Raw genomic sequence first — 55,723 nt, 5'->3', positions numbered from 1 at the left:
CTCGGTCCTCACTCCCGTGGTCGAGCAGGCCGCCTCGCTGACGGACGCCGTCGATCCGGGGGCCTGCCGCTCGAAGTGAGCGGTCACGGCAGCGGTCCGTCGACCAGCACGAGGGTGAGGTCGTCGAGCCGCACCGTCTCGGGCCGCGCCGACTCGAGGTAGGCGGACACGCGCGGATCGACGGGGAAGCGCGCCGACCGCTCGATCGCGATGGCGACGATCCCGGCGGACGACGGATCGGTCGTCACCCGGTCGCCGATGTAGGGCACGTAGACGCCCGAGGACATGCCCTGCGCGAGGACCAGGCCGCCGTCGAGGCCGCGCTCGCGCAGCACGTCGGCCACTCGCGCGATCCCGGTCGGCCGCTCCTGGGCGATCCCCGCCGAGGTGGCGATCGCGATCACGAGGGAGGCGGCCAGCAGCACCGCGCCGGCGCCGCGGGCGAGGGGTGCGGGCAGCACGATCCCGCCGCGCAGTGCCTCCGCGATGCCGATGCCCGCCAGCGCGCAGAGGAGCCACGCCCACGCCGCGTAGTAGTGCGGCAGCGCGACCGAGCTGATCGCCAGGTGGAACACGAGGAGGAGCAGCGTCGCGGCGCCCAGGTAGAGCACCAGCGCGCGGCGCCGCGGAGCGAGCAGGGACAGCAGGGTCCCGAGGAGCAGCACGGCGAGCGCCGCCGGCCCGATGCCGACGACCATGAACCAGAGGTTCGCCCACCACGGAGGGAAGACGTACGCGGTCCCGGCGACCTCGATCAGGTGGCCGTCGGCGTTGTGCTCGGACTGGAACTCGAGCAGGTACCGGACCGCCTCGACCGGGTGCACCGGCAGGTAGGCGAGCACCCCGGTGACGACGAACGCGATGGAGAGGGCGAGACCGCCCCGCAGAGCCCGGGCCCTGCTCCCCGACCACAGCAGCGGCAGCAGGAGCACGGGCGCGAGGACCGCGGTGGTCAGCTTCGAGGTGACCGACAGCGCCAGCAGTGCACCGGCCAGCGCGATCAGCCAGCCGCTCCGCCTGCCCGGCGAGGCGCGCGACCAGGTCCACGCCGCCGCCATCGCCGCGACGGCGAAGAGCACCATGAACGGCTCCAGGAGCGCGAGGCGGTCGATCCGGGTGCCGGCGCCCACGGCGGTGCGCGGGAGGAGGAGGAACAGGCCGGCCGGGACGAGCGCGAGCGTCGGGCCGAGCTCGCGCCGGAACCAGAGCCAGAGCACCACCCCGGTGAGGAACGCGGCCGCGCCGGCGGCGATCCTGCCCGCGAGCAGCCCCTCGCCGAGCAGCACCTGCGCGAGCCCGATCAGGTACTTCGCCGTCGGCGGATGCTCGAGGTTCGCGCTCACGTCGCCGTGCAGGTAGTCCCACCCCGCGGCGAGGTACACGGGCTCGTCCGACGAGATGTTCGCCGCTCCGAGGTTCCCGAAGCACTGGTAGAGCCCCCACAGCACGGTCCCGATCAGAGCCGCCCGCTTCACCCGCCCGATCCTAGGCGCCGATGCCCGCACCGCTCCACCGGAGGGCCCGGACCCCGGCGACCGCGGCGGGTAGGATCGACGCGCATCCCGTCCCCCTCCCCTGGAGCCTCCAGCACATGGCAGACAGCCGCACCGCCGTTCCCGACACCACTGCGAACGCGGAGGCGACGCCCGAGCGGGAGCAGCCCTACGCGGCCCTCGGACTCAAGCCCGACGAGTACGCGAGCATCCGCGAGATCCTCGGCCGCCGCCCCACGAGCGGCGAGCTCGCGATGTACTCGGTGATGTGGAGCGAGCACTGCTCCTACAAGTCGTCGAAGATGTACCTCCGCCAGTTCGGGCAGAAGGTCTCCCCCGCCATGAAGAAGAACCTCATGGTCGGCATGGGCGAGAACGCCGGAGTGGTCGACGTCGGCGAGGGCTGGGCCGTCACCTTCAAGATCGAGAGCCACAACCACCCGAGCTACATCGAGCCCTTCCAGGGTGCGGCGACAGGGGTCGGCGGCATCGTCCGCGACATCATCTCGATGGGCGCCCGGCCGGTCGCGGTGATGGACGCGCTGCGCTTCGGGGCGATCGACGACCCCGACACCGCGCGCGTGGTGCACGGCGTCGTGGCCGGCATCTCCTTCTACGGCAACTGCCTCGGCCTGCCGAACATCGGCGGCGAGACCTACTTCGACTCCGTCTACCAGGGCAACCCGCTCGTCAACGCGCTGGCCGTCGGCGTCCTCCGCCACGAGGACCTGCACCTCGCGAACGCCCGCGGCGTCGGCAACAAGGTCGTGCTGTTCGGGGCGCGCACCGGAGGCGACGGCATCGGCGGCGCGTCGATCCTCGCCTCCGACACCTTCGCCGACGGCGGACCGACCAAGCGCCCCGCGGTGCAGGTCGGCGACCCGTTCGCCGAGAAGGTGCTCATCGAGTGCTGCCTCGAGCTGTTCCGCAAGGACCTCGTCGAGGGCATCCAGGACCTGGGCGCCGCGGGCATCTCGTGCGCCACCTCGGAGCTGGCCTCCAACGGCGACGGCGGCATGTTCATCGAGCTCGACTCGGTGCTGCTGCGCGACCCCTCGCTCACGGCGGAGGAGATCCTCATGTCGGAGTCGCAGGAGCGGATGATGGCCGTCGTCACGCCCGAGAAGCTCGACGCGTTCCTCGAGGTCGTCGGCAAGTGGGACGTCGAGACCAGCGTGCTCGGCGAGGTCACCGACTCCGGCCGCCTCATCATCAACTGGCACGGCGAGGAGATCGTCAACGTCGACCCGCGCACCGTCGCGGTCGACGGCCCGGTCTACGAGCGCCCGATCGAGTACCCCTCCTGGCTCGACGCGCTGCAGGCCGACTCCTCCTCCCGCCTGCCCCGCTCGACCGGCGGCGACGCGCTGCGCGCCGAGACCCTGGCGCTCCTGGGCTCGGCGAACCTCGCCGACAAGAGCTGGATCACCTCGCAGTACGACCGCTACGTGCTCGGCAACACCGCGCTCAGCTATCCCGACGACGGCGGCATGGTCCGCGTCGACGAGGAGTCGGGCCTCGGCTTCGCGGTCGCGACCGACGCGAACGGGCGCTGGTGCCAGCTCGACCCGGCGCAGGGCGCCCGCCTGGCGCTGGCCGAGGCGTTCCGCAACGTCGCCGTCACCGGAGCGACCCCGGTCGCCGTCTCGGACTGCCTCAACTTCGGCAGCCCCGAGAACCCCGAGGTGATGTGGCAGTTCCGCGAGGCCGTGGGCGCGCTCGCCGACGCCTGCCTCGAGCTCGAGATCCCCGTCACCGGCGGCAACGTCTCGTTCTACAACCAGACCGGCGACGTGCCGATCTTCCCGACCCCCGTTGTCGGCGTCCTCGGCGTGATCGACGACGTCGCGCGCCGCATCCCCTCCGGCTGGCAGGACGAGGGCGACAACCTCTACCTCCTCGGCACCACCCGCGACGAGCTCGACGGCTCCGCGTGGGCCGGCACGATCCACGACCACCTCGGCGGGCTGCCCCCGCAGCTCGACCTGGGCGCCGAGCGCGCGCTGGCCGAGCTGATCTCGGCGGGCGCGAAGGAGTCGCTCATCGCCTCCGCCCACGACCTCGCCGACGGCGGGCTCGTGGTGGCGCTGGCCGAGTCGGCGCTGCGCTTCGGCGTCGGGGCGCGCATCTGGCTCGACGAGCTGATGGAGCGCGACGGCGTCGACGCGACGGCCGCGCTGTTCTCGGAGTCGACCGGCCGCGTGCTCGTGTCGGTGCCGCGCGAGGACGACGTGAAGTTCCGCGGGCTCTGCGAGGGCCGGGGCTACCCGGTGCTGCGCATCGGCGTGACCGACGCGGCGACCCCCGCGGTCGAGGTGCAGGGCCTCTTCACGCTACCGCTGGACGAGCTCCGCTCGGTGAACGGCGCCGTGCTGCCGCGCCACTTCGGCTGAGCCTCCGGGCGATCCGAGTCCGCAGGAGTCGCGGTGGTCGAGCTGGACCACCGCGACTCCTGCGGTACCGGCTCCGCTCCGGAGTTCCGTGATTACGGAATGTTTGCAATAGTGGAGCATGACCTCCTCCCGAGACCTCGCCGGCGAGGTCGACGAGCTCCGAGCGCGGCTGGACCGCCTCGAGCGCGCCGACACCCCCGCCGCGCCCGCCGCCGACGATCCGCTCTGGGCCCTGACCGCTCTCCGCGAGCGCCTGCCCTCTCCCGGCGGAGTCGTCTTCGCCGGCTCGGTCGCCACTCCGGCCGGCCCCGTCGAGTGGCAGTACGGCCTCAGCACCGACGCGTTCTTCGAGCGCGACTGGGGAGCGAGCCCCGGGCCGACCGCGCTCGCCGCGCTGGGCAGCCCCGTGCGCCTGCGGTTCCTGCAGGCGGTGGCCGGCGGAGTCGAGACCGTCGCGCAGCTCGCCGAGAGCGAGGGCGCGGGCACCACCGGGCAGATCTACCACCACGTCAACCAGCTGGTCGCCGCCGGCTGGCTGGAGGCGCGCGGCCGCGGTCGCTACGGCGTCCCGCCGGAGCGCCTCGTCCCCCTGCTCGTGATCCTGCTCGCCTCCGGAGGACCCCGATGACCCGCCGCCGCCTCGCTCTCGCCGCCGCATCCGCCGCGGCCGTCGTCCTGCTCGGCGGAGTGCTGCTCCGTCCCTCCGCTCCCACCCTCTCGACCGAGGCGACCGGCGACGCCGAGATCGCCGGGTGGCTCCGGACCGACGTCGGAGACGGCGCGCGGAACCACCTCGTCGCCGCCGTGATCACGCCCGACGGCGTGCGCTACGGCGGACTCGGAGCCGACGAGCGGACCGAGGTCGAGATCGGATCGGTCACGAAGACGATGACCGCGCTCCTCCTCGCCCGGAGCGCCTCCGAGGGGACGGTCGGGCTCGAGGACCCCGCCGCCGAGCACGCCGACGTCGGCGGCTTCACCGGGACGCTCGAGGAGCTGGCGACCCACCGCTCCGGCCTGCCGCGCCTCCCCACCGGTGTCGGCGACCTCGCCTCGACGCTGTTCGCCCAGCTGCGCGGCACGGACCCCTACGCGGGCTGGTCGGCCGACGACGTCCTCCGGCAGGCCGCCGAGGCGGACCAGGGCGAGCACGTGCACGCCTACTCGAACCTCGGTGCGGCGGTGTTGGGCCAGACGCTCGCCCGCGCCGAGGGCCGCGACTACGCCGACCTCCTCCGCGAGCGCGTCCTCGCTCCGCTCGGGATGTCCGCGACCTCCGTCCCGGAGACCGCGGACGCCCTCCCCGCCGACGCGCCGACCGGCTTCTCGGCGAGCGGGCGGTCCGTCGACGCGTGGACGATGGCGGGCTACGCGCCGGCGGGCGGCGTCCGCTCCACGGCGGCGGACATGGCCCGCTACGCGCAGGCCCTCCTCACCGACGACCCCGCGCTGGGCGTGCCCGCGGCGAGCGTCCTGGATCCCCGATTCGACGCCGACGGGGCGCGGATCGGCCTCGGCTGGTTCACCTCGGAGTCGGAGGACGGCGGATCCGTGACCTGGCACAACGGAGGGACCTCCGGCTACTCGACGATGCTCGCGATGGACCGGGAGCGCGGCCTAGCCGTGTTCGTCAACGGGGACACGGCGAGCTCGGTCGACGAGCTCGGTCTGCGCCTGCTGCAGCGCGCCGGGGAGGAGTCGTGATGATCGCCTCGATCCTCGTCCTGCTCGTCGTCGCGTTCACCGTCGGCCGCTTCGCCATGGGGAGCATCCCCCGGCGCCGGGCGGCCGGGTTCCTCGACCGCGACCGCGTCCGGACGCTCGCCCGCGGCGTCGAGGCCGGCGCCGTGCTGCTGCTCGGGCGGGCGCTCGTCGACTGGTCGGCGCTGACGCTGCTCCCCTGGGCCGTGCTGGTGGCTCTCACCGCGGCCGGGGCGGCCGGCGCCGTGCTGCGCTGGGACGGGCTGCCGTGGTTCGAGGACCCGGCGCGCCGCCGCTCGCGGACGACCGGGCTCGCGGCGACCGTCGCCGTGTCGGCGGTCCTGATCGGCGTCCTGGGCTGAGTGCCGCGCACGTGCCGTCGGATCCGCGCCTTCCGCGGTGGTCGCGTGCTGCTGCGAGGCGGGAGGAGTGGCGGCGGGCGTCGGCGGCGTCAGCCGGTCTGCGCGGGGAGGTCGTCGGGCTCGGCGTTGTCGAGGACGCGGCCGTTCTGGTCGCCGACGCTCAGGACGGTCGCCGGGCGGAGGTTGAGGGTGTCGCCGCCGTAGAGGCTGTCGATGTCGACGCCGTCGCGGCGCACCGAGTTCAGCGCGGAGAGGTAGTCGGAGCTGATGCAGAACCGGTCCGCGATCCGCTCGCTGATGTCGCCCGCTGCCACCAGGTAGGAGGCCGGGGCGCCGTCGGAGGCGGTGCTCGCCGTCCCGGTCGCGCCGACGCGGGTGCCGCGGTCGCGCACGCGCTCGAGGTCGACGCCGTCGAGCGTCCCCTCGTCGAGCGCCTGGACGACGCACTCGCCCGAGACGTCCTCGACGGGTGCGGGAGTGGTCGAGACGCTCGGCACCGGCCGCGGCGTGGACTCGGCTCCGGCGGCGGGCGGTGCGGTCGAGGCGGTCGAGGCGGTCGGCTCGGCGGGTGCGGCGGCGGGGCTCGTCGCCTCCGCCGTGCAGCCGGCGAGCAGGATCACGGCGGAGAGGGCGATCACGAGGCGCTGCGTCGTCCGGACCATTCCGCGACTCTAACCCGGCACCCGGGCGGCCGGGCGCCACCGCGCCCAGCGGGCCGCGGGCGATCCGGTCGAGGCCGCTGGACCCGGCCGACGCGCAGGCCCGAGGCGGGGCGCGGGGGGGCCCCTGGACGGCGCGCCCCCGATTGACCTCCCCCGTCGATCGCACCCATGCCGAGCACCTGTTGGACACGCGGCCCGAACCGGAGTCGACTGGGACCATGCAGTACACGCACCTCGGTCGCACCGGCCTGTCCGTCTCCCGCACCGTCCTCGGCACCATGAACTTCGGCATGCAGACCGAGGAGAACGACTCGTTCGCGATCATGGACCGCGCGCACGAGCTCGGCGTCAACTTCTTCGACACCGCCAACGTGTACGGAGGCGAGGCCGGCCGCGGCGCCACCGAGGAGATCGTGGGCCGCTGGTTCGCGCAGGGCGGCGAGCGCCGCGAGCGCACCGTCCTCGCGACCAAGGTCTTCGGCGACATGGGCGAGTTCGCCGCTCCCGGAGCCGAGCGCGGCCGCGACTCCTGGCCCAACGGCGGCCGCCTCTCGGCGCTCACCCTGCGCCGCGCGCTCGACGAGAGCCTCCGCCGCCTGCAGACGGACCACATCGACCTCTACCAGTTCCACCACGTCGACCGGACGACGCCCTGGGACGAGATCTGGCAGGCGATGGAGGTCGCCGTCCAGCAGGGCAAGGTCCTCTACGTCGGCTCCAGCAACTTCGCCGGCTGGCACCTCGCCCAGGCGCAGGAGGCGGCGCGCGCCCGCCACTTCACCGGCCTCGCCTCCGAGCAGTCGATCTACAGCCTGCTCGTCCGCGACGTCGAGCGCGAGGTCCTGCCCGCCGCGCTGCACTACGGGCTCGGCGTCATCCCCTGGTCGCCGCTGCAGGGCGGACTGCTGGGCGGCGTGCTCGAGAAGACCGCGGAGGGCGGGCGCCGCTCCTCCGAGCGCACCCTCGCCGCGATCGAGGAGCACCGTCCCGCGCTGGAGCAGTGGGAGGCGTTCGCCCGCGAGCGCGGCGAGGCGCCCGGCGAGCTGGCGCTGGCGTGGCTCCTCCACCAGCCCGCCGTCACCGGTCCGATCACCGGGCCGCGGACGCTCGAGCAGCTCGAGAGCGCCGTCGCCGCCGTCGACATCACCCTCGACGCCGAGGCCCTCGCGCGCCTCGACGAGATCTTCCCCGGTCACCGGACATCCCCCGAGGACTACGCCTGGTGACCACCCACCCCACTGCGAAGGAGCATTCATGAAGCAGCGCACTCTCGGCGACCTCCAGGTCGGCGCGATCGGACTCGGCGGCATGCCGATGTCGATCGAGGGCCGCCCGGACCGCGAGCGCTCGATCGCCACGATCCACGCCGCCCTCGACGCCGGCGTGACCCTGATCGACACGGCCGACGCCTACCACCTCGCCACCCAGGACGACCTCGGCCACAACGAGCTGCTGATCGCGGAGGCGCTGCGCAGCTACGGCGGCGACACCTCCGCCGTGCTCGTCGCCACCAAGGGCGGCCACCTGCGGCGCGAGCCCGGCCCCTGGGACCAGGACGGCCGCCCCGAGTACCTCAAGGAGGCGGCCCGCGCGTCCGCGAAGCGCCTCGGCGTCGACGCGATCGGCCTCTACCAGTACCACCGGCCCGACCCGGCGGTCCCCTACGCCGACTCGATCGGAGCGCTGGCCGAGCTGCTCGACGAGGGCGTCGTCCTCCGCGCGGGCATCTCTAACGCCGACCCTGACCAGATCCGCGAGGCGCACGGCATCCTCGGCGAGCGCCTGGTCTCGGTGCAGAACCAGTTCTCGCCGTCGTTCCGCTCCAGCGAGCCGGAGCTCGAGCTCTGCGCCGAGCTCGGACTGGCGTTCCTGCCGTGGAGCCCGCTCGGCGGCATCTCCTCGGCGGGCGAGCTCGGCTCGCGCTACTCCGCGTTCGCGGCGGTCGCCGAGGCCCGCGGCGTGACGCCGCAGGTCGTCTGCCTCGCCTGGGAGCTGGCGAAGGCCCCGGTCGTGCTGCCGATCCCGGGCGCCTCCCGCCCCGAGAGCATCCGCGACTCCGCCACGGCGGCCGACCTGGAGCTCACGCCCGAGGAGCTGGCCTCGCTCGACTGAGCCCGTTCAGGACGGAGGAGGGATCCGGTCGAGGCACCGGTCCGACGCGGATCGCGGGATCTCGGCGCTGGTCCCTCCTCCGTTGCGAGCGCGTTCCGACTCAGACCGCGTCCTGCAGCGGCTGCGGGAGGGCCGAGACGAACGCGCGGGCCGCGGCGCTCGGACGTTCCGGCACCGCCACCATCGTCCGCCACACCAGGAGCGGATCGGCGAGCGCCACCGCCCGCAGCCCGGCCGGGCGCTTCTCGGCGAAGTGCGCCGGCACGACCGCGATCCCCATGCCGTACTCGACCAGGTCGAGCAGCGTGTGCACGTCGTTCACCTCGAGCTCGACCTCGAACGCGAGGCCGTGCGCCGCGAACGCCCGCGCCGCGAGGTGACTCGCCGCCCAGTGCTCCTGCAGCCCCACGATCGTCTCGCCCGCCAGGTCCGGGATGCGGCAGCCGACGCGGCTCGCGAGCGGGTGACCCGGGCGCACGAGCACCGCGAAGCCCTCGCTCGCCAGCGGCATCGTCCGCACGCCGCCCGGCACGGCTCCGATGTCGGCGACCAGCGCCAGGTCGAGGCGGCCGGCGGCGACGGAGTCGAGCAGCGTGCCGGACCCCTCGTGGATCAGCCGGAGCGCGACTCCCGGGTGCTGCTCGCGGAAGGTCGCGAGCTCGCGCGGCAGGTGCACGCCGCCGAGGCACTCCTCCGTGCCGACCGCGAGGCTCCCGCGGAGCACCCCCTGCACGGCGAGAACCGCGTCGCGGGCGGCGAGCGCGCTGGCGACCGAGCGCTCCGACTCCGCGAGCATCGCCCGGCCGGCCGGCGTCAGCTCGACCCGGCGCGTGCTGCGGGTGAAGAGGGGGCTGCCCAGCTCGCTCTCGAGCGCGCGGATCGACGCCGAGAGGCCCGACTGCGAGATCTGCAGGGCGCTCGCGGCGCGGGTGAAGTGCTGCTCCTTCGCGACGGCGAGGAAGTGTTCGAGCTGACGCAGTTCCATGGGTCCATCCTCGTCGCGCAGGCGGAGGAGCGTGGACCGGACCCGGCACTCCCCAGCGGCCGCTCGGCCGCCGGGTGCGGAGCCGGCCGGCGCATACGGCGGCGGCGGCCGCGAGAGCCCGCTCGGCTCAGGCGTCGGCGGACGAGATCGCGAGGACGATCGCCGTCAGCGTCGCCCGCAGGCGCTCGAGCGACGCGGGCTCCGACTCGTCCTCGAGGATCGACTGCTTGACCGCGTCGTCGTAGCCCGCCACCAGCAGGCGCACGGCCGTCGTCGGCTCGAGGGAGAAGTCGCGGCGCACCTGGCGCAGCGCCCCGTGCACGATCTGCACGAGCGAGGCGTCGAAGCCGGCGCGGAAGTCGCGGTACTGCGGAGCGATCCGCGGGTCGCGCAGCGCGAGCAGCTCGAACTCCGACTCGACCACGCACCAGCGGCGGTTGTCGGTGGCAGGACCCTGGAGGAAGTCGAGGATGACCACGGCCAGCGTCTCGGCCGTCAGCGGCTCGTCGGCCGAGACGACGCGCGGGATCGTACGGTCCATCTGCTCGACGAGGGCGGTCACCCGGGCGCCGTTCTCCCGCTCCATGAGCGCGAAGAACAGCTCCTCCTTGGTGGAGAAGTTGGAGTAGAAGGCGCCGCGCGAGAACCCGGCGCGCTCGCAGATCTGCTCGACGGACGCGCTGTGCACGCCGGTCTCGGCGAAGACGTCGTAGGCCGCGTCGAGCAGGCGCTCGCGGGTGCGGCCGCGGCGGGAGGTCTCGGGAGGGGTGGAGTCGATCGCCGTCATCACCAGCCTCCTGCCCGCCCTGTCAACACCTTCGACGCCGTTCACCTTATCCGATACATTCACGTATCGAATACGGTCCTGTATCGGATACGCTCGTGTATCGGAGCCCGGCTCCGCCCTGGTACAGAGACGTATCGCCACCCTCCCCACCCATCGTCAGGAGACCGCGTGTCGTCGCTGCTCTACCGTCTCGGTCGTCGCGTGTACCGCGCCCACCGCCTCGTCGCCGTCCTGTGGCTGCTGATCGTGGTGGCGGGCGGAGGAGGAGCGCTGCTGCTCAACCAGGGCACCGACAACACGTTCTCCATCCCGGGCACGCAGTCGCAGACCGCCCTCGACCAGCTCGAGCGCACCTTCCCCCAGGTCAGCGGCACGTCCGCGCGGTACGTGGTCGTCGCGCCCGACGGGGGCAGCGTCCAGGACGCCGACGTGAAGGGCCCCGTCAGCGACGCGGTCGCCGCGCTCGGCGACGTCGACGAGGTCGCGGCCGTCACGGACCCCTACTCCGACAGCGTGTCCGGCACGATCTCCGACGCCGGGAACGCCCTCGTCATCACCGCCCAGATGGACGGCTCCGCCACCACCACGAGCCCCGAGAGCCGCGACGCGCTGAAGGCCGAGGCGACGACCCTCCAGGACGCGCTGCCCGCCGGCTCCGTGGTCTCGCTCGGCGGCGACCTCTTCGCCCAGAACCTCCCCGGCGTGACCATCACGGAGGCGATCGGCCTCGTGGTCGCCCTCGTCGTCCTCGTGCTCACCTTCGGCTCCTTCCTGGCCGCCGGCATGCCGCTGGTCACCGCGCTGCTCGGCGTCGCCCTCTCGATGTCGGCCATCTTCATCGCCACCCGCTTCGCCTCGATCTCCTCGACCACGCCGCTCCTGGCGCTGATGCTGGGCCTGGCGGTCGGGATCGACTACGCCCTCTTCATCATCAGCCGCCACCAGGACCAGCTGAAGCAGGGCATGGACCCGGAGGAGTCGACCGCGCGGGCGACCGCGACCGCGGGCTCCGCCGTCGTCTTCGCGGGCCTGACCGTGATCATCGCGCTCGTCGGCCTCTCGGTCGCGGGCATCCCGTTCCTCACCACGATGGGCGTCGCAGCGGCGGGCGGAGTCGCGATCGCCGTGGTCATCGCGCTCACCCTGACCCCCGCCCTCCTCGGCTTCGCCGGCGCGCGGCTGCGCCCGAAGGAGCGCCGCGCGAAGAAGAAGGCCGCGAAGGCCGCCGCCGCCGCGGGCACCCACGTCGACACCGAGGCGCACGAGGAGGCGGCGACCGCCTCCCCCGGCGGCCACGTGCACGCCGAGGTCCCGCGCGGGTTCTTCCGCGGCTGGGTCCGGGTGGTCACGCGCTTCCCGATCGTGACGATCATCGCGGTGATCGGCGTGCTCGGCGTCGCGAGCATCCCGGCGCTCAGCCTCCGCCTCGCCCTGCCGGACGCCGGCTACCAGGCCGAGGGCACTCCCGCGCGCACCACCTACGACCTGCTCGCCGAGAACTTCGGCGCCGGCTACAACGGCCCGCTCATCGTCACCGGCACGATCATCGGCTCGACCGATCCGCTCGGCCTGATGGACGACCTCAAGGGCGAGATCGAGAAGCTCGACGGAGTCGCCTCGGTGCCGCTCGCGACGCCCAACGAGACCGCCGACACCGGCATCATCCAGGTCATTCCCGAGGGCGGCCCCGACTCCGAGGCCACCAAGGCGCTGGTCGCCGAGATCCGCGACAAGCACGACTACTTCCAGCAGGAGTACGGCGTCGACCTCGCAGTGACCGGCCAGACCGCGGTCGGGATCGACATCTCGGACACGCTCGCCAAAGCCCTGCTGCCGTTCGGCCTGCTCGTCGTGGGCCTGTCGCTGGTGCTGCTGACGATGGTGTTCCGCTCGCTCTGGGTGCCGATCAAGGCGACGCTGGGCTACCTGCTGTCGGTCGGTGCGTCCTTCGGCGCAGTGGCGGCGGTGTTCGAATGGGGATGGTTCTCGGACGCTCTGCACGTCGACAAGACGGGCCCGATCATCAGCTTCATGCCGATCATCCTGATGGGCGTGCTCTTCGGCCTCGCGATGGACTACGAGGTGTTCCTGGTCTCGCGGATGCGCGAGGACTACGTGCACGGGAGGCCGGCGCGCGCCGCTGTCGAGTCGGGCTTCGTCGGCTCGGCCAAGGTGGTCACGGCCGCCGCGGTCATCATGTTCTCGGTCTTCGCCGCCTTCGTGCCGGAGGGGGACACCAACATCAAGCCGATCGCGCTCGGGCTCGCCGTGGGCGTCTTCGTCGACGCGTTCATCGTGCGGATGACGCTGGTGCCCGCCGTGCTGCACCTGCTCGGCGACCGCGCCTGGCACATGCCGCGCTGGCTCGACCGCGTCCTGCCGTCCTTCGACGTCGAGGGCGAGGGCCTCACGAAGGAGCTCGCGCTGGCCGACTGGCCGGAGCCCGGATCCACGGACGTGATAGCGGCCGAGGACCTCCGCCTCGACGGACCCGACGGTCCCGTCTACAGCGGCGTCTCGCTGCGGGTCGCGCCCGGCTCCTCCCTCGTGGTCCACGGGCCGCACCGCTCCGGCCGCACCGCGCTGCTGCTGAGCATCGCCGGTCGGCTCGCCCCCGACTCCGGGCGCCTGAAGGTCGCGGGCCTGGTCGTGCCGATCCGCTCCGCCGCCGTGCGCGGCCGGGTCGGGCTGGTGCGCCTCGCCGGAGCCGCCGACCCCGTCGCCGACGTCCGGTCGGCCCTGGAGTCGGCTCCGCCGATCCTGGTGCTCGACGACCTCGACACGGTCACCGACCCGCAGCTGCGCGGCGCGATCCGGGCCGAGCTCGACGCCGCCCGCGCCGCCGACGACGCGTTCACCGTGGTCGCCTCCTCCGTCGACGCCGAGGCGCTCGACGACCTCCTCCCCTCCGACCGCGGCGTGCTCGCGGTCTCGCCCGCGGCCGAGCGCCGCGCGATCGCAAAGGTCCTCTGACAGATGGCTCTCCTCTCCCTCGAACGCCCCCGCGGCGTCAAGAAGGTGTCCTGGCTGACCCTTCTCGGGATCGTCCTGGTCCCCCTCGTCATCGGCGGCCTCCTGGTGTGGGCGCTGTGGAACCCGACCGAGCGACTCGACACGATCACGGCCGCCGTGGTCAACGAGGACACCCCGGTCGAGATCAACGGGCAGACCGTGCCGCTCGGGCGCCAGCTCGCGGCCGGCCTGGTGACGGGCGGCACCGACTCCGCGAGCTCGGACGCCCCCTCCTCCACCCCCTCGGCGAGCGCGACGCCGTCCGCGAGCACGACCCCGGTGCCCAACGTCTCCGGCTCGGACTCGACGGGCAACTTCACCTGGGTCCTCACGGACAAGGACGACGCCGCGAAGGGCCTCGCCGACGGCAGCTACGCGACCGTCGTGACGATCCCCTCCTCCTTCTCCGCCGCCGCCACCTCGTACTCGGGTGACGCCGCGGAGGCGACGAAGGCGACCATCGACATCGCCACCAGCGAGAAGGCCAAGCTCGTCGACGACGCCATCTCGGCCACGGTGACCAGCACCGCCACCTCGCTGCTCAACACGCAGCTGACCACGGCCTACCTCGAGAACGTCTACGTCGGCTTCAACACCCTCAACGAGCAGATCGGCCAGGCGGCCGAGGGCGCGGGCACGCTCGCCGACGGCGCCGACCAGCTCGGCACCGGCGCCTCCACCCTCGCCGACGGCACCAGCAGCCTCGCCGACGGGATCGACGAGCTCGCCACCGGCGCCTCCTCGCTCTCGGACGGCGTCGGGCAGATCGGCACCGGAGCCTCGTCCCTCGCCGACGGCGTGGGACAGCTGGGCACCGGAGCCTCCGACCTCTCCGGCGGAGTCGCGCAGCTGGCCACCGGTGCGCGCGGCCTCTCCGGCGGAGTGGGACAGCTCGCGACGGGCGCCCGCGACTCGGCGACCGGAGCGACCGCGCTGCAGGGCGGCGCCTCCGACCTGGCCGACGGGCTCGACCAGCTGAGGGAGGGAGTGGTGAGGACCGGCGACGGGACCCAGCAGGTCGCCGCCCTCAGCGCCGGCGCCGCCGCCGCCACTGCGGGGACCTTCGAGGCGCTCAGCGCCGCGCTCGAGGGCTGCGAGACGACGCAGTGCCTCGCCGCGCGCGCCGTCATCGCCTCGGCGGACGGACCCACCGGCGCGACCACCCTCGCCACGACGACCGCGGGAGCCGTCGCCGGGATCGACGCGGGCATCCGCCTCGGCGGCGACGGGCAGCCCTCGCTGATCGACGCGGTCGGGCAGTCCGCCACCGGCGCCCGCACTCTCTCGGGAGGCATCGGACAGCTGTCCGGCGGCCTGACGCAGCTCGCCGACGGCGCGGACGACGCCGCGGGCGGAGCGTCCCAGCTCGCCGACGGCCTCGACACCACGGCGGCCGGGTCGGCGCAGCTCGCGACCGGCGCCACCACCGCCGCGGCCGGCGCCCGCGACCTCGCGACCGGCGCGACCACGGCCGCGGGCGGCGCCGCCGACCTCGCGACGGGAGCCTCCTCCGCCGCCGACGGAGCCGACCAGCTCGCCGACGGCGCGAGCGGGGTCTCGGACGGCGCCGTGCAGCTCGCCGACGGCACCCGCACGCTCGCCACCGGCCTCGACGCTGCGGTCGCGCAGCTCCCGACCTACACCGAGTCGGAGTCGACGAACCTCGCCGACGTCGTCTCGGACCCGGTCGAGAACGCGAGCAGCGCGACCGACCTGTTCGGAGCCTCCAGCGTCCCGTTCTTCGCGACGATCGCCCTCTGGCTCGGCGCCCTCGCGACGTTCCTGGTGCTCGCCGCGTTCTCGCACCGCGCGCTCTCCTCGACCCGCTCCTCCGCGGCGCTCGCCCTCTCCTCCTACGTGCCGGCGCTAGTGATCGGCGTGGTGCAGGGACTCGCGGTCGCGATCGTGATGAGCGGGGTCGCGGGCCTGGAGCCGGGCCGCTGGGTCGGCTTCGCCCTCCTGGCGATGCTCACCGGCGCCTCGTTCGCCGCGGTGAACCAGGGGCTGGTCGCCCTGCTCGGAGGGATCGGCCGCTTCCTCGCGATGGTCGCGGCGGTGATCGCGCTCGGCGCGGGCATCATCTCGACGGTCCCCGGGCTGTTCGACGACGTGCTCGGGTTCCTGCCGCTCTCGGCGGCGCAGAACGCGCTGTCCGGAGTGGTCGAGGGCACCGACGGCACGGCCGGCGCCGTCGTCGGCCTGGTGATCTGGCTGCTGTTCGGCCTGCTGCTCACCGTCGCCGCGATCGCCCGTCGCCGGGTCGTCTCGGTCCGCGCCCTGCACCGCACCGCGGAGGCGTAGGCCGCGCCTCGCGCCACTCCTCCCCCGAACCGGGGACGGGTGGCGCGAGGATCGCGCCACCGCCGCGCCTCTCCCGGCGACCGGCCCCGGCCGGGGCTAGCCTGACGCGATGGAGTCGGAACCGATGGCGATCCGGACGCGACGGGTGTACGGCCCATCGGTCCTGCGGCGCCTCCGCGCCCTCCTCCTGCGGCTCCTCGGCGCCGGCCTCGCGGCCGTGCTCATCCCGTTCGCCGTCCTCGCGGACCGCCGCGGGGTCCTCGACGAGTCGGTGCTCGCGCTCGGCCTCCTCGCCCTCACCGTCGTCATCGGACTGGCCTCGGCGGTCTCGCTCTTCGTCGTCTCCCCCACCCGCGTGATGACGACCGAGACGCAGGTCGTGCTGATGCGCGGCCGCCGCCGCCGCGAGCAGTGGCCCCGCCGGTCGGTCCGCTTCCTCGAGTCCGCCGACGGCGACGGCTTCGTCGCCTGGTGCCGCGGCGACGGAGTCGAGGTGCGCTGCGGCCACTTCCGCCCGGGGGACCTCGCCGCCCTGCTCGCCGACCTCGGCGCCGCCGCCCGCGTCCGCGACGCCCTGCCGCCCGCTCTGGCCGGGCCCGCCTCGGCCGTCCGCTTCCGGCCGCACCGCGCTCCGCTCCAGCGCCGGGCGGTCGCCCTGGTCGTCGTCGCCACGGAGGCGTTCGCCGCCGGCGTCCTGGCCGTCGCCCTCGCGGGATCCCCGTCGGGTGACCGCGCGCAGATCGCGCTGGGGGCGGTCGTCGTGGCGCTCTCCCTCCCGCTCGGGCTGGTCGCGGCGCGGCTGGCGCTGCGGCCCGGGCTGCCGGGCTCGATCGTGGTGTCGGAGTCGGCCATCCAGATCGACGGGCTGATCTTCCCGCTCGAGGCCCTGCGCTCGGTCGTCGCCTCGAGCCCGACGGGGAGCCGGAGCCTCCGCCTGACCCTCACCGAGACGAACGGCCGCGTCACGGAGATCCCCCTCGGGCTGCGGGTGCCGACGCTGCGGCGCGACCAGCTCTTCCCCGACTACCCGCTGCTGCTCGGCGTGCTGCGCGAGCGCACGGCGGGGCTGCTGCGGATCGAGGGCTGAGCCTCAGTCCTCGGCGCCGTCGGCGATGCGCTGGTGGTGGTGGATGACCTCGGCGACGATGAAACCGAGGAACTTCTCGGCGAACGCCGGGTCGAGGTGCGACTCCTCGGCGAGCGCCCGCAGCCGCGCGATCTGGCGCGCCTCGCGCTCGAGGTCCGCGGCGGGCAGCCCGTGCGCGGCCTTCAGCCGGCCGACCTTCTGCGTGAACTTGAAGCGCTCGGCGAGCAGGTGGATCAGCGCCGCGTCGATGTTGTCGATGCTCTGACGGATCTGCACGAGCTCGGCCCGCGCCAGGGACTCCTCGTGCGACGGCTCCTCGTGCGACAGCTCCTCGGTCATGCCCCGACCCTAACGGACCGCCCCCGGACACGACGACGGCCCCTGCCCGGAGTCCGGGAGGGGCCGTCGAGAGGGCCCGGTCAGTCGACCAGGTTGATCTGCACGGGGATGTTGCCGCGGGTGGCGTTGGAGTACGGGCAGAGCTGATGCGCCGCGTCGGCGACCTTCTGCGCGTCCTCGGAGCTCGCCTTCGGCACGTAGACGTCGAGCTCGACCGAGAGGCCGAAGCCGTCGGAGTCGTTCTTCCCGATCGAGACGCTGGCCGAGACTGCCGCGTCGGTCGTGTCGATCTTCAGCTGGCGACCGGCTCCGTGCAGGGCGCTGAGGAAGCAGGCGGAGTAGCCGGCCGCGAACAGCTGCTCGGGGTTGGTCCCCTCGCCGGAGCCGCCGAGCTCCTGCGGGGCGCGGGTGTCGAGGTCGAGACGGTCGTCCTCGGTGCGGACGTGGCCGTCGCGTCCTCCACCGGAGGCGTGGGCGATGGCGGTGTAGAGAGCATCCATCCCCCCATCCCACCACTCGGCCGCCGTGAGTCGGGTGAACGCGGGATGCACGTCCGTGCGTTCTCCCGGGAATCCCCCTCGGGAACGCTCCGGGGAGCGTCAAGCCCCTCCCCCTCGGCGCCCTCCGGGTGTGCGGTGGAGGGACACCGACCCCGACCGGCGCGAGCCGGAGAACGGACACGAGCATGCGAGCACTCACCTGGCAGGGCATCGAGAAGGTCTCGGTCGAGACCGTCCCCGACCCCCGCATCCAGCAGCCGACCGACGCGATCGTCCGGATCACCTCGACCGCGATCTGCGGCTCCGACCTGCACCTCTACCGCCTCCTCGGGCCCTACATCGACCGCGGGGACGTGCTCGGCCACGAGCCCATGGGCGTCGTCGAGGAGGTGGGCTCCGGAGTCACCACCCTGAAGCCCGGCGACCGGGTCGTCGTGCCCTTCACCATCGCCTGCGGCGAGTGCTTCATGTGCCGCCGAGGGCTGCAGTCGCAGTGCGAGACGACGCAGGTCACCGAGTACGGCTCGGGAGCGGCGCTCTTCGGCTACACGAAGATGTACGGCCAGGTCCCCGGCGGGCAGGCCGAGCTGCTCCGCGTGCCGCTGGCCGACTACAACACGATCGTCGTCGGCACGGACCTGCCGGACGAGCGCTACCTCTTCCTCAGCGACATCGTGCCCACCGCCTGGCAGGGCGTGGAGTACGCGCAGGTGCCCGACGGCGGGACCCTGGTCGTCTTCGGACTCGGCCCGGTCGGCCAGTTCGCGGCGCGGATCGGCGCCCACCGCGGCTACCGCGTCCTCGCCGTGGAGCCCGTCGCCGAGCGGCGCGCGATGGCCGAGCGGTACGGCGTGGAGACGTTCGACCTGTCCGACGACATCGCCGCGCAGCTGCGCGACCTCACGGACGGGCGCGGCCCCGACTCCGTCGTCGACGCGGTCGGCATGGAGGCGCACGGCTCGCCGGTCGGCTCGTTCGCTCAGTCGATGGCGGGGCTCCTGCCCGACCCGATCGCCCGCAAGGCGATGGACACGGTCGGCGTCGACCGCCTCGCCGCGGTCCACGCGTCCCTCGACCTGGTGCGCCGCGGCGGCACCGTGTCGCTGAGCGGGGTCTACGGCGGAGAGGCCGACCCGATGCCGCTGAAGTCGATGTTCGACAAGCAGGTGACGGTGCGGATGGGACAGTGCAACGTGAAGCGCTGGATCGACGACCTGCTGCCGCTGGTGGAGGACTCCTCCGATCCGCTCGGCGTGATGGACCTCGTGACCCACCGGGCGCCGCTCGAGGACGCTCCGGCCCTCTACGAGACCTTCCAGAAGAAGGAGGACGGCTGCATCAAGGTCGTCCTGCACCCCTAGCCGGGGAACAGCGAAGGCGGCGCCCCCCGAGGGGAGCGCCGCCTTCGCGGTACTGCCGAGACCTACTTGAAGACGTCCTTGACGTCCTCGCCGGCCTTCTTGGCCGAGGCCGCGGCCTGGTCCTTCTGGCCTTCGGCCTTCAGGCTGTCGTCGTTCTTGTGGTCGCCCAGGGCTTCCTTCGCCTTGCCGGCGATGTCCTGAGCGGCGTTCTTGATCTTGTCATCGAGCCCCATGGTGGTGCCTCCTTCGCTGATCGTTGGCACGACCGTAGGACCGGGAACTGCCCGCTTCCTGGGAGCGGGAAGGGGCTTGCCCGGGCGCCCGCTGGACTGCGATGATTCGCGCCCTCGACCGGTGCCGGCCGGTCGAGGGCGCGGGATCAGGTCGCCGGGGTGGCGGACTCGGACGGAGCGGACTGCGAGGGCGCGTTCGTGGGCGTCTGCGACGATCCGTCGTCGGCGCTGGTGGGCACCGCGCTCCCCGACTGGTACGGCGTCTGGGCGTCGCCGGTGCAGCCAGCCAGCAGGCCGATCGTCAGGGCGGAGGCGCCGAGCGCCCCGAGGACCCGTGCGGCGCTCACTTGCCCGTCACCGCGTCCTTGACGGCCCCCACTGCCTTCTCGACGATGTTCGGCTTCGGGTCGGTGCCGTAGAGGCGCTCGTCCGGCTGCGTGGGCGGGGGCATCGGGACGTTGCCGCCGGGCTCCGCGACGCGGTAGCTGAACTCTCCCTTGCCGTCCGGGGTCGGGCCCGAGGCCCAGCTGCCCTCGGAGGCCGCTGCTCCGTCCGAGAAGTTGATGTACTCGTACGACACGGAGCGCTCCTCCTTCGAGATCGGGAAGTTCGAGGGCACGGGCAGGTCCTCCCGGCCCTCCGCGCGCAGCTCGGCGGCCGCCGCGATCCACTGGTTCTGGTGCATGGTGTCGCGGGCCAGGAGGAACGACAGGAGGTCGCGCACGCCGTGGTCGTCGGTCATGTGGTAGAGCCGGGCGACCTGGAGCCGGCCCTGCATCTCCGCGTTCGCGTTTGCGGTGAAGTCGGCCAGCAGGTTGCCGCTGGCGGTGACGTAGGAGCCCTGCCACGGGTTGCCCATGCTGTCGACGGGGCGCGCGCCGGCGCCGGCCACGATGGCGTGCTGCACGTCGGAGCCGCCGATGACCGCCGCGAGCACGGGGTCCTTCTTCATCGCGTCCTCGGACTGCTCGACCGGGGCCTTCTCGAGCAGCTGGGCGATCATCACGGCGATCATCTCGATGTGGCCGAACTCCTCGGCGCCGATGCCGAAGAGCAGGTCCCGGTACTTGCCCGGGTCGTGGGCGTTCCAGGCCTGGAAGCCGTACTGCATCGCCACGGTGACCTCGCCGTACTGGCCGCCGAGCACCTCCTGGAAGCGGCGGGCGAAGACCGCGTCGGGCTTCGAGGGCGTGGACGTGAATTGGAGTTCCTGACGGTGGAAGAACATGACTGGTTGCCTTTGCGGGGTAGCCGGGCGGATCCGGGTGCGGACGTCCGATGTCTGTCCTCTCGACGGTAGGGAGCCCTGTTCGCGGGTCAGAAGGGGCTTGACGCGGTGGCGGAGCAGTCGATCCACGGGCTCTCGGGCCCCGCCCTCGTGGGCGCGGGATGGTAGCCCCATCGGGGGGTCAGCCGCTATGCCCTTCCCGGTACTCGAGGGCCCGAACAGACTGGCGACGCCGGCACGCATTCATTCCCCACTCGATCCTGGAAGGGACAGACGATGTCGAACATCGATCCCGCTTCACCTCCGTTCGGAGACGGCGCCGCGAACTTCGGCGCGACCGAGACCCCCATCGACAGCGGGGCGCACGTCGCCTCCACGGACACCTCCTCCGGCTCCTCCTCGGGCAGCACGGCCGACTCCGCGAAGGAGAAGGCGAGCGCCGCCGCGGGCACCGCCAAGGACCAGGCCGGCGCCGTCGCCGGCGACGCCAAGCAGGCCGCGAGCGAAGTGCTCTCGACCGGCAAGGACGAGGCCGCCAACGTGGTCCAGGAGGCCAAGGTCCAGGTCAAGGACCTCTACGACCAGAGCCGCACCCAGCTCACCGAGCAGGCCCACGCCCAGAAGGAGAACGCCGCCAAGGGCGCCCGCGCCTTCAGCGACGACCTGACCGCGCTGGCCAACGGCGAGGGCGGCAGCGACAACGCCGCGGCGAAGCTCGTCTCCCAGGCGGCCACCCGCGTGCAGGGTGTGGCCTCGTGGCTCGAGAACCGCGACCCGTCCGAGCTCCTCGACGACGTCCGCGCGTTCGCCCGCCGCCGCCCGGGTGCCTTCATCCTCATCGCCGCGGCGACGGGACTCGTCGGCGGGCGCCTCATCCGCGCCCTGACCGCCGAGGCGAAGGACGAGAAGGAGGCGACGAGCACCCGCACCGACGGGCCCGAGTTCGACGCCCCCGCCTCGACCACCGCGTACTCCGACGCCTCCGCGTACGACGCGCCCGTCGCGTCCGCCTACGGCACCGTCGGCTCGAGCTCCCTCGAGCGCGACTACGCGCCGACCGAGCCCGTCGCCGACCCGCTCGACGGCGGCTTCCCGAACGGCGGCCGGCTGTGACCGACCCGACGGGCGTCCACCGCTCGACGGAGACGCCCGACCAGCGGGCCGGGTCGACGTCTCTGGGCGATCTGCTCGGCGAGGTCTCGCGCGACCTCTCCACGCTGATCCGCCAGGAGATGGCCCTCGCCAAGGCCGAGCTCAAGGAGTCCGCCTGCAAGGCGGGCAAGGGAGCGGGCCTCCTCGGCGGGGCGGGCTACGCCGCGCTGATGGCCGTGCTCTTCCTCTCGATCGCCCTCTGGTGGGGCCTGGGCACTCTGATCGGCAACGGCTGGTCCGGAGTGGTCGTGGCCGTCATCTGGGCGATCGTGGCCGCGATCCTCTACGCGGTGGGCCGCAAGAGCCTGAAGCAGGTCGACGGCGCTCCCGAGACGGTCGACTCCCTCAAGAAGATTCCCGACACCCTCAAGCCGAACGGGGCAGGACGATGACGTACGACGCAGGACAGAACAAGACACCCGAGGAGATCCGGGCGGACATCGAGCGCACGCGCCTCGAGCTGGGCGGGGACGTCGACGCGCTGGCCGAGAAGGTCAGCCCGTCCGCCATCGCGCAGCGTCAGACCGACAAGGTCAAGTCGGCCGTGGGCTCCGTCCGCGACCGCGTGATGGGCTCGGCGCACGACGCCTCCGACTCGCTCTCGAGCGGTGCGGGCTCGGCGAAGGCCAAGGCCGAGGGCAACCCGTTCGCCGTGGGGCTCATCGCCCTCGGCGCCGGACTCCTCGTCGCCTCGCTCATCCCCGCCTCCAGCAAGGAGAAGGAGGCGGCGAGCCGCGTCAAGGAGCAGGCCCAGCCGGTCGTCGACAAGGTGACCGACGCGGCCAAGGAGGCGGCGAGCGAGCTCCGCGAGCCCGCGCAGCAGGCCTTCGCCTCCGTCAAGGAGACCGCGGCCGACGCCGCGCAGAGCGTCAAGGAGGCGGGCACCTCCGCCACCGACGACGTGAAGGACTCGGCCCGCGAGGCCAAGCACGCCGTCCAGGAGGACGTGCAGCACTGATCCGTCGGCGCTGACAGGGCGGTGGGCCTCCGGGCCCGCCGCCCTTCGTCGTGCCGCCGGGAATACACCGCCGCCCGCGCTCCTTGCCCTCCGTATGCGTTCGATCGTCTACTCCCGCACCGGTGACTCCTCCGTCCTCTCCCTCGTCGACCGGGAGGAGCGGGCGCCGGGCGCCGGCGAGGTCCGCGTCCGCGTCCTGGCGTCGGGCGTGAATCCGACCGACTGGAAGGCGCGCGCCGACGGCGACCTCGCGTTCGACGAGGTCGTGCCGAACCAGGACGGCGCCGGTGTCGTCGAGGCGCTGGGCGAGGGCGTCGAGGGCCTGGCCGTCGGCGACCGGGTCTGGATGTACCTCTCCGCGCACCGCCGCCCCACCGGCACCGCGCAGGAGTCGGCGGTGCTCGCCGCCGAGCACGTCGTGCGCCTGCCCGAGGGCGTCGGCGCCGACGTCGCCGCGAGCCTCGGCGTCCCCGCGATGACCGCCCACCGCGCCCTCACCGTGCACGAGCACGGCCCCTCCCGTCTCGCGCCCGGCACCCTCGCCGGCCGCACCGTCCTGGTCCAGGGCGGCGCCGGAGCCGTCGGGCACGCCGCGATCCAGCTCGCGGTCTGGGCCGGGGCGACCGTCATCGCGACGGTGAGCAGCGACTCCAAGGAGCGGCTCGCCCGTGCGGCCGGTGCGCAGCACGTGCTGCAGTACCCGGACGACGCCCTCGCCGACCGGATCCGCGAGCTCGCCCCCCAGGGCGTCCAGCACGTGGTCGAGGTCGCACCGGCTCAGAACGCCGCGCTCGACGTCGAGGTGCTCGCCAACCACGGCAGCATCGGGTACTACGCGAACAACAACGGCGACGAGTTCACCGTGCCGATCGTCGCGAGCTTCGCGAAGAACGCCCGGTGGCAGGGCCTGCTGCTCTACACGGTGGGCGAAGAGGCGCTGCAGGCCGCGGCCGAGGACATCACCGCGGCGCTCGCCGACGGCGCGCTCCCGGTGGGCGAGGAGGCGGGCCTCCCGCTGACCTGGTTCCCGCTCGAGGAGACCGCGGCCGCCCACGACGCGGTCGAGCAGGGCGCGACGGGCAAGGTGCTCATCCGCGTCGCCGACTGACCGCGAGGGCTCGCCTCTGATCGACTCCCGGCCGGATCAGCCCCGGAGCGGGGGCGAGCCCGGGACGGTCGAGCGGTCGGCCAGGCCGGCCACGAGCTCGGCGAGCGCCTCCTCCGCCGTGCGGGTCGGCGCCCAGCCGAGCTCGGCGCGGGCGCGCTCGGTCGACATCACCGGGACGTTGCCCGCGATGTCGAGCCAGCCCGCGTCGGTGCGCTGCAGGCGCAGGTGCCAGGTCGCGGTGACGACGGAGCGGAGCAGCCCGAACGGCACCGTGACCAGGCGGGCGCCGAAGGCGTGCGCCAGCCGCTCCGGAGTGAGGACCGGCTCGGCCGCGATGTTGAAGGCCCCGCCGGCGCGCCGGTCGAGCGCGCGCCAGAAGGCGTCGGCCACGTCGTCGGCGTGCACGCCCTGGAAGACGATGCTCCTCGGCAGCGGAAGGACCGGGATCCGGACCGCCTTCAGCCACCGCGTCGGGTAGTGGGGACCGGCGAAGAGCCCGGCGATCTCCGTCGCCGCTCCGCGCTGGAAGACGAGCCCCGGGCGCAGGCGTGTGACGACGATCTCGGGGTGCCGCTCCTCGAAGGCGTCGAGCTGCCGCTCGTTCGCGGCCTTGTGGCGGCTGTAGGTCGAGGTGTGCAGGCCGCCCGTGGGCCAGTCCTCGGTCACCCGGATCGACTTCGGCGCCGCGCTGTAGGCACCCACGGACGAGGCGACGGCGACCTGGCCGACTCCCGCGGCGGCGACCGCCTCGAGCACGGCCGCGGTGCCTCCGACGTCGACCAGCCGCTGGAACGGCTCGTCGTGGCTGGGCTGCAGCGCCCAGGCGAGGTGCACGACGGCGTCGACGCCGGCGAAGGCCTCGCGGAGCCGCCGCGGGGCGACGCTCGACGCGAGGTCGATCTCGACCCAGCGCACGTCGCGGTACTCCTCCGAGCGGAGCCGAGGGGCCCGGCGGGCGATGCCCACGATCTCCTCCACCCCGGCCTCGCCGTGCAGGCGCCGCAGCAGAGCCGTCCCCAGGTTGCCGGTCGCCCCGACGATCGCGATCCGCACGGCGTCATCCCTCCGGGAGCGGCGCACGCCGACCCCCTCCTCCGAGGCTAGGCAGGGGCGCCGCCGCGGAGGAGCCGCTTGACAGCGGGCACGACGGGACGCTCGGCGGAGACCGCCGGCGGCCGGCGGGGTGAACGCTCCTCCCCAGGGTGGATGCGGCCTAGACCACGGCGGGAGCGGGCGCATCCCCCCGCGCGGCCGGCCGCCGATCCCTAGCCTGGGACGATGCTGCCGACACCGCCCCGCCGCGTCCTCCCCGTGCGACACGAGGTCGAGGGCGTCACGCTGCGGACGGTCGACACCGGTCCGGCCGGAGCGGGCGCGGTGTTCGTCCTGATCCACGGGATCGGGATGTCGCACCACACCTTCTCGCCGCTCGCCGCCCGCCTGAAGCGGCACGGCCGGGTGATCGGCGTCGACCTCGCCGGCTTCGGCGCGAACGCGCGACCGCGGCGGAGGATCGGCCTCGAGGACCACGCGCGGCAGGTCGAGCAGGTCCTCCGCGGACTGGGCGTCTCGCGCGCGGTCGTCGTCGGGCACTCGATGGGGTCGCAGGTGGCGGTCGAGCTGGGGCTGCGCGCGCCCGGCCTGGTCGACGGCGCGGTGCTCATCGGGCCGGTGGTGGATCCGCAGCGGCCCGGCGCGGTCCGCCAGGGGCTCGCGCTGCTGCGGGACTGCCTCGGCGAGCCGGTGGGCGTCGACGCGATCCTGCTGGCCGACTACCTGCGCGGCGGCCTGCGCTGGTACCTGCGCCAGCTGCCCGAGATGCTGCGGCATCCGGTCCAGGAGCGCGTCGCCCGGCTGGAGGTGCCGGTCCTCGTCGCCCGCGGCCGCGACGATCCGATCGCCACCCGTGACTGGTGCGAGCGGCTCACGGCCCACGCGCGCGAGGGGCGGCTCGTCGAGTTCGCCGGCTCGCGCCACGTCGTCCCCCGCACCGAGCCCGGAGCGCTCGCCCGCGAGATCCTCCGCTTCGCCGCCGCGCTCGGCGAGAGGCCCGCCGCCCCGCTCCCCCTCCGGTCGGAGCCGGCCGCATGAGCCGGCTCCGGCGCCTGGTCCGCGACGCCGTCTGGTGGATCCGCGACTACGCCTACGCCGTCGCCTGGCAGGTGCGCGGCGTCCTCTCGCGCCGTGCCCCGGACGACTACCTCGACGGCGACCGGCGGCCCGTCGTGGTCCTGCCGGGGATCTGGGAGACCTGGTCCTTCCTCCGCCCGGTCATCGATCCGCTGCACGAGCGCGGGCACCCTCTCCACGTGCTGACGAGCCTCGGCCGCAACGGCCGCCCGGTCGCCCGGACCGCGGAGGACGTGGCCGCCTACCTCGCCGAGCACGGGCTCCGCGACGTGGTGATCGTCGCCCACAGCAAGGGCGGACTGATCGGCAAGTACGTGATGACCGAGCTCGACCCGGACGGCCGGGTCGACCGGATGGTCGCCGTGGCGACCCCGTTCGGCGGCTCCCGCTACGCGCCCTACCTGGTCCTCCGGAGCCTGCGCGCCTTCTCGCCGCGCGACGCCACGACCCTGCTGCTGTCGAGCCGCTCCGGAGCGAACGCGCGGATCACGTCCGTGTTCGGCCTCTTCGACCCGCACATCCCCGAGGGCAGCATGCTCGAGGGCGCGGTCAACGTCCGGATCGAGACCGGCGGGCACTTCCGCATCCTGAGCGACCCCGAGACGCTCACCGCGGTCGTCACGGCGGTCTCGGCGGAGGAGCGCGCCGACGGAGAGGCGCCCTGACGACGGCGGAACCCCTGACGACTCCGTAGCAACCCGCGTCGCCGCGGCGGAACCCCCTGGCGCCTCCGGCCCTCGAGGCGGAGCGTGGAGTCATGCCCGCCTCCTCCACCGGCCCGACCGAGCTCCTCCTCGTCCGCCACGGCGAGAGCCTCGCCAACATCGCGGCGAGCGCCGCCGAGGCCTCGGGGGCGCACGAGATCGCCGTCGACCGCCGCGACCCCGACGTCGAGCTCTCCCCCGCCGGCGAGGAGCAGGCCCGCGCGCTCGGCCGCTGGCTGGCCGAGGAGGCGCGGCCCGCCTCCGCCTGGACGTCGCCCTACCGCCGCACCTCCGCGACCGCCCGCCTCGCCCTCGGCGAGGCCGGCATCGACCTGCGGCTGCGCCACGACGAGCGCCTGCGCGACCGCGACCTCGGCGTCACCGACCGCCTCACCTCCGCCGGCGTGCGGGCCCGGATGCCCGAGGAGGCGGCGCGGCGCGAGTGGCTCGGCAAGTTCTACTACCGGCCGCCGGGAGGAGAGGCCTGGACGGACCTCGCGCTCCGCGTCCGCGCCTTCGTCGACCACCTCGCCGTCGCCGCGCCTCCCGGGCCGGCGATCCTCTTCTGCCACGACGCGGTCGTCCTCGTCCTCCGCTACGTCCTCGAGGGCCTCTCCGAGCACGAGCTGCTCGACATCGGCGCCTCGACGCCCGTCGCCAACGGCTCCGTCACCCGTCTCGTCCGCGACGGCGATGCGTGGCGCCTCGAGCTCTTCAACCGCACGTCCCACCTCGAGCGCTCCGGCGCCCCCGTCATCCGGCACGACGACCGCGCGGCCGGAGAAGGAGACCCTCATGAGTGACCTCGTCTCCCGCGCCCTGCTCGAGCAGCGCTGGCCCCTCCCGGAGCCCGGAGGCTCGAAGCACTCCCGCGGCGACGTGGTCGTCGTCGGCGGCGCCCGCAAGACGCCCGGCGCCGCGATCCTCGCGGGGATCGCCGCGCTGCGGACCGGCGCGGGTCGCATCACGCTCTGCGTCGCCGAGTCGGTCGCGTCGGCCACCGCGGTCGCGCTGCCGGAGTGCGGAGTGGTCCCGCTCGCGGAGACGCGCACCGGCTCCGTCTCGGGCCGCGGGCTCGACGTCCTGGCCGGCGAGCTCTCCTCCGCCGACGTCGCCCTGATCGGACCCGGCCTGGACGACCCGCGCGCGACCGCCGCGACCCTCCGTGCCCTCGCTCCGCTCCTCGACGACGTGCCGGCCGTGCACCTCGACGCCTTCCCGCTCGGAGTCCTGCCCGGGCAGCGCCGTCTCGCGCGGAGGCTCGCGGGCCGGCTCCTGCTGACCCCGAACTCGGAGGAGGCGTCCCGGCTCCTCGGCGAGGAGGTCGACGACGTCGAGCGGGCCGCCCTCGCGGTCGCCGAGCGCTACGGCGCGGTGGTGAGCCTGTTCAACACCATCGCCTCGCCGGACGGCGACGCGGTGCGGATCGAGGGCGAGCACCCCGGGCTGGCCACCGCGGGCAGCGGCGACGTGCTCGCCGGAGCGACGGCGGGCCTGCGCGGGCGCGGCGTCGATCCGATGGGCGCGGCCGCGTGGGGCGCGTTCCTGCACACGGAGGCGGACACGCGCCTCTCCGCGCGCATCGGCCCGGCCGGGTACCTCGCGAGCGAGATCCCGGGGGAGTTCCCGCGCGTGCTGGCGGGCTGAGCGGCGCGGGTGCGCTGAGGACGGCAGTCGTTCCGAGGCGGGCCGGCGGTGCGAGCGCCCCGGCCCGGGCCGGCGGCGTGAGCGGCGGCGATCACCGTGACCGCGGCGTCGACCTCAGTGCGCGACGTCGGCGACCGAGAACGCCACGCCCGGCGTGATCAGGATCGAGGTCTCGCGGGGCTCGCCCTCGCCCTGGTTCACCGTGATCCAGCGCGACGCGGAGCCGTCCAGGGCGCGGTCGATGCTCTCGCGCACCTCCGCGGCCGACGTCTCGCTCAGGCTGAACGGCGCTCCGCCGTAGATGATCTCGACGCGCTTCACAGCATGCTCTCCTCGCTCTGACGGGCGGTCCCGTGGGGCTCCTCGCTGATCCGCAGCCCGTGCGCCGTGTGCGAGTCGGCGAGCAGCTGGCGGATCCAGTCCGGGTTGATGTTCGGGGCACGGCCGCCGTGGTACTTGAAGCGCAGCGGGATGGCGGGGTGTAGCCAGATCGAGGTGCGTCCGTCGCCGACCGCTTGCGAGTCCTTCCACGAGAAGTAGAAGGACTCGTTGCGCGCGAGCTTCGAGCCGATCACGATCTGCAGGTGCGCCAGCAGACGGTCGTCGAAGTCGGCCTCGAGGGTCGAGTCGTAGATCAGTCGCCCCATCAGGCGGTTCTCCGTTCGGGAAGTCGCCCGTCCGCGAAGGATCGGGCGGAGTCGTGAGTGTCGATCCTACCGGCGCCCCGGACGCTCACCAGGAGTCGTCCTCCCCGTGGAAGTGCGGGATCTCGGTATCGACGGCGGAGAGGGGCCCGGCGCCGCCGTCCTCCTCGGCCACGGGGTGCGAGACGCCCAGGCGGGCCGTCTCGCGGGTGAAGCGCTCGACGAGCTCCTCGTCGAGCAGTTCCTCGGCTCCGTCGTCCTCGGACTCCGAGAACAGCTGGCTCGCCGGTCCGATCAGCAGCGCCGCCCGTCCGGGCCGGCCGGACTCCTGGCGGATCGGGATGTCGACCGTGATCGACCCCTTGGTGAGCGCCAGCGCCTCCGCGTAGGCCAGCAGCGACCGCGCGATGGCGGTACCCGTCAGCACGGAGCTGCCGGCGTAGTGGATGCGTTCCATGCCTCCTTCCTACTCCTCGGGCGGCCGCCCGGTCAGCGGTTGCGCGGTCGAGGCGGGGAGCGCTAGCGCCGCGTCGATCCGGCGGTCGAGCGCGTCGCGGACGGCCGGCCACTCGGCCGCGAGGATCGAGTGGACGGCCGTGTCGCGCCACGAGCCGTCGGCCCGGCGCTGGTCGTGGCGGAGCACCCCCTCGAACACGGCGCCGAGGCGGAGGATCGCGGCCCGCGAGCGCGCGTTCACCGCATCCGCCTGGAGCTTCACCCGCTCGTAGCCGCTGTCGAAGGCGAGCCCGAGCACCAGCCGCTTCGCCTCCGGGTTCACGACGGTGCCCCACGTCTCGGGCGCGTAGGCCGTCCAGCCGAGGTGGGCCGCCTCGCGCGTCTCGTCGAAGTCGGCCAGCGAGGTCGTGCCGACGACGCGCCCCTCCTGCAGCACAGCGAACGGCAGGCCCGTGCCCCAGGGGTAGTAGCGGTCGACGAAGGCGCGGAACTCCTCCGGGGTGCCGGGGAAACCGGCGGGTCCTCCTCCGTAGCCGCCGGCGAACACCTCCGGACGCCCGATCGCCCGCCCGAGCGGCTCGACGTGCTCGGCGGCGAGCGGCTCGAGGACGATCGAGCGGCCGACGAGCGTGACGGGACCGGGGCGGCGGGGACTGCTCATGCGATCAGTGTGGGGCACCGTGCCAGCATGGCTCCATGAGCACCGCCGCGCTGTTCGAGTCCGCCGCCGCCGCCCTCATCGGCCTGCTCGCGCAGGTGCGGGAGGACCAGTGGGAGCAGCCGGGGCTCGGTGTCTGGGACGTCCGCGGCCTCGCGGGCCATGCGTCGCGAGCGGTGCTGACGGTCGAGGCGTACCTCCTCGCTCCGGAGCCGCCCGAGCCGACCATCGAGGACGCGCTCGACTACTACGCCGCGCTGGCCGGGAACGTCGCCGACCCCGCGGCGGTGGCGCGACGCGGGGTCGAGGCGGGGCTGCTGCTCGGCGACAGGCCGGCTCAGGCGCTGGCGGAGGCGGCGGGCCGCGCGGTCGAGCTGGTCGCCGCCCGGCGTCCTGGCCGCCTCGTCGCCGTGGGCGGCCACGCGATCGAGCTGGACGAGTACCTCCGGACCCGGCTGCTCGAGCTGGTCGTGCACACGCTCGACCTCTCGCGGGCCACCGGGATCCCGCACGTGCTGCCCGCCGAGGCCGTCGAGGCGTGCATCGCGCTGACCGGTGGGCTGGCCGCTCGAGCCGGACGCGGCGAGGAGCTCCTGCTCGCGCTGAGCGGGCGGGAGCCCCTCGCCGCGGGGTTCTCGGTGGTGTGAGGGCGCCGGCCCTCCGGCTGCGGGTTCTGCGCGGCGCCGGCCCTTCGGCCACCGGGTCCTCCGTGGTGAGGGCGCCGATCCTCGGGCCGCGGGTTCTACGTGGTGCCGGTCCTCAGGCCACGGCGAGAGCGGCGACCGGCGACACCTTCGTGGCGCGGCGGGCGGGCAGCACGGCCGAGACGACCGTGATCACGACACCGACCACGAGCACCGCCACCAGGATCGGCACCGGGACGGTCGGCGGGATCAGTCCGATGCCCGGCAGCGAGCCGAACACCGAGATCGCGCCGCACCAGCCGTAGACGATCCCGAGCACGATGCCGAGCACCGCGGCAGCGATGATCATCTGCGCCGCCTCGAGCACCACCATCGACCGCACCTGCGAGCCGGTGAAGCCGAGCGCGCGGAGCAGGCCCAGCTCGCGCCGGCGCTGCAGCACGCTGAGCGACAGCGTGTTGACCATCCCGACGGCGGCCAGGACGACCGAGAAGCCGAGCAGGACGCTCATCACCGCGGTGCTCACCTGGATGAACTGCTCGAACGCCGCGATCACCTCGGGGTTCGTCTCACCCGAGCGCTCCATGATCGTGCCGAAGGTGGCGGCGGCGACCGCGAACATCGTGACCAACGACACTCCGATGACCAGTCCGATGACGGCGCGGGCGCTGCGCGCCGGATTGCGGACGGCGTTGGCGGACGCCAGTCGGGCGACGGGGCCCCGGCCGAAGGCGCGGCCCACGAGGGCCGTGAGCGGAGGGAGCAGGACGGGCGCCCCGAGGATCACGCCGGTGAAGGACGCCATGCCTCCGACGAGCCCGAGCAGGACGCCGCCGGGGTTGGCGAGCCCGAGGACCACGCCGGCGGCGAGCAGCAGCGCGCCGATCACGACGAAGACGATCGCCGTGACGTTGCGGGCGGTGCGGCCGCGCAGCTCCTCGTAGCGGGGCTCGGCGGACGATCCGGCGGCCTGCGACGGCGCGACCGCGAGCACGCGGCGCGATCCGGACCACGAGGCGATGACCGTCGAGGCGACCACGGCGATCAGCGGCAGCACGAGGCCGGGCGAGACGAGCGGGTAGTCGAAGCGGGGCAGGGTGCCGCTCCGGATGGCGAGCTCCGCGGCGAGCGCCACGAGAGCGACGCCGGCGACCAGGCCGATCGCCGCTCCGAGGAGCCCCTGCAGGAGGCCCGTGCGGACGATCCCGCTGCGCAGCGACCGGCCGGAGGCGCCGAGCAGGCGCAGCAGGGCGATCTCGCGGGTGCGCCCGGCGATGACGGTCGAGACCGCGTTGGCCGTGACGATCCCGCCCACGAACACCGCGATGCCGAAGAAGACGGCGCCGACCATCCCGAGCATGAGGGCGACCTGGCCGATGCCGTCGATCCCCGCCGCCGCGAAGGCCGCGACCATGTCGGCGATGACCTGCACCAGCACGGCGCCGAACGCCGCGGCGAGTGCGGCGACGGTGACGATGGCGCCCTCGCCCTGGCTCGAGCCCGTGCGCACGCCGCTCACGCCGCGCCCTCCATCGTGAGCATCGCGCGCGAGATCTCCTCGGCGCTCATCCCGCGGCGGTCGTCGACGACGGCCCCGTCGCGGAGGAAGACGATGCGGTCGGCGTAGGCCGCCGCGATCGGGTCGTGGGTGACCATGGCGATCGACTGGCCGTACTCGCGGGTGGAGGCCCGGAGCAGGCTGAGGACCTCGCGGCCGGTGCGCGAGTCCAGGTTGCCGGTGGGCTCGTCGGCGAAGATCAGCTGCGGCCGGGTGGCGAGGGCGCGGGCGATCGCCACGCGCTGCTGCTGCCCGCCCGAGAGCTCATGGGGCCGGTGCGTGAGGCGCTCGCGGAGCCCGAGGGACTCGATCAGCCGGGCGATCCACTGCTCCTCGTCGCCGGTCACGGAGCGGCCGTCGAGCTCGAACGGGAGGCGGATGTTGCCGCGCACGTCGAGCGTGGGGACGAGGTTGAAGGCCTGGAAGACGAAGCCGACGCTGCGGCGGCGGAGCACGGTCAGCTCGGCGTCGCTCATCGAGGTGATCTCGGCGTCCCCGAGGAACACGCGGCCGGAGGAGGCGGTGTCGAGGCCGGCGAGGACGTGCATGAGCGTCGACTTGCCGGATCCGCTGGGGCCCATCACCGCGGTGAACTCGCCCCGCTCGATCGAGAGCGTGACGTCGTCGAGGGCGACGACGGGCGGCGTGCTGCCGTAGAGCTTGCGCACGCCCTCGACGCGCGCCACGACGGAGGAGGTCTGGTTCTGCATGTCCTCGACGCTACGGAGGCACCCCTGTCGCCGGCGTCGTCCGCAGTGGCTCGCGGCATCATCCCTCCGGCGGACCCGCGGTGGTCCTCCGGGGTCAGCGGGGCCGGAGCCCCGCCCCGCGGAGGGCGAGGGCCGCCAGCGCGGCGGTGACGGCGGGGTCGCCGGTCCGCCAGCCTGCGGCGGCCTCCGGGTGCGCGGCGAGGATGTCGCGGGGGGACGCCTGGGTGAGCGCGCGCAGGGCCAGCAGCTCGGTTCCGCCGCCGGTCGAGCCGAGGGCGCGCAGCTCGGCGGTCCGGCGGGCGAAGCGGAGCCGGGGCCGGAGCCAGAGCACGGCCAGGAGCAGGAGCGGGAGGCCCCCGACGGCGAGCCCGGCGACCACGGCCAGGGCGCTCGCGAGCTGCTGCTGGTCGCGTCCGGCGGCGGCGAGCACGGAGCCGGCCCCGCTCGCCTCGTCGAACGGCGCGCGCACGGCGTCGCCGAGCAGGGGGATGCCGCCGAGGGTGGTCCCGGCGTCGCTCATGGTCGAGCCGAAGCCGCTGCCGGCGCTCTCGAGCCGCCGGCCGATCTCGGCCAGGCCGGCGATCAGCGAGCCGACCGCGATCCCCGCGGCGATCGCCACGACGGCCACGCCGAGAGCGAGGGCGTCGGCCAGGATCTGCCGCGCGCGGACGGCCGGGAGGTCGGCGTAGATCTGCATGCGCCGATTATCCGGCGCGCTCGGCGGCGGTCGTGTCCACACCGCAGGAAGGATTCGTCGAGAGGGCCGGGGATCCGCGTCACTCCGCGAGGTCACCGAGGTTCTTCCTCCGTTGTGACCACGTCGGCCGCCTCCGAGAGGGCTGCCCGGCCCGGCTCCTCGCCGCCTCTAGTCGAGCAGGTCGTGCAGCACGACGACCTGCTCGCGCTCCGGGCCGACGCCGATCGCCGAGAACCGGGCGCCGCTCATCGCCTCGAGCGCGCGCACGTAGTCCTGCGCGGTCTGCGGCAGGTCCGAGAACTCGCGGCAGCCGGAGATGTCCTCCTGCCAGCCTGGGAACTCCTCGTAGATCGGCTTCGCGTGGTGGAAGTCGCTCTGCGAGACCGGGACCTCGTCGTGGCGCACGCCGTCGACGTCGTAGGCGACGCAGACGGGGATGGTCTCGAGGCCCGAGAGCACGTCGAGCTTGGTGAGGACGAAGTCGGTGACCCCGTTGATCCGCGCCGAGTAGCGGGCGATCGGGGCGTCGTACCAGCCGCAGCGGCGCGGGCGGCCGGTCGTGGTGCCGAACTCGAAGCCCTGCCGGCGGAGGTACTCGCCCCACTCGTCGAAGAGCTCGGTCGGGAACGGGCCGGCGCCGACGCGGGTCGTGTACGCCTTGATGACCGCGATGACGCGGTCGATGCGGTTCGGTGCGACTCCGGAGCCGGTGGCCGCTCCTCCCGAGGTCGCGTTGGAGGAGGTGACGAACGGGTAGGTGCCGTGGTCGACGTCGAGCATCGTGGCCTGGCCGGCCTCGAACAGCACCGTCCTGCCCGCGTCGAGCGCCTGCGAGAGGATCAGCGACGTGTCGGCGACCATCGGGCGGAGGCGCTCGGTGTACTGCAGCAGGTCCTCCAGCACCTGCTCGACCAGGATCGCGCGGCGGTTGTAGACCTTCACCAGCAGGTGGTTCTTCTGGTCGAGGGCGCCCTCGACCTTCTGACGGAGGATGTTCTCGTCGAAGAGGTCCTGGATGCGGATGCCGACGCGGTTGATCTTGTCGGCGTACGCCGGGCCGATGCCGCGGCCGGTGGTGCCGATCTGGCGCTTGCCGAGGAAGCGCTCCGTCACCTTGTCGAGGGTGCGGTGGTAGCTGGTGATGACGTGCGCGTTGGCGCTGACGAGCAGCTTCGACACGTCGACGCCGCGGGCGCTCAGCGCCTCGAGCTCGTGGAACAGCACCTCGATGTCGACGACGACGCCGTTCGCGATGACCGGGACGACGCCCGGGGTGAGGATGCCGGAGGGGAGCAGGTGCAGGGCGTACTTCTCGTCGCCCACGACGACGGTGTGCCCGGCGTTGTTGCCCCCGTTGAACTTCACGACGTAGTCGACGCGGCTGCCGAGGAGGTCGGTGGCGCGTCCCTTGCCCTCGTCGCCCCACTGGGCGCCGGTGATGACGATTGCTGGCATGGCGTGTCCTTCTCGACGGGAGGGGCGGGGGTGGGCGGGTGCGGCGCGGCAGTCGTGCCGCCTCCGCGCGACCAGCCGCTCGATTCTAGCGGAGGGGCCGGAGGACGGCTCCTGCGCTCGGGGTCGACCCGGCGGACTCTTTCGCCGCGGGCCGGCCCCGCGGACTCCCCCCGGCTCCGCGTCGGTCCCGCGGACGCATCGCCGAGCAATGCTCTCGATCCCGTCATGCGCAGTTCACACGCGGCGCATAGATTCGAGGACGTTCACACTCCACTCATCACGCGAACAGGACCACGATGCGCAGACTCCGCGCCGCAAGCCTCCTCGCCGTCGTCGCACTCGGAGCCGCCACCGCCGCTCCGATCGCCTCGGCCGCCCCTCTCGACGACGGCGTCGAGCTCACCCTGGTGTCGACGACCGACACGCACGGGCACGTCTACGACTGGGACTACTTCGCGAACGCGCCGTACCCGGCCGACGGTGCGCTCGGCCTCACCCGCGTCGCGACCGAGGTCGACCGCCTCCGCGCCGAGAAGGGCGAGGAGTCCGTGCTCGTCATGGACAACGGCGACGCGATCCAGGGCACGCCGCTCACCTACTACTACGGCCTCGGCGACGGCGCCGCAGGCGTCCTCTCCGGCGAGACGACGCACCCGATGGCCACCGCGTTCAACACCATCGGCTACGACGCGCAGGTCGTCGGCAACCACGAGTACAACTACGGGCTCGACATGCTCAGCGCGTATGAGGGCGACCTGAACGCCCCGCTGCTGGGCGCGAACGTCGTCGACGTCGCGACCGGCAAGCCGTACCACGACCCCTACACGCTGATCGAGCGCGAGATCGACGGGAAGACGGTCACCGTCGGCGTCCTCGGCCTCGTCACCCCCGGCGTCCGCGTCTGGGACAAGCAGTATGTCGACGGCGTCCTCGAGTTCCAGGACATGGTCGCCGCCGCGAAGCAGTGGGTCCCGATCGTGCAGGAGCAGGCGGACGTGGTCGTCGTCCTCGCGCACACCGGCCAGGGCACGGTGCCGGACGCCGAGTACGACGCCGCCGACCTCAACGAGGACGTCGTCAACAACATCGCGACGCAGGTCCCCGGGATCGACGTGGTCGTCGCCGGCCACAGCCACAAGGACCTGCCGCAGACGCTGTTCACCAACGTCGCCGGCGAGCAGGTGCTGGTCACCCAGCCCGAGTTCTGGGCGCAGGGCCTCACCGAGGTCACCCTGAACCTGGTGCCGGACGCCGCGGGCGGCCTCGAGGTCGACTGGTCGGCCGGGAACGCACCCGTCACGCAGCCCGTCTACGCGAAGGACATCGCCGAGGAGTCGCCCGCACTGGTCGACGCCCTCGCCGAGCAGCACGCCGCCACGATCGAGTACGTGAACACCCCCGTCGCCGACTCGGTCGAGGAGCTCTCGGCCGCGACCTCGCGCTACGAGGACACCCCGATCATCGACTTCATCAACACCGTCCAGGCCGAGACCGTCGAGACGGCGCTCGAGGGCACCGAGTGGGCCGACCTGCCGGTGATCTCGCAGGCGTCGCCGTTCTCGCGCACCGCCGTCTTCCCGAAGGGGCAGGTCAGCATCCGCGACATCGCGGGCCTGTACATCTACGAGAACACCCTCCGCGGAGTGGAGCTGACCGGAGCCGAGGTGCGCGACTACCTCGAGTTCTCGGCCCGCTACTTCGTGCAGACCGCCGAGGGCGCCGTGTTCGACCCCGAGACCGGCACCAACGCGACGACCGAGGACCGCCCCGACGGCATCCCGGACTACAACTACGACGCGATCTCGGGCCTGGACTACGTGATCGACGTCTCCCAGCCCGCCGGCTCGCGGATCCGCGGTCTCGCCCACGCCGACGGCACCCCGGTCGCCGACGACGAGCGCTTCGTGATGGCGGTCAACAACTACCGCCAGAGCGGCGGAGGCGCCTACCCGGCCGTCGCGCAGGCACCGCTCGTCTACGACGAGCGTCTCGAGATCCGCCAGCTCCTCATCGACTGGTCGACCGCCCGCGGCGTGATCGACCAGGCCGACTTCTACGACCCCAACTGGTCGCTGACGACGGAGCCCGCCGCCGAGGTCCCGGTCACCCCGGCGCCGACCGAGCCCGGCACCCCGACGGAGCAGCCCACCACCGCTCCGTCGCCGCACCCCACCACCACGGCGGCCCCCGTCGCGGGAGGCTCCGGCCCGGGCTCGCTCGCGAACACCGGCGCCGACGCGGCCGGCCTGATCGGCGGAGCCCTCGTGCTGCTGCTGTCGGGTCTCGCGCTGGTCGTCGCGCGACGCCGCCTCGCGGCCTAGCCGAGCAGGGCACGGGCGGCGGTCGGCGGGGTCTCCCGCCGGCCGCCGTTCGTCGTTCCGGAGGATCGCGGGACGATCGGGCCGCGGACCGGCGGCTCAGTCCCCGCGGCGTCGCGACCGGCGGGCCCGCCAGGCCGAGAACGCCCCGGTCGACCAGAGCGCCCAGACCACCAGCAGGGGCTGGAAGACGAGCCGCACCGCGCGCGTCGCGTCCGTCTCGAGGCCGAACGCCGGCGTCCGCGTCAGCAGCTGCGAGATGTTCCCCGGGAAGACCGCGACGAAGAACGCGGCCACCACGACTCCCACGATCACGCGCCACCGCACGAGCACGACGAGCGCGAGCCCGAGCGCGATCTCGACGACGCCCGACGCGACGACCACCAGGTCCGGGTCGGCCGGCAGCCACGGCGGGACCTGCGCCTGGAAGGCCTGACGCGCGACCGTCAGGTGCGCCGTGCCGGCCGTGACGAGCAGCAGGCCCAGGAGGATGCGGGCGAGAGTGCGCGGAACGGAGCGGCGTCCTCCGTCGGGCGCTGTGGCGGCGGTCATGCCCCCCAGTCTGCGCTCGGAGCCCGCTCGCGCCGACCGCGCGCGCGTTCCGGCGGCGCCCCGTATCCTCGTTACCGCCCCGTCCGCAGACCGTGAAACGAGTTCCATGAGCACCCTGCCCCGCCTGATGGCCTTCGACCTCGACGACACCCTCGCCGCCTCGAAGTCCCCCGTCGACCCGGCGATGGCCGACCTCTTCGTGAAGCTGCTCCAGGCCACCGAGGTGTGCATCATCTCGGGCGGCCAGATCGGCCAGTTCCGGATGCAGGTGCTCGACCGCCTCGAGGGCGCCGACCCCGAGGTGCTCGCGAAGCTGCACCTCATGCCCACCTGCGGCACGCAGTACTACCGGTACGAGAACGGCGACTGGGCGCAGATCTACGCCGAGAACCTCACCGAGGACGAGAAGTCGCGCGCGCTCGCCGCCGTCGAGGAGAAGGCGAAGGAGCTCGGCTACTGGGAGTCCGAGACCTGGGGCCCGATCCTCGAGGACCGCGACTCGCAGATCACCTTCTCGGCCCTCGGCCAGTCCGCGCCCGTCGAGGTCAAGCAGGCCTGGGACCCGGACGGCGAGAAGAAGAACACCCTCCGCGAGGCCGTGCAGGCCGTGCTCCCCGACCTCGAGGTGCGCTCCGGCGGCTCGACGTCGGTCGACATCACCCGCAAGGGCATCGACAAGGCGTACGGGATGAACAAGCTCACCGAGCTCACGGGCATCCCCCTCGACGACATGATCTTCGTCGGCGACCGCCTCGACCCGGACGGCAACGACTACCCCGTCAAGGCGATGGGCGTCGAGTGCTTCGCCGTCGAGGGCTGGCACGACACCGCCGCGTACCTCCGCTCCTACGGCCTGTAGGCCGCGCCCCGCGAGCCTCTGCCGCGGCGGGGGCGCTGCGGCAGGGCGGCGCCGGGCGGGCGTCGTTCAGCGGTCCTCGTTCAGCGAGCCGGCGGCGGTGCCGCCGAGGGCGAGCCGGAGCCGCTTGGGCAGTCCGGCGACGACGATCGCGTGGGACTCCTCGATCAGCTCCAGCACCAGCCCGGACTCCACCGCCCCGCCCGCATCGACGGTCACCCAGTGCTTCTTGTTCAGGTGGTACCCGGGCTCGATGCCCTCGACCCCCGCGACGAGGTGCACCACGTTCTCGGGCAGCGCCTTGACGCTCACGACGGGGCGCTCGAAGCGCTCCGACTCGAGCGCGAAGACCTTCCCGGCGACCTTCCACACCCGCGTGCCCGGGCCGAACGGGAAGCTCGCCTCCGCCCCCGCGAGCCCCTCGAGGAGCCGCCCTACCGCCGTGTCGTCCATCCGATCATCCTCCCGCACCCGACTGCGCCGGAGGCGGAACGCGCCCGCTCACCGGACCCGACCCGAGTCCCATCGGAGCGGCGCCCGTCGCCGCCGCTCCGGCGCCGAGGTCGGACGACGCGACGGCAGCGTCGGAGGAGCCGGAACGGAGCGGACGTCCTGATGGGTCGATGAGCGACTGCGGATGCGCCGGCGATCCTCCTCTCGCCGCCGGGGATCCGCGAACGAGCCCGCGCCCGGCCGAGGTGAGGCCGATCAGTCGGATCACGACGAGGCCGTGCAGCCGACGGAGACGCTGCACCTGAACGAGGAGGACGCCCTCGGGAGGCGGTCCTGCCCGTGCGCGCCTGGTGACGGAATCACGAAGGCCGCAGAGGCCGTCCTCCGATCGGCCTTGTAGGGGTTCCTCGGGCGGGAACGCGAGCGAGGAGACGCATCCGGGCAGCCGACACCGGAGCGCCTCATCCGGCCGGACTCACGGCCCGATCGATCCGCCAGGAGAGAGAAGGAACACAAGCGAGAGACGGCTCTGCGCCTCACCTGTCGATCGATCATCTCTCTTGCGGCAGAACAGGGCGACCTCGGAGTGAGGCGGATAGTCGTTCCGCCGCCGTTTCGGAGCCTCTCTCATCTGTCTCGAGATCGTCGAACCCCGTTGCGTGGAATTACTTGGTGTGCAGTAGTCTCAGGCCTGCCGCGGGAAGGACAGCCCTCTCGCGAAATCAATCGTCGCGGAAAAACTCTCGGGACGCTGCGACATGAGCAGTGGATCTTCCGAGGGAACGTCTGCCGTCTACGGCTCAGGTCGTTCGTTGAAGATCCGCAGGCCATTCGTCCAACCAGAGAGGCATATTATGTCGAACACGTCCCCTTCTGATTCGCCCGTTCCGGCTCGCAATGCGGTTCCCGGCCGCCGGACCGTCCTGCAGGCGGCCGCATGGACCACTCCCGTCGTCGTCGCGGCGATCGGTGCGCCGCTCGCCGCCGCATCGGCCCCGGTGACCGTGCGCACGGTCGCTTTCGTCGACCAGGAGGGTGGCGATGCCACTACTTCCTACACGACGAGCAGCTGCAACCCGTTCAACGCCTACCTCCAGGTGAGCGATTCCGGAGTTCCGGCCGCCGCAGGCATCGCGGTGACGGTGACTCTGCCGACCGCGCTGCGCTGGTACGACGGCACGGCCACACCTCGCACGCTGTTCACGGGTGCCGGCGGAAGCCTCCTCCTGGAGGGCTTCAACGGTCTGCGTTTCGCCACCGCCGGAGTCAGCCAGACGGGCACCATCACGGCCACGACAGCAGGCGTGGTGAATCCGGCCCAGCCGACCGTTCCCGTGGCCGATGCGACCACCGCAGCGATCGTGAACGGCACCAGCGGCACCCGCACCTCGACCTTCCGCGGACGTCGCAACAATGTCGAGTCCGAGATGCCGGAAGCGGTCACCACTGTGGTCGATTTCGCAGTCGCGTGGACCGGCGTCGGTGACACGGCTGTGTCTGCGACCTACCTGAGCTACGTCGTCTCCCAGGACGGCGACGTCTACTCGCACACCGCCCCCTCCGGCGGCTTCTACGAGTGGGACACGACGACCCCCATCCGCATCGGCATGACCAGCATCGCGGCGGATGACGGTCTGATCATCGCCGGCGGCGACCGCGGAGCCCGCCTGTTCTCGGCCAGCGGCAGCACGGTGTACGACTGGGACGGCGTCGCGCTCGCGGCCGCGCCCGGAGGCCGCACTGTCCTCGACATCGCCGTGTCGTTCAGCGACGACAGCCTGTGGCGGGTGTCGCTCGTCGCGACCGACGGGACGGCATGGGAGGCGACGAAGACCATCGAGGCCGGAGCGTCTTGGTCGCCGTGGACGCAGGTCCTCGCCACAGTCACCGGGCTGCGTCAGGTCGCCGCCGACACCCAGGTCTTCGGCGCGACGCGTCGCATCTTCGCGACGACGGCCGCTGTGTTCGACCAGGACGGCACCCAGCTCACCGCACTTCCGGCCGGACGCACGGCGAAGGACCTCGGAGTCGAGATCGGCGGCAACTGGATCAACGTGATCGGTGACAACAACCAGTACTACCGCACCCCGTTGAGCAACCCCGGGACGTGGGACAGCAACAGCACCGGCAGCCCCGTCGTCACGATCACGAACGTCACCAGCGTGGCGTCGGCCTCGACGCCGAACATCGGCATCCGCGCGTTCTACGTGGCAGGCGCGGCACTCTGCGGCTGAGCTGATCACCAGGGGGCGCCCTGACGACGGCGCGCCCCCCGAGCAGGACTCGCGGGTCCGGTGACGTCCTCCCCTCGATCACCGAGGGAGGACGTCACCGGACCCGCTCGTGCGAGCGGATGCCTCGCTCACAGGACGACCGGCTCGGGCGGACGGGGACAGGGCCTCGATCCCCGGTCGCGCTCACCGGCCCGAACCCGACACGACCCGAGCGATCCGCGACGTCCCGAACGGAGAGCGGAAGCGCCCCGGGAAGCCGTGACACGGCTCGTCATCGGCTCCGAGCAGCTCCCCGTCGAGGCAGGATCGTCCGCCGGCGAGGCACTCGCCCCCGGAGCGCCCGACCACGGGCGCCTGGCCGCGGCCGTGGCCGGAGCCGATGACCGCAGACGCATGCGCCGATCTCGGCTCCACGCCCAGGAGCACTCCGGCGCAGCACCTGTCCGTCTCGATGAGCACGAGTGTGCCGTCGTCGTTTCCGGCAGCGGAAGCGTCCTGCTCGTCCCTGCCGGCGACGAAGTGCCCGCCGTCGGTGCCCGACGACCGTCCGCCGGTCTCCCCTCGCGAGCTCTCGCGGCGCCTCTCCCGAGTCTTCTCCTGCCGTTGCGCGTCACGCCCCATCGACAGCGGCGGGACGCCGCGACACCGCATCAGCACCGGACGCACGAGCGCCGACCGCGCGAGCCGAGAGACCTGAGCCGCCCGACGGATCCGACCCGCCGAACCACCTCGACTCCCCGCGCTCGGGACGTCTCCGCCGCCGACGTCCGAGCGGTCGTCGACGGCGCACAACGGAGGTCCGAGCGCGTCCTCATCGTCGGGGAATAGTCGGAATAGCCGAGAGCATCCCCTAGGAGGGGCCTTTGCGCGGAGCTTCGCTCAGGACGGAGGAGCACGACGCCCGACCACTACGCTGAGGGCAGGTCGCTTATGCGAGAGAACAGCGGTCAGTCGCAGACAGGGCTCACACGGTGAAACTGCAAACACCCACTTCCACGAAGAGCTCTTCCTCCGAGAAGGGCCGGAGCTCCTGGTCCCGAGCAGTGGCCAGAAAACTCGTCATCACCGATGTCCTCGTCATCGTGTTCTCGGTCTTCAGCAGTCAGTTCTTCTGGTTCGGAGTGGAGAGCCGAGAATTGTTCGTGGCCGGCCATCAGCCGGAGATCGCGGGCCTGCTCGCGAACTACTGGATCGTCTCCTCGGTGATCGTGGTGCTGTGGGCCGCCCTGTTGAAGTTCTACGCCACACGCGAAGACCGTGTCCTCGGCGGAGAGGTGACGGAGTACAAGCGCATCCTCGATGCGACGCTCCTGCTGTTCGCCGTGATCACGTGCGTCGCCTACCTCGGCCAGATCGGCTTCGCCCGCGGGTACATCATCACCGCGCTCCCGCTCGGCCTCGTCCTGCTCTGGCTCGGACGCGGAGCCTGGAGGGTGTGGCTGCGGCAGCAGCGGAGCGCGGGCCGGTACTCCTCCTCCGTCATCCTCGTCGGCTCGTCACGGAGCGTCGAGCACATCTACCGCGAGCTCGTCCGCGCCACCGGGGCCGGGTATCTCGTTGTCGGCGTGTGCATCCCCGAGGATCTGGCCAGCGATCGGGTGAGCGGGTGGGGGGTGCCTGTCTTCGAGAACATCACGGTGGATGCGGTGCCGGGCATCCTGAACCGGACCGGCGCCGATACCGTCATCATCACGAGCAGCGACCACCTGCCACCCGAGCAGATCCGACAGTTGAGCTGGAGTCTCGAGCCGAGGCGCCAGCACCTGGTCATGGCGCCGAGCCTCACCGACATCAGCGGACCGAGGATCCACATGCGCCCGGTGGCGGGCCTTCCTCTCGTGCACATCGAGACACCTCGATTCGAGGGCAGCAAGCAGGCCCGCAAGCGTGCCCTCGACATCGTCGGATCGCTGAGCCTCATCGCCGTGCTGATGCCTCTCATCGCCTCGGTCGCACTGGCCGTCAAGCTGACGAGCTCGGGGCCCCTGTTCTATCGCCAGACGCGGATCGGCATCAACGGCAAGCCCTTCGGCATGATCAAGTTCCGCTCGATGGTGGTGAACGCTCATGATCAGCTCGCCGAGCTGCTCGCCGCTCAGGGAACGTCCGGAACACCACTGTTCAAGATCACTGACGACCCTCGCATCACACCGATCGGACGCTTCATGCGCAAGTACTCGATCGACGAGGTCCCTCAGCTCTTCAACGTGCTGAGAGGCGACATGTCGCTCGTCGGGCCGCGGCCGCAGGTGGCGGGAGAAGTCGAGCTCTACGACGAGGCCGCGCGCCGGCGCCTCAACGTCAAGCCGGGCATGACCGGGCTCTGGCAGGTCAGCGGGCGGTCGACGCTCTCCTGGGAGGACGCCATCCGACTGGATCTCTACTACGTGGAGAACTGGTCGTTCACCGGGGACCTCGCGCTGCTCGCGAGAACCGTGCAGGCCGTCGTCGCCCCCGGAGGCGGCGCCCACTGACGCATCGGGCCACCGCGCGAGCGGCCGGTCCTCACATCTCGGTGACGACCGCGTCGTCGATGCCGACCGTTCCCGCGGCGGGGTCGTTCAGGCCGACGGTCACGCGGAAATGCGACGCCCAGGACGGCGCCTGGCGATCCACGCCGGTCGCGGGTCTTACCCGGAACGGGAGTGCCGCGGCCATCGCCGCCATCGACTGCGTCGTCGAGGAGACGGGCTCCGAGCGGACGGTGACAGGGATGCCGCGGGCGTCACGACCGGAGACGGTGACGAAGGACTCCGAGACGATCATCGACCCGTTCGCAGCGGCCTGTCCGATGACGAGGTCGGCGGCGTAGACCCGCCCGGGTCTGCTGAGCACATCGAACGAGAGACTCGTCTGTCCGGTGCCTGTCTTCCGGACCAGGAGCCGCCCTGACGCGACGGCGAGCGTGGCCGACGGGCTCGCACTCCGAGAGGTGGCGTCCGGAGTGTCCAGGTACGCGTCCGCGACCGTGCCCACATCGAAGGCTCCATCGACGAGCCGGTTCGCGGCGCGGTGGACGAGAACCGAGGTCGGCACGACGGAGGGCTCGTCCAGGATCGAGACGTCCGCCAACCGGACGAGTCCGGTCCCTCCGACGAGGTAGCCCGATGCCGGAGCGACGTTGCGGAAGGAGGTGCTCGTCACGACGATCCCGCCTCCCCAGCTCCTGTGAGCCGTCTCGAAGACTGTGGCCGCCGCCAGCGGGGCGGCGGCGGAGACCGTGCCGCCGTTGATGCTGATCCTGGCCGTCGTCGTCGCAGCGGTGGAGAACGCGCTGACCGTGCTCGCCGGGGTCAGGCGGACGGTCGCAGCGTGCAGCGTGACGGCACCCCCTGAAGCCTCGACCGCGCGATCGCATCCGCTGATGGCCAGCGACGTCGTGTGCAGCTCGCCACTGGTCGACGCGGAGGACAGTCCCGTCGTGCACGAGCGCACAGAACCGCCGACCATCGCGAGATTCGACCCAGGGGCAGTGCCGGCGACCAGGACGCCCGTGCCGCACTCCTCCACGGCCACGTGGAAGAGGCGCAGATGCTCGGCGCCGGGACCGAACCGGACACCCGTCTCGAATCCGATGATCTCCACTCCGTACAGTCCTGCGCCTCGGACGCCTGTCGCCGAGGACAGCTCGAGGCCGACGGATCCAGGAGCCGCTCGGCCGGGACCCGTGAGGCGCAGTCCGCGCAGGCTCACGCGCGTGTGCGGCGCATCATCGGAGGCCTCGGAGGCGGTGAGGACGAGCGCCGATCCCGACACCGCCATCGCATCGACATCGCCTCCGGCGAACTCCATCGACACACGCGAGAGGTCGATCGTCAAGGGTGCTGTCAGCACGACGGGCTCGGAGACGACCAGGAAGGACTCGGTCGCGAGGGCGTGAGCCGCGTCGAGAGCGGCCCGGAGCCGCTGCTCAGCAGTCGCTCCCGGGAACTCGGTCGAGTCCCGGAAGCCGTCCAGCCGTGCGTCCGGGAAGGCGTTGGCCGCTGTCGCCGGGGGGGCCGTCGCCACCGCCGTCACGGCGCCCGCGCCCGCTGCCGCCGTCAGGCTCAGAAGCGCCCGTCGTCCTCGATCCCGCGATGATGCTCCCATTCCCGAACAGTACGGAGGAAAGGCCGCCGTCACGACCGCCGTTCACACCCCCCGCACGGCGCACACTGCTGCACGATGTCTCACCTTCAGCGCGAGGGCAGCCTGTGGACCACGTCTGCTGTGCTCAGCTCCAGGAGGAAACTGAGCACGTCCTCCTCGAGGACCTCTCGGGGGACGCCGAACTCGTCGGCGAGCCCCGCGAGGATCTCGACGGTCGTGGACGGATGCTCGAGCCTTCTCCAGATCGCGTGCGCCGTGCCCTTCAGCACGAGGGGCACGGGAAACGGCGACAACAGGTTCAGCAGCACCGCCTGCGCGTCGTCCTCGACGAAGGCCAGCTGATCGGATCGCGCCCACACGGCGTGATCCAGAGCTCCCGGATCGACGGTGGTCACGAGTGGGTCGCATTCTCTCGGCGACGGCGTCGACGATCGGCGGCGAGCGAGCGCACGAGCCCGAGGAACGCCCGCAGATCTGACAACGACGGCCGATCGAAGCGGACCATCCCCGTCTCCGCAACCCTCCGGCGCGCCCGGCGTGTGAGACCGATCACGGTCGTCAGCGCGGACACGATCAGCACGATGCGCCGCTTCCCTGTGGCCTCGACGAAGGCGAGCGCCCAGTGATAGCTGGACCGCCCCGTTCCGGCCACCCGCAGATCCCACAACCGGCGCTCGTGCACGGCCAGGTCGTCCGGCACGTCCAGCCCGAGGGCGTGGAGCACCGGGCGGAGGGGGTAGGCGCTGCGGGTGCTCTCGACGAGCAGGAGCAGCGCCTCCCGGTCCGATTCGCTCGCGCCCCTGAGGAACCCGATGACCGACTCGAGCTCGGACGTGCTCCGGGCAAGGAGGGGATCCTTCAGCGCGTGGAGCGCGACGACGACCGCGCCCGCGACCGGGGAGGGCACAGCGACCCTCCTGTGCGCGATCGTCACGGTCCGGTGCGACGTCCACAGCACGTCGAGGACTTCCTCCGGCTCTGCGAAGAATCCGGGGTAGCGGTCGTGCACGTCGATGTCGCAGGTCCACTGCGGATGGAACAGGGTCACGGAGTGCACCGGGTACGCGCGCGGGGCCGGGCGGTCGGGCCGGGGGATCCATCCGCGCTCGGCCAGCAGGTCGACGAGGCGCTGGACGTCCGCCGGGTGGACGAGCACGTCGACATCGCTGGACACGCGTCTCGTGCGGATGCCCTGTGCATGGGCGGTGGGCCCCTTGATGAACAGGGCGCGGAGCCCGTGCGTGGAGGAGAGGTGCGCGGTGAGGGCGTGTGCGAGGTGTACCGCATCATCGAGGGAGAGCTCGGTCGTCGCGGGTGCGGAGCTCACCGTCGATCCGACAACTGCCGGTGCCGACCGGTGGACGGCGCCGGACGCACCGCCATGGATCGCGACACCGCCGCTGCCCGTCGCTCCGAGTCGAGGCCGGACCGGGCGATCGAGGTCGTCGCCGGCAGCGGCTCGGAGGCGAGCGATGCGGCGTACGCCAGCGCGATCCACACGGTCAAGGCGGTCCACGCGGGGGCGGAGGCCAGAGCGACGGCGAGGAAGACCCCCAGACCCAGTGCCGTCCCGTTGCGCCGATATCCCCGCACGATCAGCATCACGAGGAGGACGGCGAAGAGGGCCAGGGCGATCACTCCGGTCTCGGCAGCGAGCTGGGCGTAGACGTTGTTCGCGAGACCGCGAGAGGCGCCGTTCGAGGTGAGCCCCGCCACCGCCTGGGAGTAGTCGGTCCTCCACACGCCGAACCGGCCGGGTCCGACTCCGAACAGCGGATTGTCCGCGGCCATGGTGAAGCCCGTGCTCGACGACTGGGATCGGACGTTCAGCGAGCGGGTGCCGACGTCGACGGCGCCTGTGCCCAGTCCGAGCTTCGAGAGCTGCGCGAGGACGAAGCGCTGCAGGGCGGGAACGAGCAGGACGATCACCGCGCCCAGCGCGCCGACGCTGAAGATCTGCACTCCCACTCCCCGCTGGGGGCGGAGCGTCGCCGTGAGGACCGCCGCAGAGACGGTCGCGATCAGTGCCGACGTCGACTGCGAGTAGACGAGGCAGGCGACGGCGGCGGCGATTCCGATGCGGTCGCGACGGCGCAGGCAGGCGAACAGCGCGATCCCGGCGAAGAAACCGAGGTAGTTCCCCTCGAGGAACGGGCCGTTCCTCGGCAGGCTGACGCCGAAGGTCGCCCCCATCTGAATCGTCGAGTTGAGGAGAGCGGGCAGCGGGACCCCGGCGAGGTGGAGGGCCAGCTGGATCGCGCAGAAGACGAAAGCGAGGCGGACGGCGATCGAGAGAGCCCGCTCCATGTCCTGGAATCCCAGTCGGTGGCCGACGTACCACCAGACCGCGAGGGCCAGCAGAGCGTATCCGCAGTAGAGGATCATGTCGTTGGTGAAGCCCAGGTCATAGCCGTAGGCGGCTGGAACCTCGGGTTGCTTGAACAGGAATGCCCAGATCGTCGCCAGAACGACCAGCGCACCGAGCCCCAGCACGATCTCCCGTCCCACCGGCGTGTACCGGTCCTTCTGGACGGTGATCACGGAGAAGCCGATGGCCAGGATGACGGCGATCTCGGTGATCTTCAGCGGAGAGCCGACCTGAATGGTGAGCGCCTGCTGGAACGGCATGAAGACGATGGCGAGGAACAGAAGCCGCTGGACGACATCCAGACGCGCCGCGCCCTCTCGCGTCGTCGCGGTCGCAGCGCCCCCTCGAGCCATCGCGCGCCTCATCTCCGACGTGATCGATCATCGATCGTCTCCTGCAGCAGCTCCGTTCAGCTCTGTAGGACTACAGACTAACCACGGTCCCGGTCCCCCGGAGGTGGTCCCCTTTCGACCTCATACCGTCGGCCGGGAGCACATAGGATCGCTCACGGAGTCATGCCGACGGACCGCGTGGTCGGTGAGGGATCCTGTCCGATGGGCATCGACAGGGACCGGAGCCTTCCACGGCTCGGCCAAGCCGGAAGGGCGCGAACGGTTGACAAGCGGATCCACACTCGCTGAGGACTGGCGCGAAGGCGAGCGCACGATCGTGCACGTGACGGAGAGCTTCGGCGCAGGTACCGCGTCGGCGATCAGCGACTACGTAGCGGCCACGCCCGCCTTCCAGCACAGGCTCGTGTATTCACCGCGGGAGGATTCTCCGGTACCGGAGAGCGCCTTCGCGTCGTTCGCAGGCGTGACGGCGCTGCCGACAGGGCACGTCGCCCGAGTCCGCGCTCTGCGAACGGTTCTGGCCGGAATGCCGGGCGCTGTCGTGCACGCGCACTCCAGCTTCGGCGGAGCGTACGCGCGCCTCGCGGTCCGGGCGGGCCGGCGACGTCCGATCGTCTACACGCCGCACTGCTACGGCTTCGAGCGCCGAGACCTCCCGCTGCCCGCCCGGGCGGCGTTCCGGGTCTTCGAGGGCGTCCTCGCCTTCAACACCACCGTGTTCGCCGCCTGCTCAGCTCGCGAGGCCCGTCTGAGCCGGTGGCCGTTCAGCCGGGCGGAGGTCGTGCACGTCCCCAACTCGGTGCCCGCCTCGCTCCCGCCCGCCACTCGCCCCGGCGGGCCGAGGCCTCTCCGCCTCGTCGGCGCCGGTCGGCTCTCGACGCACAAGGATCCCCGATTCTTCGCCGAGGCCGTGGAGGCCGTGCGCGCCGCCGGCCATTCCGTCGACGCGACGTGGATCGGCGGAGGCGAGGGGCGTCACCGCACCGCCCTCGACCAGGCCGGCGTCCACGTCACCGGCTGGCTCAGCCGCGACGAGGCGCTCCGCCGACTGGGCGATGCCGACGTGTACCTGCACAGCGCGCAGTGGGAGGGGATGCCGATGGCCGTTCTGGAGGCGCACGGCATGGGGCTGGCCCTCGTCGTGCGGGACATCCCCGCCTTCGATCGCCTCGGCCTGCCCCTGGTCGCGCACTCCCCCCACGATGTGGCGTCGTACTGGGGCGATCTGGAGGACCTGGCGGCCCGTTCCCGTCTCGTCGCCGCCGCCGAGCACGCCCTCGCCCTGAACACCGTGCAGCACCAGTCGCAGATGCTCGAGCGGCTCTACCTCGGCCTGCTGCCGACCGCCCCTCGGAGGAGGAAGCCATGACGACAGTGCTCGTCTCCGCCCGTGTCCTCGACAGACAGGTCGGCGGCAACACCCGATACGCCCGCACCGTCTACAGCGGGCTCGCCGGACACGGCGTGCAGCACGTGCTGTCCCGACCTCCGATCGAGGGGGGCCGAGCCCGCAGCGCCGTCTACGGCGCCTATGAGGGACTCGTGCTGCCGAGGCTCCGCCCCTCCGGGATCGACGTCCTCCACTTCCCCGCGGACACGGGGCCGCTGGTTCCGAGCCGCCTCCCGATCGTCGGCACGATCCACGGGCTGGCGACACTCCACGTGGACGATGTGCGCAGCCGGAGCTCCGACCGGTTGTGGCGCCTGCGCGTCGCGCGTCTCGCAGCACTCTCGACCACGATCATCACGGTCTCCGATTCCTCCGCCCGGGACATCGCGACTGTCGCACCCGACGCCGCCGGGAAGATCGTCACCATCCCGCACGGGATCGACCACGACACGTTCAACACCCGCTCCACCGACCAGGACTCCGTCGCGCTCGACGAGCTGGGGATCGACGGCCCGTACTTCCTCTACGCGGGCAACCTCGACCCCCGCAAGAACATCATCGAGCTGTGCCGAGCCGCCTCGAAGGTCTTCGACGAGACGGGGGTGCCGCTCCTGGTGTCCGGCGCTCCGGCGTGGGAGAGCGACGCGATCCTCGAGGCGGTTCGCGGAACCCGCGGCGTGCGCTACCTCGGCCGCGTACCGGATGAGGCGCTCGTCCCGCTGCTCCGGGGAGCGCTCGCCTTCTGCTTCCCCTCCACCTACGAGGGCTTCGGCTTCCCGGTCGTCGAGGCCATGGCGTGCGGCGTTCCCGTCATCTGCAGCGATCGCGGGTCGCTCGCCGAGGTGGCGGGCGGCGCGGCGCTGACGCTCACCGACATCGGCGCGACGGCGATCGCCGATCACATGCGCGAGATCGTCGCCGATCCGTCCCTCCGCAACGACCTGCGGAGCCGGGGTCTGATCAACGCTCGACGATTCCAGTGGTCGGACTCCATCGCAGCGCATGCTCGCGTCTTCGAGGAGGCCGCACGATGAGGGTCACGATCGTCCACGCGTACAGCACCACCAACTCCGGCGACGGCCTGCTGGTCGAGGAGGCGCGGGAGCTGGTCCTGTCGGCCCTGCCGACGGCGGAGATCACGCTCGTCGCCCTCGACCCCGCGAGCTTCGACGACGAGCTCTACGAGCGTGTCCTGCACCCCCTCACCGGCCGTGCCGGCAGCATCGGCAGCCTCGAGACGCTGCGACGCGGCGGGGTCGCGCTGCTCTCCGGCCACCGGAGCGCCGGCTACGCGCGGGCGATCGCCGGGTCCGACCTCGTCGTCGGCGTCGGGGGCGGCTACCTCCGCACCAAGAATCCCGTCGAAGTCGTCAAGATGATGTGCACCAACTTCGTCCAGATGCCCCGGCGCAGCGACCGCGTTCCGTTCGTCTACCTTCCGCAGAGCATCGGGCCGCTCAATCTCGGGACCCGCCGTGTGATCGCGGCGCGACTGGCCCGCGCCGTCGGGGTCTTCGCCCGGGACGACCGCTCCGTCGAGGAGCTGTCCGGCCTCGCGAACGTGCACCGCGCTCCCGACATGGCCCTTCTGGGCCTCCCCGACGAGTTCGATCCGAGGACCGTCGTGCGGGCCGGAGCTCCCGGGCCCGTCGGGATCGTCGCCCGCGCGCTGTCCTCGAGCCGGTCGCGACGTGCCGCCTACGAGTCGCGGATCGACGCCCTCGCGCGCGATCCGGAGTCGGAGCTGCTCGCTCAAGCCACCGCTCGCGGCAACAACGATCCGCAGTTCTACGAGCGGCTCGGCCACGAAGGGCCATTCCGCCTGCTCCGCGACGCGGTCGGCAGCGGGGTCGCGGATCGGCCGGCGGTCGTGGTCTCGGTCCGGCTGCACGGCAGCATCCAGACCATCCGCAGCGGCGTTCCGAGTGTCCATCTGAGCTACGAGCGGAAGGGCTGGGGTGCCTACGACGACCTCGGGATCGACCGGTTCGTGCACAACGCCTTCGACGCCGATCTCTCGCTCATCCGCGACCAGATCGCTGAGCTGCGGGAGGACCCGTCCGACTACTGGAGGCGCGTCGGAGACTCCGTGTCGGCGCTGCGGATGCAGCGAGGACGACTCGTCGACCTCCTCGTCGACGCCTCCGGACCGGTCGGGCGCCCGTGAAGATCGTCTTCGCGAGCCACACCGCCGAGGTCGGGGTCTTCCGAGTGGGGAGCCACCACCTGGCTCGCGAGCTCTCGCGCCTCGGGAACACGGTGACGCACGTCTCGACGCCGTCCTCGCTCCTGCACGCGGGGCGCCTGCGGGACGCCACCGTGCGGGCCCGCTTCGGTCTTGCGCTGCGAGGTCCACGCACGGACGCGGCGGGCGTCGTGCACGCCGAACCGCTCACCGTCGCCCCACTGGGATCGCTCCCGGCGCGGATGCGGACGCCGTCTCTGCGGGTGCCGCTGCGGCCCTGGCGGGCGCCCAGTGGGGCGATGCGTCCTGATGTCCTCATCGTCGACCAGCCCCTGATGGGCGTGCCGCTCCTCGAGCTCCTGCAGCCGAAGCGTGTCGTCTACCGGCCCACGGACGCTCATTTCGAACCGGGGATGCGGGCGGCGGAGATCGAGCTCCTCGAGCGGGCGGACGCTCTCGTCGCCACGTCGGAGCCGGTGCTGCGCGCGGTCTCCGAGGGAGTGGCCGCGCCGGAGCGCACACTGGTCCTCGAGAACGGAGTCGAGTACGAGCGGTTCCACGGTCTCGGTGCCGAGCGTGCGGGAGTCGTCTACCTCGGGGCGCTCGACCGCCGCTTCGACTGGGGAGGAGTCCGGATGCTCGCCTCGGCGTTCCCTGACGTCCCCTTCCGACTCGCCGGTCCGCTCCCGAAGAACGTGGAGACGCTGCCCGCGAACGTGGAGCTGCTCGGCGCCGTGCCCTACTCCCGGGCGCCCGCGCTGCTGAAGAGCGCCCGCGTCGGGCTGCTCCCGCTCTCGGACGACCCGGGCAACGCGGGTCGCAGCCCGATGAAGTACTTCGAGTACCTCGCCGCCGGCCTCAGGATCGTCTCCTCCGCCTCCCCTGCACTGCGAGCCCGCTCCGCCCCCGGCGTCTGGCTCTACGACGACCCTGCGGGCGCAGAGAACGGGCTGCGGTCCGCGCTGGAGGCTGCGGCGTCGGGACCCAACCGGGAGGGCTCGGACTACGCGGAGCAGTACGGCTGGCACCGTCGCGCCGCCGACCTCGCACAGCTGCTCGACGCGGTGCTGGCGGCACCGCGCCGAGTGCGGCGCTGACGGCCCGTCCTCAGCGCCGCCAGCGGTCGATCGGGAAGGCGTCCAGCAGGGGCGCCGGATCCCACGCAGCCAGCGGGCGTCTAGGAGTGCAGCCGGATCCGCGTCGCGTGAGCCACAGCGGAGTCGAGATCGTCGAAGAGGGTGTACTCCGACCCGGTCCGTCCTGTCCCCTCGAAGTAGTCCTGGTACGTGAACGGCGGCTCGGCGCTGAACGCCTCATTCGACTCCCTGCGGCTCGTTCATCGATTCAGCTCGGAATGCCGGAGGAAGCGGGGGTCTGCGCGGAGGCGAGCGAGCGTCGCCGCTCTCCTCCCCTTCCCGCCTCGTCCTCGACCTCGGCCTGCAGCGACGAGCGCCTCGTACACGGCGCCGTGCAGCGCTCCCACGAGGGAACGCTCGCGCTTGGACAGGTCGGGTCGCTCCCTCTCTCCGTGCCGGCGCGCTCGCTCGAGGCCCGCCTCCAACGCCGCCGGCGACACGAGGCCGTCGAACAGCTCCACCCAGCCGCTCCCGACCTCCGCGGCGAGGGCCCGCGTCGATCCGGTCGCCGGGACCAGGATCGTCTTCCGCGCGCCGAGGGCGAGCAGCGCGGCTCCGGAGTTGTAGAGGTACTTGTACGGCAGGGTGACGAGGTCCGCGCCTGCCAGGAGCTCGTCCAGCTCGGCGTCGTCGATGTGGCCGAGCCGCAGGTGGACGCGACCGTCGGCTCCGACCGCTCTGCGCACCTCGTCGGCGTACTCGGGGACAGCGGCCGCGCCGGCGATGACGAGTTCGCCGTCGGTGAGTGCGCTGAAGGCCGCGATCAGCTCCTCGAGTCCCTTGTAGGGTCGGATCTGCCCGAAGAACAGGATGCGCCGACCCGCTTCACGGGGGCCCGGGACAGAGGCCGCCTCCGGATAGGCGCCGTGCAGGACGACGACTCCCCGGTCCAGGTCGTTCTCGTCGGACTCGTTCAGATAGATGCGGACGTCCGTGAGCCGGTCCAGCCAGCGCGCGAGGAGAGTCTCGACGGCACTGCCCGCTTCGTGCGGTCGGAGGTTGTGCATCGTCACGACGACCGGCGTCCCCGACGCGAGCAGCCGGGCGATGAGCCCGAAGGCGAGGGCGGACTTCAGCCAGCGGCGCGGGCCGCGCGGGGCACGGAAGAGGTACTCCGGCCAGTGCACGTGGAAGACGTCGTAGCGCCCGAGAAGGGCACGTCGCCAGGTGAACGCGACCGGTTCCACCGACGCCGGGAACGAACCGACGAGCAGCTCGATGTAGGGGTTGCTCGAGCCGGAGAAGTCCTTCACGGAGAAGAGCGCCCGGATCATTCGCGTGCTTCTCCTTCGTTCGTCTCTTCGGCGGACCGCCCCGGGCACCACGAGACGACCTGGGAGAGGGCACCACGGCCTGTGATCGGACCGCGACACGCCCGCTTCGGCGACGGAGCGGACGACCTCGGCCGGCGAGGGATGGTCTGACGCTACCAGTCGGGTTTCTCGAGGTCCGTCACCCGCCGCCCCCGTCAGAGTTCGGTGATGACGATCTCCGAGAAGCGAGTCACTCCTGCTGTCACCGATCCGAAGGTGAACCGCAGCCGGAAGTGCGTCGCCCACGCAGGAGCGACCCGGTTCCAGGTCGTCTGCTGATAGGTCTTGCGGAAGGGAGCCTGCGCGTTCGCGCCGGCGAGGTCGAGATTCGACACCGGGCGAGCGCTGCTCCGAGCGACGATCGGGATCCCCGACGAGGACACGCCGGTCACGGCGACGAAGGATTCGGACACGTACATCGTGCCCGTCGACGTGGATCCCGCGATGGTGAAGTCGACGCCGTACAGCAGCCCCGCTGTGACGGGGACGTCGATGGAGACCGCCGGACCGGGACCGCCGGCCACTCGGGTCATCAGCAGCTGGTTGCCGCTGGTGGTCAGCGTCATGGACGGGCTGGTGGTGCGGCTCGTCGCGTCGGCGCCGTTGAGGAACGCGTCGACGGGCGCTGCGAGAGAGAAGTTCCCGTCGACGAGCTTGTTCGCCGCCTTCGAATGCAGAATCGACCCCTGCCCCGAACCGCTGCCGTTCCCGTCCGAGGTGACGTGCTGGCTGATGCGGACCTTCGCAGTGCCACCGGCGAGATATCCCGATTTCATCTGCGTATTGAACATCGACAGTTGATGGACCTGGATTCCGCCGCCCCACCCTCCTGCAGTGGTCTCGAAGAGGTAGTTGGCCACCGGGACCTGATGGAAGAAGAGGTGTCCGCCTGAGATCGAGATCTGCGCAGCTGTACTCGACCCGGTGACGAACTGCGAGAGCGTGGAGTTCGCGCCGCTCTCGTTGATCTCGATATGCGGCTGGTGCAGGATCACCCGACCCGCGTCGACCTTCACGGCCTGCACGCAGAAGTCGATCGACGTCGAGACGAAGTGCAGCTCGCCGTTCGGGTTGGCGTTGTAGACGCCGAGGGTGCTGGTGCCGATACCACCGCCGATGAACTTGATGTTCTCGCCGTAGTTGACTCTGCCTGCGGGCATGGAAACGGCCGTCCTGCAGCGGAAGATGTGGAAGTTGTAGAAGCTGATCAGGAACGCATCGTTCTCGAAGGACACGCCGGTCCCGAAGCCCGAGATCTCCAGGCCCCAGAGTCCGAGCCCGCGCGTGGTGGCGGCAGTCGTGCTGTCGGTGTTGAACAGGATTCCGGTGCTGGCCGTCGCGGACGCTCCCGGCCCCAGCAGACGGAGTCCGGTGATCGCCGCCCTGTTGTTGGGGTAGC

General features: G+C 72.4%; 54 protein-coding genes (2 of these 54 only partly in view). 28 read left to right on the top strand and 26 right to left on the bottom strand.

Translation table 11 applies throughout. From position 1 onward, the window contains the following. On the top strand, positions 1-79 hold the final stretch of the coding sequence (locus C5B95_RS09345) for a MarP family serine protease (RefSeq protein ID WP_258059899.1). Its footprint begins 1,103 nt before the window's first position; the window shows 79 of its 1,182 coding nt (coding positions 1,104-1,182); the start codon falls outside the window, past its left edge; it ends in the stop codon at positions 77-79. 4 nt (positions 80-83) lie between these two features. Here C5B95_RS09345 and C5B95_RS09340 read toward each other — a convergent pair whose 3' ends face one another. Next, positions 84-1,475 (bottom strand): glycosyltransferase family 39 protein, encoded by a 1,392-nt coding sequence (locus C5B95_RS09340; RefSeq protein WP_181068040.1) that lies wholly within the window; start codon positions 1,473-1,475, stop codon positions 84-86. A gap of 116 nt (positions 1,476-1,591) precedes the next feature. On the opposite strand from C5B95_RS09340, the gene purL reads away from it, so the two are divergent. The 4 genes from purL to C5B95_RS09320 all read left to right on the top strand — a co-directional run bounded on the left by purL (position 1,592) and on the right by C5B95_RS09320 (position 5,949). After that, positions 1,592-3,886: a phosphoribosylformylglycinamidine synthase subunit PurL gene (gene purL / locus C5B95_RS09335; protein WP_104222748.1), complete on the top strand. Its 2,295-nt coding sequence runs from the start codon at positions 1,592-1,594 to the stop codon at positions 3,884-3,886. A gap of 118 nt (positions 3,887-4,004) precedes the next feature. Then, positions 4,005-4,514 (top strand): helix-turn-helix transcriptional regulator, encoded by a 510-nt coding sequence (locus C5B95_RS09330; RefSeq protein WP_104222749.1) that lies wholly within the window; start codon positions 4,005-4,007, stop codon positions 4,512-4,514. Then, a complete protein-coding gene (locus C5B95_RS09325) occupies positions 4,511-5,590 on the top strand; it encodes a serine hydrolase (RefSeq protein ID WP_104349009.1) in 1,080 nt (359 codons plus the stop codon). Before C5B95_RS09330 ends, C5B95_RS09325 begins: the two co-directional genes overlap by 4 nt. Further along, positions 5,590-5,949 (top strand): hypothetical protein, encoded by a 360-nt coding sequence (locus C5B95_RS09320; protein WP_104326202.1) that lies wholly within the window; start codon positions 5,590-5,592, stop codon positions 5,947-5,949. Before C5B95_RS09325 ends, C5B95_RS09320 begins: the two co-directional genes overlap by 1 nt. Before the next feature lie 89 nt (positions 5,950-6,038). On the opposite strand, the gene C5B95_RS09315 is transcribed toward C5B95_RS09320, so the two are convergent. Beyond that, the gene (locus C5B95_RS09315) at positions 6,039-6,611 is read right to left on the bottom strand and encodes a hypothetical protein (RefSeq protein WP_104349008.1); all 573 of its coding nucleotides are present in this window, start codon (positions 6,609-6,611) and stop codon (positions 6,039-6,041) included. A 218-nt stretch (positions 6,612-6,829) separates the two neighbouring features. On the opposite strand from C5B95_RS09315, the gene C5B95_RS09310 reads away from it, so the two are divergent. Together C5B95_RS09310 and C5B95_RS09305 are read left to right on the top strand one after the other, a co-directional pair. Then, positions 6,830-7,837: an aldo/keto reductase gene (locus tag C5B95_RS09310; RefSeq protein ID WP_104349007.1), complete on the top strand. Its 1,008-nt coding sequence runs from the start codon at positions 6,830-6,832 to the stop codon at positions 7,835-7,837. 28 nt (positions 7,838-7,865) lie between these two features. After that, positions 7,866-8,723 carry an aldo/keto reductase gene (locus C5B95_RS09305; protein WP_104239446.1) on the top strand — a complete coding sequence of 286 codons (858 nt, stop codon included), beginning with the start codon at positions 7,866-7,868 and terminating at the stop codon, positions 8,721-8,723. A gap of 100 nt (positions 8,724-8,823) precedes the next feature. Here C5B95_RS09305 and C5B95_RS09300 read toward each other — a convergent pair whose 3' ends face one another. After that, positions 8,824-9,708, bottom strand: a complete 885-nt coding sequence (locus C5B95_RS09300) for a LysR family transcriptional regulator (protein WP_104222755.1) — start codon at positions 9,706-9,708, stop codon at positions 8,824-8,826. Positions 9,709-9,835: 127 nt separating this feature from the next. Further along, positions 9,836-10,495, bottom strand: a complete 660-nt coding sequence (locus C5B95_RS09295) for a TetR/AcrR family transcriptional regulator (protein ID WP_104309578.1) — start codon at positions 10,493-10,495, stop codon at positions 9,836-9,838. 168 nt (positions 10,496-10,663) lie between these two features. On the opposite strand from C5B95_RS09295, the gene C5B95_RS09290 reads away from it, so the two are divergent. The 3 genes from C5B95_RS09290 (at position 10,664) to C5B95_RS09280 (ending at position 16,895) form a co-directional block, all read left to right on the top strand. Next, positions 10,664-13,468, top strand: coding sequence for an MMPL family transporter (locus C5B95_RS09290; protein ID WP_104222757.1), 2,805 nt, complete (start codon positions 10,664-10,666; stop codon positions 13,466-13,468). A 3-nt stretch (positions 13,469-13,471) separates the two neighbouring features. Further along, positions 13,472-15,808, top strand: coding sequence for a YhgE/Pip domain-containing protein (locus tag C5B95_RS09285; protein ID WP_104329298.1), 2,337 nt, complete (start codon positions 13,472-13,474; stop codon positions 15,806-15,808). Positions 15,809-15,917: 109 nt separating this feature from the next. After that, positions 15,918-16,895, top strand: a complete 978-nt coding sequence (locus tag C5B95_RS09280; RefSeq protein ID WP_146076554.1) for a hypothetical protein — start codon at positions 15,918-15,920, stop codon at positions 16,893-16,895. 3 nt (positions 16,896-16,898) lie between these two features. On the opposite strand, the gene C5B95_RS09275 is transcribed toward C5B95_RS09280, so the two are convergent. Next, entirely contained in the window at positions 16,899-17,234 is a 336-nt protein-coding gene (locus C5B95_RS09275) for a chorismate mutase (RefSeq protein ID WP_104222760.1), read from the bottom strand. A gap of 80 nt (positions 17,235-17,314) precedes the next feature. Next, a complete protein-coding gene (locus C5B95_RS09270; protein ID WP_104222761.1) occupies positions 17,315-17,734 on the bottom strand; it encodes an organic hydroperoxide resistance protein in 420 nt (139 codons plus the stop codon). 185 nt (positions 17,735-17,919) lie between these two features. Between C5B95_RS09270 and C5B95_RS09265 the strand changes: the two genes are divergently transcribed. Beyond that, positions 17,920-19,095: a zinc-dependent alcohol dehydrogenase gene (locus C5B95_RS09265; protein ID WP_104222762.1), complete on the top strand. Its 1,176-nt coding sequence runs from the start codon at positions 17,920-17,922 to the stop codon at positions 19,093-19,095. 62 nt (positions 19,096-19,157) lie between these two features. Here the strand turns inward: C5B95_RS09265 and C5B95_RS09260 are convergent, their stop codons facing one another. The 3 genes from C5B95_RS09260 to C5B95_RS09250 form a co-directional block, all read right to left on the bottom strand. Beyond that, positions 19,158-19,328 (bottom strand): CsbD family protein, encoded by a 171-nt coding sequence (locus C5B95_RS09260; protein ID WP_104222763.1) that lies wholly within the window; start codon positions 19,326-19,328, stop codon positions 19,158-19,160. Positions 19,329-19,474: 146 nt separating this feature from the next. After that, positions 19,475-19,675, bottom strand: coding sequence for a hypothetical protein (locus tag C5B95_RS09255; protein WP_104222764.1), 201 nt, complete (start codon positions 19,673-19,675; stop codon positions 19,475-19,477). Then, entirely contained in the window at positions 19,672-20,556 is an 885-nt protein-coding gene (locus tag C5B95_RS09250; protein ID WP_104349005.1) for a manganese catalase family protein, read from the bottom strand. The genes C5B95_RS09255 and C5B95_RS09250 overlap by 4 nt, the downstream gene beginning before the upstream one ends. Positions 20,557-20,832: 276 nt before the next feature. Here C5B95_RS09250 and C5B95_RS17875 point away from each other — a divergent pair, with 276 nt between their 5' ends. The 4 genes from C5B95_RS17875 to C5B95_RS09230 all read left to right on the top strand — a co-directional run bounded on the left by C5B95_RS17875 (position 20,833) and on the right by C5B95_RS09230 (position 23,774). Further along, entirely contained in the window at positions 20,833-21,669 is an 837-nt protein-coding gene (locus C5B95_RS17875) for a hypothetical protein (protein ID WP_104261171.1), read from the top strand. Then, a complete protein-coding gene (locus tag C5B95_RS17870) occupies positions 21,666-22,100 on the top strand; it encodes a phage holin family protein (protein ID WP_104349004.1) in 435 nt (144 codons plus the stop codon). Before C5B95_RS17875 ends, C5B95_RS17870 begins: the two co-directional genes overlap by 4 nt. Next, entirely contained in the window at positions 22,097-22,666 is a 570-nt protein-coding gene (locus C5B95_RS09235; RefSeq protein ID WP_104349003.1) for a DUF3618 domain-containing protein, read from the top strand. The genes C5B95_RS17870 and C5B95_RS09235 overlap by 4 nt, the downstream gene beginning before the upstream one ends. 94 nt (positions 22,667-22,760) lie before the next feature. Beyond that, complete coding sequence (locus C5B95_RS09230) at positions 22,761-23,774, top strand: NADPH:quinone reductase (RefSeq protein ID WP_104349002.1); 1,014 nt, start codon at positions 22,761-22,763, stop codon at positions 23,772-23,774. Between the two features lie 36 nt (positions 23,775-23,810). Here C5B95_RS09230 and C5B95_RS09225 read toward each other — a convergent pair whose 3' ends face one another. After that, a complete protein-coding gene (locus tag C5B95_RS09225) occupies positions 23,811-24,827 on the bottom strand; it encodes an NAD-dependent epimerase/dehydratase family protein (RefSeq protein ID WP_104222770.1) in 1,017 nt (338 codons plus the stop codon). Positions 24,828-25,052: 225 nt separating this feature from the next. On the opposite strand from C5B95_RS09225, the gene C5B95_RS09220 reads away from it, so the two are divergent. The 4 genes from C5B95_RS09220 (at position 25,053) to C5B95_RS09205 (ending at position 28,255) form a co-directional block, all read left to right on the top strand. Then, positions 25,053-25,865, top strand: coding sequence for an alpha/beta fold hydrolase (locus C5B95_RS09220; protein ID WP_104339997.1), 813 nt, complete (start codon positions 25,053-25,055; stop codon positions 25,863-25,865). Further along, the gene (locus C5B95_RS09215; RefSeq protein ID WP_104349001.1) at positions 25,862-26,569 is read left to right on the top strand and encodes a triacylglycerol lipase; all 708 of its coding nucleotides are present in this window, start codon (positions 25,862-25,864) and stop codon (positions 26,567-26,569) included. The genes C5B95_RS09220 and C5B95_RS09215 overlap by 4 nt, the downstream gene beginning before the upstream one ends. 92 nt (positions 26,570-26,661) lie before the next feature. Beyond that, positions 26,662-27,411 (top strand): histidine phosphatase family protein, encoded by a 750-nt coding sequence (locus C5B95_RS09210; protein ID WP_104349000.1) that lies wholly within the window; start codon positions 26,662-26,664, stop codon positions 27,409-27,411. Further along, positions 27,404-28,255 carry an NAD(P)H-hydrate dehydratase gene (locus tag C5B95_RS09205; protein WP_104273158.1) on the top strand — a complete coding sequence of 284 codons (852 nt, stop codon included), beginning with the start codon at positions 27,404-27,406 and terminating at the stop codon, positions 28,253-28,255. Before C5B95_RS09210 ends, C5B95_RS09205 begins: the two co-directional genes overlap by 8 nt. Before the next feature lie 114 nt (positions 28,256-28,369). Here the strand turns inward: C5B95_RS09205 and C5B95_RS09200 are convergent, their stop codons facing one another. The 4 genes from C5B95_RS09200 to C5B95_RS09185 all read right to left on the bottom strand — a co-directional run bounded on the left by C5B95_RS09200 (position 28,370) and on the right by C5B95_RS09185 (position 30,016). Beyond that, complete coding sequence (locus tag C5B95_RS09200; RefSeq protein ID WP_104222775.1) at positions 28,370-28,576, bottom strand: hypothetical protein; 207 nt, start codon at positions 28,574-28,576, stop codon at positions 28,370-28,372. Continuing rightward, positions 28,573-28,902 (bottom strand): ATP-dependent DNA ligase, encoded by a 330-nt coding sequence (locus C5B95_RS09195; RefSeq protein WP_104222776.1) that lies wholly within the window; start codon positions 28,900-28,902, stop codon positions 28,573-28,575. Before C5B95_RS09195 ends, C5B95_RS09200 begins: the two co-directional genes overlap by 4 nt. Before the next feature lie 85 nt (positions 28,903-28,987). Beyond that, complete coding sequence (locus C5B95_RS09190; RefSeq protein WP_104222777.1) at positions 28,988-29,356, bottom strand: hypothetical protein; 369 nt, start codon at positions 29,354-29,356, stop codon at positions 28,988-28,990. 9 nt (positions 29,357-29,365) lie between these two features. Continuing rightward, positions 29,366-30,016: a GNAT family N-acetyltransferase gene (locus C5B95_RS09185; protein WP_104348999.1), complete on the bottom strand. Its 651-nt coding sequence runs from the start codon at positions 30,014-30,016 to the stop codon at positions 29,366-29,368. 35 nt (positions 30,017-30,051) lie between these two features. On the opposite strand from C5B95_RS09185, the gene C5B95_RS09180 reads away from it, so the two are divergent. Continuing rightward, positions 30,052-30,660 (top strand): maleylpyruvate isomerase N-terminal domain-containing protein, encoded by a 609-nt coding sequence (locus C5B95_RS09180; RefSeq protein WP_104348998.1) that lies wholly within the window; start codon positions 30,052-30,054, stop codon positions 30,658-30,660. Between the two features lie 112 nt (positions 30,661-30,772). Here C5B95_RS09180 and C5B95_RS09175 read toward each other — a convergent pair whose 3' ends face one another. The 4 genes from C5B95_RS09175 to C5B95_RS09160 all read right to left on the bottom strand — a co-directional run bounded on the left by C5B95_RS09175 (position 30,773) and on the right by C5B95_RS09160 (position 35,077). Then, the gene (locus C5B95_RS09175; protein ID WP_258059897.1) at positions 30,773-32,176 is read right to left on the bottom strand and encodes an FtsX-like permease family protein; all 1,404 of its coding nucleotides are present in this window, start codon (positions 32,174-32,176) and stop codon (positions 30,773-30,775) included. Further along, complete coding sequence (locus C5B95_RS09170) at positions 32,173-32,925, bottom strand: ABC transporter ATP-binding protein (RefSeq protein ID WP_104222781.1); 753 nt, start codon at positions 32,923-32,925, stop codon at positions 32,173-32,175. The genes C5B95_RS09175 and C5B95_RS09170 overlap by 4 nt, the downstream gene beginning before the upstream one ends. A 94-nt stretch (positions 32,926-33,019) precedes the next feature. Then, positions 33,020-33,622, bottom strand: coding sequence for a hypothetical protein (locus C5B95_RS09165; protein ID WP_104327663.1), 603 nt, complete (start codon positions 33,620-33,622; stop codon positions 33,020-33,022). A gap of 168 nt (positions 33,623-33,790) precedes the next feature. Beyond that, positions 33,791-35,077, bottom strand: a complete 1,287-nt coding sequence (locus C5B95_RS09160) for an adenylosuccinate synthase (RefSeq protein ID WP_104234282.1) — start codon at positions 35,075-35,077, stop codon at positions 33,791-33,793. A 296-nt stretch (positions 35,078-35,373) separates the two neighbouring features. On the opposite strand from C5B95_RS09160, the gene C5B95_RS09155 reads away from it, so the two are divergent. After that, positions 35,374-37,398, top strand: coding sequence for a bifunctional UDP-sugar hydrolase/5'-nucleotidase (locus C5B95_RS09155; protein ID WP_104256000.1), 2,025 nt, complete (start codon positions 35,374-35,376; stop codon positions 37,396-37,398). A gap of 96 nt (positions 37,399-37,494) precedes the next feature. Here the strand turns inward: C5B95_RS09155 and C5B95_RS09150 are convergent, their stop codons facing one another. After that, on the bottom strand, positions 37,495-37,947 hold the full coding sequence (locus C5B95_RS09150) for a DoxX family membrane protein (protein ID WP_104308200.1): 453 nt from the start codon (positions 37,945-37,947) through the stop codon (positions 37,495-37,497). A gap of 106 nt (positions 37,948-38,053) precedes the next feature. Here C5B95_RS09150 and C5B95_RS09145 point away from each other — a divergent pair, with 106 nt between their 5' ends. Continuing rightward, entirely contained in the window at positions 38,054-38,806 is a 753-nt protein-coding gene (locus tag C5B95_RS09145; protein WP_104222786.1) for an HAD-IIB family hydrolase, read from the top strand. A gap of 66 nt (positions 38,807-38,872) precedes the next feature. Here the strand turns inward: C5B95_RS09145 and C5B95_RS09140 are convergent, their stop codons facing one another. Next, the gene (locus tag C5B95_RS09140) at positions 38,873-39,256 is read right to left on the bottom strand and encodes an MmcQ/YjbR family DNA-binding protein (protein ID WP_104266618.1); all 384 of its coding nucleotides are present in this window, start codon (positions 39,254-39,256) and stop codon (positions 38,873-38,875) included. 854 nt (positions 39,257-40,110) lie between these two features. On the opposite strand from C5B95_RS09140, the gene C5B95_RS09135 reads away from it, so the two are divergent. Both C5B95_RS09135 and C5B95_RS09125 read left to right on the top strand, forming a co-directional pair. Continuing rightward, on the top strand, positions 40,111-41,490 hold the full coding sequence (locus tag C5B95_RS09135) for a hypothetical protein (RefSeq protein WP_146076553.1): 1,380 nt from the start codon (positions 40,111-40,113) through the stop codon (positions 41,488-41,490). Between the two features lie 1,043 nt (positions 41,491-42,533). After that, positions 42,534-43,964, top strand: coding sequence for a sugar transferase (locus C5B95_RS09125; RefSeq protein WP_258059895.1), 1,431 nt, complete (start codon positions 42,534-42,536; stop codon positions 43,962-43,964). A gap of 31 nt (positions 43,965-43,995) precedes the next feature. Here C5B95_RS09125 and C5B95_RS09120 read toward each other — a convergent pair whose 3' ends face one another. From C5B95_RS09120 to C5B95_RS09105, 4 genes are all read right to left on the bottom strand, one after another. Further along, positions 43,996-45,498 carry a hypothetical protein gene (locus tag C5B95_RS09120; RefSeq protein ID WP_146076552.1) on the bottom strand — a complete coding sequence of 501 codons (1,503 nt, stop codon included), beginning with the start codon at positions 45,496-45,498 and terminating at the stop codon, positions 43,996-43,998. 167 nt (positions 45,499-45,665) lie between these two features. Next, positions 45,666-45,974: a PqqD family protein gene (locus tag C5B95_RS17480; RefSeq protein WP_181027179.1), complete on the bottom strand. Its 309-nt coding sequence runs from the start codon at positions 45,972-45,974 to the stop codon at positions 45,666-45,668. Further along, positions 45,971-46,906 carry a nucleotidyltransferase family protein gene (locus C5B95_RS17475; RefSeq protein WP_181068039.1) on the bottom strand — a complete coding sequence of 312 codons (936 nt, stop codon included), beginning with the start codon at positions 46,904-46,906 and terminating at the stop codon, positions 45,971-45,973. The genes C5B95_RS17480 and C5B95_RS17475 overlap by 4 nt, the downstream gene beginning before the upstream one ends. After that, positions 46,903-48,300, bottom strand: a complete 1,398-nt coding sequence (locus C5B95_RS09105; protein ID WP_181065640.1) for an O-antigen ligase — start codon at positions 48,298-48,300, stop codon at positions 46,903-46,905. Before C5B95_RS09105 ends, C5B95_RS17475 begins: the two co-directional genes overlap by 4 nt. On the opposite strand from C5B95_RS09105, the gene C5B95_RS17865 reads away from it, so the two are divergent. Genes C5B95_RS17865 through C5B95_RS09085 form a run of 4 tightly spaced genes read left to right on the top strand, consistent with a single transcriptional unit; the run spans position 48,182 to position 52,972 of the window. Beyond that, positions 48,182-49,669 (top strand): glycosyltransferase, encoded by a 1,488-nt coding sequence (locus C5B95_RS17865; RefSeq protein WP_104349015.1) that lies wholly within the window; start codon positions 48,182-48,184, stop codon positions 49,667-49,669. The genes C5B95_RS09105 and C5B95_RS17865 overlap by 119 nt on opposite strands. Further along, a complete protein-coding gene (locus C5B95_RS09095) occupies positions 49,666-50,724 on the top strand; it encodes a glycosyltransferase family 1 protein (RefSeq protein ID WP_104222794.1) in 1,059 nt (352 codons plus the stop codon). Before C5B95_RS17865 ends, C5B95_RS09095 begins: the two co-directional genes overlap by 4 nt. Beyond that, positions 50,721-51,857 (top strand): polysaccharide pyruvyl transferase family protein, encoded by a 1,137-nt coding sequence (locus C5B95_RS09090; protein WP_104348994.1) that lies wholly within the window; start codon positions 50,721-50,723, stop codon positions 51,855-51,857. Before C5B95_RS09095 ends, C5B95_RS09090 begins: the two co-directional genes overlap by 4 nt. Continuing rightward, positions 51,854-52,972 carry a glycosyltransferase gene (locus C5B95_RS09085; protein WP_104348993.1) on the top strand — a complete coding sequence of 373 codons (1,119 nt, stop codon included), beginning with the start codon at positions 51,854-51,856 and terminating at the stop codon, positions 52,970-52,972. The genes C5B95_RS09090 and C5B95_RS09085 overlap by 4 nt, the downstream gene beginning before the upstream one ends. 239 nt (positions 52,973-53,211) lie before the next feature. On the opposite strand, the gene C5B95_RS09080 is transcribed toward C5B95_RS09085, so the two are convergent. Continuing rightward, entirely contained in the window at positions 53,212-54,285 is a 1,074-nt protein-coding gene (locus C5B95_RS09080) for a glycosyltransferase (protein ID WP_104348992.1), read from the bottom strand. Positions 54,286-54,479: 194 nt separating this feature from the next. Next, positions 54,480-55,723: the 3' portion of a twin-arginine translocation signal domain-containing protein gene (locus C5B95_RS09075; RefSeq protein ID WP_104348991.1), read on the bottom strand. Its footprint extends 379 nt past the window's final position; 1,244 of the gene's 1,623 nt are visible here — the last part of the coding sequence; the start codon falls outside the window, past its right edge; its stop codon occupies positions 54,480-54,482.

This window comes from Rathayibacter sp. AY1A7 (assembly GCF_002930845.1).
In the GTDB taxonomy this organism is placed as follows: Bacteria; Actinomycetota; Actinomycetes; order Actinomycetales; family Microbacteriaceae; genus Rathayibacter.
Note: the sequence above shows the minus strand (reverse complement) of the source record. Positions and strands in the feature narration are given on the sequence as shown.

Coding starts and splice junctions, on each gene's coding strand:
- C5B95_RS09205 (WP_104273158.1), top strand. CDS start 27,404: ATGAGTGACCTCGTCTCCCGCGCCCTGCTCGAGCAGCGCTGGCCCCTC.
- C5B95_RS09090 (WP_104348994.1), top strand. CDS start 50,721: ATGAGGGTCACGATCGTCCACGCGTACAGCACCACCAACTCCGGCGAC.
- C5B95_RS09170 (WP_104222781.1), bottom strand. CDS start 32,925: ATGCAGAACCAGACCTCCTCCGTCGTGGCGCGCGTCGAGGGCGTGCGC.
- C5B95_RS09180 (WP_104348998.1), top strand. CDS start 30,052: ATGAGCACCGCCGCGCTGTTCGAGTCCGCCGCCGCCGCCCTCATCGGC.
- C5B95_RS09135 (WP_146076553.1), top strand. CDS start 40,111: ATGTCGAACACGTCCCCTTCTGATTCGCCCGTTCCGGCTCGCAATGCG.
- C5B95_RS09265 (WP_104222762.1), top strand. CDS start 17,920: ATGCGAGCACTCACCTGGCAGGGCATCGAGAAGGTCTCGGTCGAGACC.
- C5B95_RS09215 (WP_104349001.1), top strand. CDS start 25,862: ATGAGCCGGCTCCGGCGCCTGGTCCGCGACGCCGTCTGGTGGATCCGC.
- C5B95_RS09095 (WP_104222794.1), top strand. CDS start 49,666: ATGACGACAGTGCTCGTCTCCGCCCGTGTCCTCGACAGACAGGTCGGC.
- C5B95_RS09230 (WP_104349002.1), top strand. CDS start 22,761: ATGCGTTCGATCGTCTACTCCCGCACCGGTGACTCCTCCGTCCTCTCC.
- C5B95_RS09140 (WP_104266618.1), bottom strand. CDS start 39,256: ATGGACGACACGGCGGTAGGGCGGCTCCTCGAGGGGCTCGCGGGGGCG.
- C5B95_RS09250 (WP_104349005.1), bottom strand. CDS start 20,556: ATGTTCTTCCACCGTCAGGAACTCCAATTCACGTCCACGCCCTCGAAG.
- C5B95_RS09310 (WP_104349007.1), top strand. CDS start 6,830: ATGCAGTACACGCACCTCGGTCGCACCGGCCTGTCCGTCTCCCGCACC.
- C5B95_RS09235 (WP_104349003.1), top strand. CDS start 22,097: ATGACGTACGACGCAGGACAGAACAAGACACCCGAGGAGATCCGGGCG.
- C5B95_RS09105 (WP_181065640.1), bottom strand. CDS start 48,300: ATGGCTCGAGGGGGCGCTGCGACCGCGACGACGCGAGAGGGCGCGGCG.
- C5B95_RS09145 (WP_104222786.1), top strand. CDS start 38,054: ATGAGCACCCTGCCCCGCCTGATGGCCTTCGACCTCGACGACACCCTC.
- C5B95_RS09295 (WP_104309578.1), bottom strand. CDS start 10,495: ATGACGGCGATCGACTCCACCCCTCCCGAGACCTCCCGCCGCGGCCGC.
- C5B95_RS09155 (WP_104256000.1), top strand. CDS start 35,374: ATGCGCAGACTCCGCGCCGCAAGCCTCCTCGCCGTCGTCGCACTCGGA.
- C5B95_RS09210 (WP_104349000.1), top strand. CDS start 26,662: ATGCCCGCCTCCTCCACCGGCCCGACCGAGCTCCTCCTCGTCCGCCAC.
- C5B95_RS09080 (WP_104348992.1), bottom strand. CDS start 54,285: ATGATCCGGGCGCTCTTCTCCGTGAAGGACTTCTCCGGCTCGAGCAAC.
- C5B95_RS09320 (WP_104326202.1), top strand. CDS start 5,590: ATGATCGCCTCGATCCTCGTCCTGCTCGTCGTCGCGTTCACCGTCGGC.
- C5B95_RS09185 (WP_104348999.1), bottom strand. CDS start 30,016: ATGAGCAGTCCCCGCCGCCCCGGTCCCGTCACGCTCGTCGGCCGCTCG.
- C5B95_RS09330 (WP_104222749.1), top strand. CDS start 4,005: ATGACCTCCTCCCGAGACCTCGCCGGCGAGGTCGACGAGCTCCGAGCG.
- C5B95_RS09165 (WP_104327663.1), bottom strand. CDS start 33,622: ATGCAGATCTACGCCGACCTCCCGGCCGTCCGCGCGCGGCAGATCCTG.
- C5B95_RS09150 (WP_104308200.1), bottom strand. CDS start 37,947: ATGACCGCCGCCACAGCGCCCGACGGAGGACGCCGCTCCGTTCCGCGC.
- C5B95_RS09195 (WP_104222776.1), bottom strand. CDS start 28,902: ATGGGGCGACTGATCTACGACTCGACCCTCGAGGCCGACTTCGACGAC.
- purL (WP_104222748.1), top strand. CDS start 1,592: ATGGCAGACAGCCGCACCGCCGTTCCCGACACCACTGCGAACGCGGAG.
- C5B95_RS09300 (WP_104222755.1), bottom strand. CDS start 9,708: ATGGAACTGCGTCAGCTCGAACACTTCCTCGCCGTCGCGAAGGAGCAG.
- C5B95_RS17875 (WP_104261171.1), top strand. CDS start 20,833: ATGTCGAACATCGATCCCGCTTCACCTCCGTTCGGAGACGGCGCCGCG.
- C5B95_RS09315 (WP_104349008.1), bottom strand. CDS start 6,611: ATGGTCCGGACGACGCAGCGCCTCGTGATCGCCCTCTCCGCCGTGATC.
- C5B95_RS09280 (WP_146076554.1), top strand. CDS start 15,918: ATGGAGTCGGAACCGATGGCGATCCGGACGCGACGGGTGTACGGCCCA.
- C5B95_RS09260 (WP_104222763.1), bottom strand. CDS start 19,328: ATGGGGCTCGATGACAAGATCAAGAACGCCGCTCAGGACATCGCCGGC.
- C5B95_RS17865 (WP_104349015.1), top strand. CDS start 48,182: ATGGTGAGCGCCTGCTGGAACGGCATGAAGACGATGGCGAGGAACAGA.
- C5B95_RS09285 (WP_104329298.1), top strand. CDS start 13,472: ATGGCTCTCCTCTCCCTCGAACGCCCCCGCGGCGTCAAGAAGGTGTCC.
- C5B95_RS09275 (WP_104222760.1), bottom strand. CDS start 17,234: ATGACCGAGGAGCTGTCGCACGAGGAGCCGTCGCACGAGGAGTCCCTG.
- C5B95_RS09220 (WP_104339997.1), top strand. CDS start 25,053: ATGCTGCCGACACCGCCCCGCCGCGTCCTCCCCGTGCGACACGAGGTC.
- C5B95_RS09270 (WP_104222761.1), bottom strand. CDS start 17,734: ATGGATGCTCTCTACACCGCCATCGCCCACGCCTCCGGTGGAGGACGC.
- C5B95_RS09305 (WP_104239446.1), top strand. CDS start 7,866: ATGAAGCAGCGCACTCTCGGCGACCTCCAGGTCGGCGCGATCGGACTC.
- C5B95_RS09325 (WP_104349009.1), top strand. CDS start 4,511: ATGACCCGCCGCCGCCTCGCTCTCGCCGCCGCATCCGCCGCGGCCGTC.
- C5B95_RS09160 (WP_104234282.1), bottom strand. CDS start 35,077: ATGCCAGCAATCGTCATCACCGGCGCCCAGTGGGGCGACGAGGGCAAG.
- C5B95_RS09190 (WP_104222777.1), bottom strand. CDS start 29,356: ATGGAACGCATCCACTACGCCGGCAGCTCCGTGCTGACGGGTACCGCC.